Origin of the sequence: [Mycoplasma] falconis (assembly GCF_006385795.1) — a bacterium.
In the GTDB taxonomy this organism is placed as follows: Bacteria; Bacillota_I; Bacilli_A; order Mycoplasmatales; family Metamycoplasmataceae; genus Metamycoplasma; species Metamycoplasma falconis.
In genome coordinates this window covers 57,672-115,342 of record NZ_VFSS01000002.1, presented here as the reverse complement: position 1 = coordinate 115,342, position 57,671 = coordinate 57,672, and the positions used below count along the sequence as shown (strand labels likewise).

At 27.2% G+C, this 57,671-nt stretch carries 42 protein-coding genes (2 of these 42 cut by a window edge); 34 read left to right on the top strand and 8 right to left on the bottom strand.

Annotated elements, in window-relative coordinates; genetic code table 4:
- The 16 genes from FJO69_RS06785 to FJO69_RS06730 all read left to right on the top strand — a co-directional run.
- Window positions 1-1,028: the 3' portion of an Mbov_0121 family peptidase domain-containing ABC transporter gene (locus tag FJO69_RS06785; RefSeq protein WP_140781167.1), read on the top strand. Its footprint begins 1,003 nt before the window's first position; 1,028 of the gene's 2,031 nt are visible here — the last part of the coding sequence; the start codon falls outside the window, past its left edge; its stop codon occupies window positions 1,026-1,028.
- A 7-nt stretch (window positions 1,029-1,035) separates the two neighbouring features.
- Entirely contained in the window at window positions 1,036-1,488 is a 453-nt protein-coding gene (ybeY, locus tag FJO69_RS01100; RefSeq protein ID WP_140781166.1) for an rRNA maturation RNase YbeY, read from the top strand.
- Between the two features lies 1 nt (window position 1,489).
- On the top strand, window positions 1,490-2,392 hold the full coding sequence (era, locus tag FJO69_RS01095) for a GTPase Era (protein ID WP_140781165.1): 903 nt from the start codon (window positions 1,490-1,492) through the stop codon (window positions 2,390-2,392).
- A gap of 3 nt (window positions 2,393-2,395) precedes the next feature.
- A complete protein-coding gene (locus FJO69_RS06780; RefSeq protein ID WP_140781164.1) occupies window positions 2,396-4,135 on the top strand; it encodes a hypothetical protein in 1,740 nt (579 codons plus the stop codon).
- A 108-nt stretch (window positions 4,136-4,243) separates the two neighbouring features.
- Entirely contained in the window at window positions 4,244-4,384 is a 141-nt protein-coding gene (locus tag FJO69_RS06775; protein WP_170177202.1) for a hypothetical protein, read from the top strand.
- 84 nt (window positions 4,385-4,468) lie between these two features.
- Window positions 4,469-5,851, top strand: a complete 1,383-nt coding sequence (locus FJO69_RS06770) for an ABC transporter ATP-binding protein (protein WP_140781163.1) — start codon at window positions 4,469-4,471, stop codon at window positions 5,849-5,851.
- Window positions 5,835-6,716 carry an ABC transporter permease gene (locus FJO69_RS01080; RefSeq protein ID WP_140781162.1) on the top strand — a complete coding sequence of 294 codons (882 nt, stop codon included), beginning with the start codon at window positions 5,835-5,837 and terminating at the stop codon, window positions 6,714-6,716. The genes FJO69_RS06770 and FJO69_RS01080 overlap by 17 nt, the downstream gene beginning before the upstream one ends.
- Window positions 6,709-7,569 carry an ABC transporter permease gene (locus FJO69_RS06765; RefSeq protein WP_140781161.1) on the top strand — a complete coding sequence of 287 codons (861 nt, stop codon included), beginning with the start codon at window positions 6,709-6,711 and terminating at the stop codon, window positions 7,567-7,569. Before FJO69_RS01080 ends, FJO69_RS06765 begins: the two co-directional genes overlap by 8 nt.
- 9 nt (window positions 7,570-7,578) lie before the next feature.
- Window positions 7,579-9,768: a hypothetical protein gene (locus tag FJO69_RS06760; RefSeq protein WP_140781160.1), complete on the top strand. Its 2,190-nt coding sequence runs from the start codon at window positions 7,579-7,581 to the stop codon at window positions 9,766-9,768.
- 101 nt (window positions 9,769-9,869) lie between these two features.
- The gene (gene asnS / locus FJO69_RS01065; protein WP_140781159.1) at window positions 9,870-11,216 is read left to right on the top strand and encodes an asparagine--tRNA ligase; all 1,347 of its coding nucleotides are present in this window, start codon (window positions 9,870-9,872) and stop codon (window positions 11,214-11,216) included.
- Window positions 11,217-11,221: 5 nt separating this feature from the next.
- On the top strand, window positions 11,222-12,229 hold the full coding sequence (locus tag FJO69_RS06755) for a glycosyltransferase (protein WP_140781158.1): 1,008 nt from the start codon (window positions 11,222-11,224) through the stop codon (window positions 12,227-12,229).
- A complete protein-coding gene (locus FJO69_RS06750) occupies window positions 12,213-12,854 on the top strand; it encodes an RDD family protein (protein WP_140781157.1) in 642 nt (213 codons plus the stop codon). Before FJO69_RS06755 ends, FJO69_RS06750 begins: the two co-directional genes overlap by 17 nt.
- 117 nt (window positions 12,855-12,971) lie before the next feature.
- Window positions 12,972-15,197, top strand: a complete 2,226-nt coding sequence (locus FJO69_RS06745; RefSeq protein WP_140781156.1) for an ATP-dependent helicase — start codon at window positions 12,972-12,974, stop codon at window positions 15,195-15,197.
- A complete protein-coding gene (locus FJO69_RS06740) occupies window positions 15,190-16,776 on the top strand; it encodes an MHO_4530 family protein (protein ID WP_140781155.1) in 1,587 nt (528 codons plus the stop codon). The genes FJO69_RS06745 and FJO69_RS06740 overlap by 8 nt, the downstream gene beginning before the upstream one ends.
- 8 nt (window positions 16,777-16,784) lie before the next feature.
- Window positions 16,785-18,695 (top strand): M13 family metallopeptidase, encoded by a 1,911-nt coding sequence (locus FJO69_RS06735; protein ID WP_140781154.1) that lies wholly within the window; start codon window positions 16,785-16,787, stop codon window positions 18,693-18,695.
- 48 nt (window positions 18,696-18,743) lie between these two features.
- Window positions 18,744-19,778: a potassium channel family protein gene (locus FJO69_RS06730; protein ID WP_140781153.1), complete on the top strand. Its 1,035-nt coding sequence runs from the start codon at window positions 18,744-18,746 to the stop codon at window positions 19,776-19,778.
- Window positions 19,779-19,792: 14 nt separating this feature from the next.
- On the opposite strand, the gene FJO69_RS01030 is transcribed toward FJO69_RS06730, so the two are convergent.
- Window positions 19,793-20,692: a nucleotidyltransferase gene (locus tag FJO69_RS01030; RefSeq protein ID WP_140781152.1), complete on the bottom strand. Its 900-nt coding sequence runs from the start codon at window positions 20,690-20,692 to the stop codon at window positions 19,793-19,795.
- Between the two features lie 86 nt (window positions 20,693-20,778).
- Window positions 20,779-22,179, bottom strand: coding sequence for an AEC family transporter (locus FJO69_RS06725; RefSeq protein ID WP_140781151.1), 1,401 nt, complete (start codon window positions 22,177-22,179; stop codon window positions 20,779-20,781).
- Between the two features lie 424 nt (window positions 22,180-22,603).
- Between FJO69_RS06725 and mnmE the strand changes: the two genes are divergently transcribed.
- Genes mnmE through FJO69_RS06715 form a run of 3 tightly spaced genes read left to right on the top strand, consistent with a single transcriptional unit; the run spans window position 22,604 to window position 27,342 of the window.
- Window positions 22,604-23,947, top strand: coding sequence for a tRNA uridine-5-carboxymethylaminomethyl(34) synthesis GTPase MnmE (mnmE, locus tag FJO69_RS01020; RefSeq protein ID WP_211333776.1), 1,344 nt, complete (start codon window positions 22,604-22,606; stop codon window positions 23,945-23,947).
- Between the two features lies 1 nt (window position 23,948).
- Complete coding sequence (gene rlmD, locus FJO69_RS06720; RefSeq protein ID WP_140781149.1) at window positions 23,949-25,295, top strand: 23S rRNA (uracil(1939)-C(5))-methyltransferase RlmD; 1,347 nt, start codon at window positions 23,949-23,951, stop codon at window positions 25,293-25,295.
- A gap of 13 nt (window positions 25,296-25,308) precedes the next feature.
- Window positions 25,309-27,342: an MYPU_1760 family metalloprotease gene (locus tag FJO69_RS06715; RefSeq protein ID WP_140781148.1), complete on the top strand. Its 2,034-nt coding sequence runs from the start codon at window positions 25,309-25,311 to the stop codon at window positions 27,340-27,342.
- Between the two features lie 41 nt (window positions 27,343-27,383).
- Here the strand turns inward: FJO69_RS06715 and FJO69_RS06710 are convergent, their stop codons facing one another.
- Together FJO69_RS06710 and uvrB are read right to left on the bottom strand one after the other, a co-directional pair.
- On the bottom strand, window positions 27,384-29,159 hold the full coding sequence (locus FJO69_RS06710; protein ID WP_140781147.1) for an MnuA family membrane nuclease: 1,776 nt from the start codon (window positions 29,157-29,159) through the stop codon (window positions 27,384-27,386).
- Window positions 29,160-29,213: 54 nt separating this feature from the next.
- Complete coding sequence (uvrB, locus tag FJO69_RS01000) at window positions 29,214-31,199, bottom strand: excinuclease ABC subunit UvrB (protein WP_140781146.1); 1,986 nt, start codon at window positions 31,197-31,199, stop codon at window positions 29,214-29,216.
- 89 nt (window positions 31,200-31,288) lie between these two features.
- On the opposite strand from uvrB, the gene FJO69_RS00995 reads away from it, so the two are divergent.
- Window positions 31,289-32,116 (top strand): leucine-rich repeat domain-containing protein, encoded by an 828-nt coding sequence (locus tag FJO69_RS00995; protein ID WP_140781145.1) that lies wholly within the window; start codon window positions 31,289-31,291, stop codon window positions 32,114-32,116.
- Between the two features lie 83 nt (window positions 32,117-32,199).
- Window positions 32,200-35,136, top strand: a complete 2,937-nt coding sequence (locus FJO69_RS00990) for an SMC hinge domain-related protein (protein ID WP_140781144.1) — start codon at window positions 32,200-32,202, stop codon at window positions 35,134-35,136.
- A 125-nt stretch (window positions 35,137-35,261) separates the two neighbouring features.
- Here FJO69_RS00990 and FJO69_RS06705 read toward each other — a convergent pair whose 3' ends face one another.
- The 3 genes from FJO69_RS06705 to FJO69_RS00975 all read right to left on the bottom strand — a co-directional run bounded on the left by FJO69_RS06705 (window position 35,262) and on the right by FJO69_RS00975 (window position 39,531).
- Entirely contained in the window at window positions 35,262-36,845 is a 1,584-nt protein-coding gene (locus tag FJO69_RS06705; protein WP_140781143.1) for a hypothetical protein, read from the bottom strand.
- A gap of 160 nt (window positions 36,846-37,005) precedes the next feature.
- Window positions 37,006-38,598, bottom strand: a complete 1,593-nt coding sequence (locus FJO69_RS06700) for a hypothetical protein (RefSeq protein WP_140781142.1) — start codon at window positions 38,596-38,598, stop codon at window positions 37,006-37,008.
- A gap of 138 nt (window positions 38,599-38,736) precedes the next feature.
- The gene (locus tag FJO69_RS00975) at window positions 38,737-39,531 is read right to left on the bottom strand and encodes a dimethylarginine dimethylaminohydrolase family protein (RefSeq protein ID WP_140781141.1); all 795 of its coding nucleotides are present in this window, start codon (window positions 39,529-39,531) and stop codon (window positions 38,737-38,739) included.
- 198 nt (window positions 39,532-39,729) lie between these two features.
- Here FJO69_RS00975 and FJO69_RS06695 point away from each other — a divergent pair, with 198 nt between their 5' ends.
- From FJO69_RS06695 to FJO69_RS00920, 11 genes are all read left to right on the top strand, one after another.
- Window positions 39,730-40,494 carry a DUF2779 domain-containing protein gene (locus FJO69_RS06695; protein WP_140781140.1) on the top strand — a complete coding sequence of 255 codons (765 nt, stop codon included), beginning with the start codon at window positions 39,730-39,732 and terminating at the stop codon, window positions 40,492-40,494.
- A 13-nt stretch (window positions 40,495-40,507) separates the two neighbouring features.
- Complete coding sequence (locus FJO69_RS06690; RefSeq protein ID WP_140781139.1) at window positions 40,508-42,187, top strand: MATE family efflux transporter; 1,680 nt, start codon at window positions 40,508-40,510, stop codon at window positions 42,185-42,187.
- Window positions 42,188-42,244: 57 nt separating this feature from the next.
- Window positions 42,245-44,419 carry an SGNH/GDSL hydrolase family protein gene (locus FJO69_RS06685; protein WP_140781138.1) on the top strand — a complete coding sequence of 725 codons (2,175 nt, stop codon included), beginning with the start codon at window positions 42,245-42,247 and terminating at the stop codon, window positions 44,417-44,419.
- Between the two features lie 15 nt (window positions 44,420-44,434).
- Window positions 44,435-45,376, top strand: a complete 942-nt coding sequence (gene pip / locus FJO69_RS06680) for a prolyl aminopeptidase (protein WP_211333778.1) — start codon at window positions 44,435-44,437, stop codon at window positions 45,374-45,376.
- Between the two features lie 2 nt (window positions 45,377-45,378).
- On the top strand, window positions 45,379-47,535 hold the full coding sequence (locus tag FJO69_RS06675; RefSeq protein WP_140781136.1) for a helix-hairpin-helix domain-containing protein: 2,157 nt from the start codon (window positions 45,379-45,381) through the stop codon (window positions 47,533-47,535).
- Window positions 47,536-47,671: 136 nt separating this feature from the next.
- On the top strand, window positions 47,672-49,261 hold the full coding sequence (nusA, locus tag FJO69_RS00945; protein ID WP_140781135.1) for a transcription termination factor NusA: 1,590 nt from the start codon (window positions 47,672-47,674) through the stop codon (window positions 49,259-49,261).
- Window positions 49,245-49,526 (top strand): YlxR family protein, encoded by a 282-nt coding sequence (locus FJO69_RS00940; RefSeq protein ID WP_140781134.1) that lies wholly within the window; start codon window positions 49,245-49,247, stop codon window positions 49,524-49,526. Before nusA ends, FJO69_RS00940 begins: the two co-directional genes overlap by 17 nt.
- Window positions 49,508-51,310: a translation initiation factor IF-2 gene (gene infB, locus FJO69_RS06670; protein WP_140781133.1), complete on the top strand. Its 1,803-nt coding sequence runs from the start codon at window positions 49,508-49,510 to the stop codon at window positions 51,308-51,310. The genes FJO69_RS00940 and infB overlap by 19 nt, the downstream gene beginning before the upstream one ends.
- Before the next feature lies 1 nt (window position 51,311).
- Entirely contained in the window at window positions 51,312-51,656 is a 345-nt protein-coding gene (gene rbfA / locus FJO69_RS00930) for a 30S ribosome-binding factor RbfA (protein WP_140781132.1), read from the top strand.
- Between the two features lie 31 nt (window positions 51,657-51,687).
- Window positions 51,688-53,520 carry a tRNA uridine-5-carboxymethylaminomethyl(34) synthesis enzyme MnmG gene (gene mnmG, locus FJO69_RS00925; protein ID WP_140781131.1) on the top strand — a complete coding sequence of 611 codons (1,833 nt, stop codon included), beginning with the start codon at window positions 51,688-51,690 and terminating at the stop codon, window positions 53,518-53,520.
- A gap of 2 nt (window positions 53,521-53,522) precedes the next feature.
- Window positions 53,523-53,954, top strand: a complete 432-nt coding sequence (locus tag FJO69_RS00920; protein ID WP_140781130.1) for a 23S rRNA (pseudouridine(1915)-N(3))-methyltransferase RlmH — start codon at window positions 53,523-53,525, stop codon at window positions 53,952-53,954.
- Between the two features lie 44 nt (window positions 53,955-53,998).
- Here the strand turns inward: FJO69_RS00920 and FJO69_RS06665 are convergent, their stop codons facing one another.
- Entirely contained in the window at window positions 53,999-55,657 is a 1,659-nt protein-coding gene (locus FJO69_RS06665; RefSeq protein WP_140781129.1) for a M28 family peptidase, read from the bottom strand.
- 75 nt (window positions 55,658-55,732) lie between these two features.
- Here FJO69_RS06665 and FJO69_RS06660 point away from each other — a divergent pair, with 75 nt between their 5' ends.
- Entirely contained in the window at window positions 55,733-56,263 is a 531-nt protein-coding gene (locus tag FJO69_RS06660; RefSeq protein WP_140781128.1) for a hypothetical protein, read from the top strand.
- Window positions 56,264-56,376: 113 nt separating this feature from the next.
- Window positions 56,377-57,671 carry the 5' portion of an ABC-F family ATP-binding cassette domain-containing protein gene (locus FJO69_RS06655; protein ID WP_140781127.1) on the top strand. 319 nt of this gene lie beyond the right edge of the window, so 1,295 of the gene's 1,614 nt are visible here — the first part of the coding sequence; it begins with the start codon at window positions 56,377-56,379; its stop codon lies off the right edge, out of view.

Here is a 57,671-nt window from a genome sequence, read left to right as displayed (position 1 = left end):
ATATGTTTGAAATTTTTAAAACCGATAATTTAAGATATCATCGAAATTACAACGAGGTTAGGCTAAATAAATTTGAAAACAATTTAGAAAAACTATTTAATTTAAAAAATAAATTTGTTTTATTAGATGAAAACAAAAATCTAATTAATAGTTTTATCTTTAATTTTGCTTCAATGTTGACAATATTTACGGGAGCTATGTTTTTTATTTATAGTTCAATGGATTTAGGAAATATTTTACTATTTTCGGCGGTTAATATTTTTCTCACAAACCCAATTCAAAAATTAGTTAATTTAATATCTAAAAGAAATTATTTTCTAACAAGCCTAATAAGAATTAAATATTTTTTAAATTTAACAAATAAAAAACTTACAAGTATTTGTTTTGAAGATGACGATATAAAATCTATTGTTTTTAAAAATTTTTGTTTTAAATATGGAACAAAAAATGTAATCAATAATCTTAATTTGTATATTAGTCAAAATTCAATTTTTGAAGGTAAAAATGGTTGTGGCAAAAGTTCTTTATTAAATGTATTGTCTAAAATATACGATAAATATGAAGGTTCTTTATTAATTAATAACATTGATTTAAAAACAATAAATTATGAAAATTGAATTGAACATGTTTTTATTTCAAATTCTAGAAATTTCTTAGCTAACGATATAGTTTTAAATAACATTTGTTTAGGAATTAAATCATACGAGCAAACATTTTTAAATAATTATCAAAAGTATAAATTAGAGGATATTTTTAAAGAATTCAATTTAAGTCTAATAACAAAAATAGAAAACAACGGTGAAAATTTATCCTCTGGTCAAAAACAATTAATTTTTATAATGCGGCTTTTTATTAAAAAATATAAATTGATTTTATTAGACGAAGCTTTTGAAAACATTAAAAATGTAGTTTTTATAAAATTAAAGCAATTTATTTTAGCTTATCAAAACAACGCTTTTATACTTGAGGTTTCACACAACAAAAAATTTATTACAAAAGCCAACAAAAATTCTTTGTGTTTTTTATAATTTGTTTATGAATAAATTGACTTTTGAAAATAACAGCAGTTATGATTTTGAATTTAAACAAGATTTTGAAAATATTTTAGAACAAGCTCGTAAAGAATTTAAGTCAAAAAAACCATTACAAGTGGATGTCTTATTTGTTGGTTATAAAAAAATGAGACAGCTTAATAATCAACACAGAGGAAAAGACTATACAACAGATATTTTAAGTTTTCCTTTCGACGCCCAAGAAGAATTAGATTTTTTAGATTTTAAGCCTCTAGGACAAATAATTATTTCTCCTTGAAAAATTAAAAAACAAGCAAAAGAATTCAACCACAGCTTAAAAAGAGAATATTGTTATATTTTTGCCCACGGAATAGCTCACCTTTTTGGTTTCGATCATATAACAGAAGAAGAAACCAGAATTATGAACGGCCATGTTGACAATATTATGAAAGCATTAAACATTAAAAGGATTTAATATGAATAAAGAAAAAAATATTTGTGTAGTAGGTTTAATAGGAAGACCTAATGTAGGAAAAAGTACTTTGATGAATGGATTGGTTGATTATAATGTTGCTATCGTTACATCTGTCCCACAAACAACAAGAGATGAAATTAAAGGCATTTATAATGATGAAGATTCTCAAATTATCTTTTTAGATTGCCCGGGAATTCATAAAGAATATAATTTACTATCAAAAAAATTAAACGAAAAAACTCAACAAGTAATTCAAGAAGCTGAGTTGATTTTATTTTTAACTCCTGCTAATGAAAAAATAGGCAATGGTGATAATTATATAATCGAAAAACTAAAATCACTAAATGTTAAAAATAAAATTGCTGTTATTACAAAAGTTGATTTAATTAGAAACAAAGAAAACTTAGAAAAGAAAGTTTCATATTTAAAGGATCTTGGTTTTGATTTAGTAATGGGTGTTGGTTTAAATATGCCAACAACTTACAAAGATCTTATTGAAGAAATAAAAAAATACTCTCATAAAGATATACCTTTATATGATGAAGACGAAGTAACAGACGTTTCAATGCGTTTTATAGCAAAGGAAATAATAAGAGAAGCTGCCATACCTAAATTAAGAGATGAAATACCTCATTCTATTGCTGTAGAAATAGAAGATTTCAAAGAAGAATTCGATAATTACGGCGAAGACTTATTTAGAATATACGCAACAATTTACACCAAAAGAGAATCTCAAAAATCTATTATTGTCGGCAAAGCTGGATCTATGATTAAAAATATTTCTACTGAAGCAAGAAAGAAAATGGAATTGGATTGAGGCGTTAAAGTGTTTTTAAATGTTAGAGTTAAAGTTGACGAAGACTGAGTAGAAAACGAAGTCAAAATTAAAAGGTACGGTTATTAAATAATGAGAATAAATCATAAAACAAAAGTTATTTTGATAACTTTATTTTGTATTTTAACTTTTGGTATTTTTATAGGCATTTTAGGATATAAACTATCTATGCCTTTTCAAGTAAGTATTTATAACTATGAATCCTATATAAATAAGAATATTGAACGAAAACTAAAGAAAAATTATTCTTACCATGTATTTACTGAAATAAACGAATTTACAAAAGCTATTAATAGTCAAAAAGCGGTAGCCGGTGTTGGTTCAGATCACCAAATAGCCCAACTGATAACAGAAGGTAAAATTCAAAAAATTGATTTTAGTATTATTTACCCTGATTTATTTAAAGATTTAAATACAAAATATGAAACAGTTTTAGACTATGATTGCGTCGAAGATAAGGATAATTCAGAAAAAACAAATAAATATAAAGAATATTTAAAAAATAAAAAACAAATTATTTATAACTTATATCCTTCTTTTGTTCGAGAACATTTAGATAAATACAACGAATGATTAAAAGATACTGTTAATCAAACAAATAAAAAAATAATAAAAAGCCCATTAGGAAAAGTTATATACAATTTAGATTTGGATGAATTTTATGAATATAATGTTCCTTATTTCGTCCAAGACAAAATGATTACTTACAACGTTAATAAGACTTTTAAAAATCATTTAAATATTAGTTCAAATATTGAAGATAATTATGATGCTTTTGAGTTCCCGAAAAGCGGAACTATAATAGAAAATAACAAAGTGGTAAAATATTCAACTTGACTAGATATATTAACAACTTTAAATCAAAAATATAATTACAAAATTTTTAACTGAACTAACTCTTTTTTAGATAACACAATGATCGGCGAAACAATAGATAAAGATTACTGATATGATGAAAAAAATAAAACTTGAAAAAATTTAGATTTTAGTAATTACCGTAAAGCTGTAGATGATTTTATGAAAATAGTTCAAAAAGCAACAGGTCATTCTATTAGAGATATTCAATATAATAAATTAATTACTAATGGTTTAGAATTAGTTAATTCAATTATCGAACCTTCAAAAATAAAGGGCGATGTATCAATAATGTATAACGGCGATACATTAGATTCTTACTATGCCGAAGATAATTTTGCCTCTTTAGGAGAAATAAGACAAATAAATTACATTCGTCCTAAAAATAATTATTTATTAATGGATGCTTGAATAATTTCTCATGATGTTGAGAAAAAATCTGCTGAAAAATTGTTAAAAATATTAAAAGACGATTTATTTGAAGGTCAAGATTATTCAGTTGAAAAATTGAATAAAACATATATTGAATATATAAAAAATAATTTAGATGAAAATAAAAAATTACAACTAGATGAATTAATTTTGAAAGCCCAAAAAATCGGTTTAGATTCAATTCAAAAGTTAATTCAAAATCCAACCAAGGGATTTACTAGCTTTTATAAAGAAAACAAAGACATTTTTGTAGATGCTATGGAGTTTGTGCCAATAATATCTAACTTTGATGCTGTAAACTATACAGTTCCTTATCAAAACTTAATCGAATGATTAAAAGATTGATATTTTTTAACAATTAATAATCAAGATAATATCGAAAAAGATGAAGCAGCTTTAAATATTTTTAATATCTCTAACGTGGATAAAAACGGCGAAATTATTTACCATAGAATTTATCAACCACTACCTTTAAAATTAAAAACTTTATTAACTGAATATTATTTTAGAGAAACAAAATCTTAACAGCATTAAAACTGTTATTTTTTATATATTGTTTTTAAATTAAGAACATATTTAATATATATTTTTTATTATTAATAATAAACTTTATTTTTTTCTATAATTTTAACTATGTTAAAAAAAGCAATCTTAATTTTAAAAGATCACGTAAAATGAACTCTTTTAAACAAAGAGTATTTTGCTTTTTTTGCTTTATGAAAAAATAATGTAATTGAAAGTTCAACACATAATTATGATTGTGCCTCCCTTTAGAGAAACTTGTTTGCAAGTTTCGAATATTTGAATTAATAAAATAAAAGCGAATTTTAATAATTTACATATTATGAAAGGGTATACATGCAAAAATTAACAAAAATTAACAAAAACGAACCCATTATTCAACTTGTTGACATTGTTAAAACTTATGACGATAAAATGGTTTTAGACGATGTGAATCTATCGATTGATAAGGGTGAGTTTATTACTTTGTTAGGTCCATCTGGATCAGGTAAAACAACCATTTTAAGAATTATTGGCGGTTTTGAATGAGTAACACGTGGTGAAGTTAAATTTTTTGGTAAAGATATCAAAGATTTAAGCCCTCACAAACGTGATGTTTCAACTATTTTTCAAGATTATGCTTTATTCCCTCATTTAAATGTCGAAGGAAACATTAAATATGGTTTAAAACTAAAAAGAATACCAAAGGAAGACATTCCTAAAAGTTTTCACGCTAAATTAAAAAACCAACAAAAAAAATGAGATAAAAAAGCCAAAATGGAAATGGCAAAACTTGACAAAACAATGTCAGAATATGAAAAAATCATTGAAAGCGAAGTTAAGCTGCCAAAACGTAAAAAAGATCTTATTCAATCTTGAATCGACGATCTAGATTTTAAATATTCTTACTGAGAAAACTATACCGACCTTAAAACTGAAGAATATGAAAAAAGATATTTAACAAGACCAATTACAAATGCCGAAATGGATTTAGAAGTTCAACAAATAATGAAACTTGTAGGTCTTGAAGGAAACGAAAAGAAAAATGTTAATTTCTTATCTGGTGGAATGAAGCAACGTGTTGCTTTAGCTAGATCTTTAGTTATTGAACCTTCTATCTTATTGCTAGACGAACCTTTAAGTGCCTTAGATGCCAAAATTAGAGAAAAAATGCAGGCATTATTAAGAGATATTCAACAAAAATTAAAGCTTACTTTTATCTTTGTTACTCACGACAGAAATGAAGCTTTACAACTAAGTGATAGAATAGCTGTTATTAGAGATGGTAAAGTAGAACAGTTTACCGATCCAAAAACCTTATATGACTATCCTGTTAATAAATGAGTAGCAAACTTTATTGGTGATTCAAACTTTTTTGACGCTGAATTTGTTGCACCTAATAAAGTTAAATTTATGGGTAAAACTTTTGAAACAATTCATGATGAATTTGAAAAAGGTGAAAAATTAGACGCCTTAATAAGACCAGAAGATATTTCTATTGCTCGTGCAAAAAATAAAGCAAGATTAATCGGAAAAATTACCAAATCAACTTATGGTGGAAGCTACTACAACTATGAAGTTGACGTTAAAGGTAAAACTATCTACATTGAAACTTCTTCTAAATATCCAGTTGACAAAGAAGTGATGCTAACCTGAGATGTAGATTCAATTCATTTAATGAAAAAAGATTTAAAAATGGAAGCCGCTGAAAGAGAAGCTAAAAATGCAGAAAGCAATTAATGCAACTTTAAATCAAAATAAAAAAGAAAAAAAGAAAAATAAATCAAGCGGTATTTCTAAATTACAAGCTTCAATGCTTGTGCCATATTTAATCTTTTCTATCCTATTTATTATTCTTCCAATGATTTTAATTTTCATCTATGCTTTTAAACCATTAGATTCCCAACAAGCTTTAGAAAACTGAGAAATTGCAGGTAAAAAATCTACTTGAATAATTATGGGAAGATCTATTGGAACCGGAATATTAGCGGCTTTCTTTGCCTTACTAATCGGTTTACCTTATACCTTTATTATTGGAAGATCTAAAAATGTTTTATTTAGAACTTTAGGATTAACTCTGATTTTAAGTCCCTTAGCTATTTTTACTATTTCAAAAGCCTTAGCTGTTAGAGGTTTATTTTCAGCGATGTTCGATGAAAACCATCTAAATAATTTAGCTTTTATGGTTTTTGGTATGGTTTATCTATACTTACCATTTATGGTTATGGCTTTATATCCTGTTATTAAAGATATGCCCAAAAACATTTTAGAAGCCTCAGAAGACTTAGGTTATTCAAAATTTCAAACTTTTATTAAAGTAGTATTACCTTATTGTGCAAAAGCTATTTTAAGTGGTTTTGGTATTGTTTTAATGATGGCCGCAACTTCAATTATTATTGCAGATAAACTATTACCAAACGGGAGTCAACAACAATTAATCGGTAATTTAATAAATCAATTTGCCAACACCTCAAACCCATTCGATTTAGCTAACGCTTCAACACTAGTTATTATTACATTAGCAGTCCTACTTGCTATATACGGTTTAATTTATGGAATTCCATATTTAATTACCAAAAAAAGACAAGGAGGTTCATATGAATAAATTTAAAAGCTTTTTAAAACATTCATACGTTTTTGTTATTTTAGCTATTTTATACATTCCAATTTTATTTGGAACTATTTATTCATTTAACTCTCCATCTGATAAAGGGGTGTTTTCTGTAACAACTTGAAACAGAACCTCTTTTCAAGCTTATACCGAATTATTTTCAAAAAGTCATGGTTTGGCTTTTGTTAACTCATTACTATTGGGATTAGCAACTTCAATATTAGTTATAACAATTTCTTTATTAACTGTTTTTGCTTTATGAAGACATAAAAATAAAACGACTAGAACTTTTGTACAAACTACTTCTAACGTCCCTTTAATTAATCCTGACGTTATCACCGGTTTAACATTAGCTATCGTTTTAAATCTTATTTTCTTCGGAACACTTAAAGCTACAAGCGAAGGGTTTTTTAGAGCGATTATTGGACATACTGTAATGTGTCTGCCTTACGGAATTCTAATTATGCTTCCAAAAAGTGATAAGTTTTCTAAAAACATTTTTGAAGCCAGCCAAGATTTAGGTTATTCAAAATTTAAAACCTGATTTAAAACTTACTTTGTTTACATGTTAGGTTCAATCGGTTTTACATTTGTTATTACAATAGCATTATCATTTGATGACTTTATTATTACTAGAATAGTGTCAAATACTGAAACACTTGGTACTCAGTTATACGAAGGGCAATTCCAAGCTTGATCTTTAGCTATTGGAGCCATTTCTTTATTAATAGTTATTTTCGGTAACAGTGTTTACGCAGCGGTAAAAGGTTCACAAGCTAAAAAAGCAAGAAAAGCAATTCAATTAACTACTAAACAAAATAGATTAAACGAAACAAGAGCTAGATAGGTGTAAAAATTGAGATCTAAAATTTGAAAATCTATTATTGCTATATTTACTGTAATTGCTTTTATTGCTATTGTTTTAACTGCTATATTATTTAAAGGCTTAAATAAATATCGCCCAAGTATTTATAACTATGAATCTTATTTATCACCAAACATCATAACTAAACTTAAAAAAGAATATAACTATAAGGAATTTAAAGAAATTTCAGAATTTAGTCAAGCTTTAAATCAAGAAAAAGCTATCGCTGGCGTTGGTTCTGATTTTCAAGCGGGACAACTTATTATTGATAAAAAAATTAAAAAAATTAATTTTGAAAAAATTTACGGTGTTGGAACTAATAACTGAAATTTAAGAAAAAATTTCTATACTCCTAACGTTATAGAACATATTGAAGAACTAGATAATATGGTTCTTTTAAACATTGAAGAAAAAAAGAAAAACAACGAAAAAGTTGGTTTTTGAAGTGATGGTAAAAATTATTTATCTTTACCTAAGGGCATTTATGCTGACAGTGAAAACATTAACGAATATGTTGAAAAATTAAAAGAAGAAAACTTTAAGAAATACGGTGATCCCTACGACCATTTTTATGATTATATTTTGCCTTATTACAGTCAAGACAAAGGTTTCGCTTACAACATAAATGAAACAACTAGACCTAATTTAAACATTGAAAGTGTTAAAAAACAATTAGAAGATCAAAGTGAAAAATTAAGTTGAATAGAAATAGCGAATATTTTAAAGAACAATAATTACAAACATTTTGGTTGAACTAATGCTTATATTGATAACTTAATGATTGGGGCTATAACTTATGGTGAAAACTGAAAGGAAATTTTCACTAAAAAAGTTAATGGCAAAGATTTATTTAACTTTAACAATGACAACTACAAATTAGCTATTGATTCATTTAATAAATTTGTTAAATACGCTTCGGGAGCTTCTATTAGAGATACACAATATAACTTTTTTAGCTCAGACGGTTTAGAACTATTAAACTTTTTAATTGAACCTAAAACAGGGCGTTCAGATGTAGCTATTGTTTATAATGGTGATGCTTTAGATGCTTATTATTCAAGCGACAATTTCTCTTCAGTTGAAGAAGGAAAAATCAGATTTATTAGACCTAAAAATAATTACATTTTAATGGATAACTGAATCTTATCTAACGGGTTAAGTGAAAAAGATTCAGATGCTTTTTTAGAAACTTTAAAAGATTTAGTTTATCAATTAAATCCAAGTGTTAACCAATATATTAATGCTTTATTATTTGAAGATAGCCTTCTTCATTTTAAAGATAAAAAATGATCTAATTATTTAAAAAGCTATATCGTTAGTCAAATGACAATTGCTTTAGAAAAAGATAAAACATTGAGTGAAAAATTAGAACAAATCTTAAAGGATATTAATACAAATAAAAACTACGATGAGGATAATAAAATAGCCAAAATTGATTCTGTTTTAAATTTATTTAATATTGATATCAACACAATTAAACTAATTGAAAATAACAATTTTGATGTTAATAAAAGTAAGATTTCTATCTTTAATAGTATTGCTAATTTATCATCTTTACAATTAAATGAATTAACAACGAAAATGCATGAAATTAATAATTTAATTAAAGATCCTTTGCTTTTAATTGAAGATGAATTTTTTAAAGAATTTAAAGAAATTATTGATGAAAATTCTGAGACGTTAGAAGAAAATAAAGAATTATTTAACAAACAAGTTGAATTATTTAAGAATGACCAAGAATTTATTGAAACTTTATCTCAAAAAACAAATCAAAAAATAACCTCAGAAAACTTTGTATCTTACAACCAATCAATGTTTGAAAGATTTTTAGATAATCCTAGAAATCCACAAAACTATAATTGATTTTTAGTATGACGCGATGGTGCATATGGTGACGGTCAAGACGAGGAAACGAATTTATTTAGTGAAATATTTGAAGATCTATTTACTGAAAGCTCTATTGCCGAAATAAGTAATTTTGATTATATTTCATATACTCCAACCGATCTTATGACATATGAATTTATTAAAAAATGATATTTTGCCGGTGACGAACAAGCTATTGCTATTTATCAACAACCGGAGCCTAACAATGAATACAAAGTTTATTCATATCCATTTATTGATAATAATTTAAGAACCAAAATAGCTTCATACTATTTTGAAACTACAAAATCTTAAAAGACAAATCGCAAGATTTGTTTTTTTATACTTACTGGCAAGTTAACAAAGAATTAATAATTAAATATATAATATTTATATTAATTTTAAAAGGAGATGAAATGACAATTAAATACTTACATACTAATGTGGAAAAATTAGTTGAACAACAAGAAATTCAAATTGAAGGATGAGTAGTTTCAAATCGTGGAAACGAAAAAATTAGATTTATTACTATCAACGATGGTTCATCAGTATCTAACATTCAAACTGTTATCAAGGGTCAATTAAATATTGAAGCTCAAACAGACAAAATTAGTTTAGGGGCTTCTATTAAGGTTTATGGAAAATTGCATTTAACACCAGAAGCAAAACAGCCATTTGAATTAGTTGTAGATAAATTAGTTTTATTGAATAATGTCGATGAAGATTTTCCGATTCAAAAGAAAGAAACAACTTTAGACTTTTTAAGAGAAATTCCTCATTTAAGACACAGAACTAACTTATTTAGAGCTGTTATGTTAATTAGAAACAGTTTAATGTTCGAAATTCACAAATATTTCCAAGAACATGACTTTATGAACGTTGCTGCCCCAATTATTACTTCAAATGATGGTGAGGGAGCTGGTGAAACTTTATTAGTAGATGATGAATCAAAAGATTTCTTCTTTAAACAAAAAGCATTTTTAGGAGTTACAGGACAACTGCATGCGGAAGCATACGCAGCTGGTTTTAAGCGTGTTTATACTTTTGCTCCAACATTTAGAGCTGAAAACTCACACACTTCAAGACACCTTGCAGAATTTTGAATGGTAGAACCAGAAGTTGCTTTTTATGATTTAAAAGATATTATCGCTTTAGCTAACGATTTATTAAAAAATGTTATTTCAAATACCTTAAAAAATTATCCTCACGAAATGCAATATTTAGACGGATTAAAAGACGGAGAACTTTTAAATTCATTAAATAAATTTTTAGAAAATGATTTAACTGTTTTAGATTACTCAAAAGCTGTGGAAATGTTAAAAGAGTACAAAGATGAATTTGAAGAAAAAAATATTCATTTTGGTATGGATCTTGCTTCAGAACATGAAAAATTCTTATCTGATAAATTAATTAAAGGTCCTGTTGCTGTTATTAACTATCCAAAAGAATTAAAGGCTTTCTATATGCATCAAAATGATGATAATCAAACAGTAGCCGCATTCGACTTATTAGTTCCTGGTATCGGGGAATTAATTGGCGGTAGCCAACGTGAAGCTAGATATGATAAGTTAGTAAACAGAATGAAAGAACTTTCAATTCCTCTAGAAAGCTTACAATGATATTTAGATTTAAGAAGATTTGGTTACGCTCCATCAAGTGGATTTGGAATCGGTTTTGAAAGACTCGTAATGTATGTAACTGGTATTAGCAATATTAGAGACGTAATTCCTTTCCCAAGAGTTTCTGGATCAATTAAAATGTAGGTTATATGGATAAAAAATTAACATTTATTATTCCTATTTACCACCCAGAAATTGCTGTATCAGAAATTTTTAGAAACTTATACAAACAAACTAACCAAAATTTTGACATTATCGTTTCAATAGACAAACCTACTGACAAAGAATTAAATGCCTTATGTCGCCTACAAGAAACATATAACAATAATTTGAAAGTTATTATTAATACAACTCACCAACATTTAAACAGTGTTATTAAACAATCATTGGAATATGTTAAAACTGAATACACTTACGTTTTATATTCATATACAAGTTTAAAAAGTAAATTTGTCGAAAGTGTTTATGAATTTTTAAATCAAACAGATCAAAGCGTTGATATTTTAAGTTTTGATGGTAATTTAAATGGATTAGTAGGTCATAGATTTTTTGTTGAAAACATTCAACCTAAAAAGGTTTATAACATTAGAGAAAATTTGGGCACTGTTAAAAACGTAGTCCCATTTAGTTTTGCAATAATAACTAAAACCCATATTATTAAAGAAGTTTTTAACACTAATTTAGTTAAAAATTTAAACCATCAATATTCATCTATCTTAACCTACATGTCATTAACTAACGCTAAAACTTTTGCTTATTTAGATACAACATGAGTTAAAGATGAAAACAATAATTTAATGTTGTTTAATGCTAAAAATTTAAGCAAAGAATGAACCTTTATTTTAAACAATGCTAGTGATCCTGAATTTAAAAATGTTTTAGAGTTTGCTAGATTTGTTAACTTTGCATATTACTTTGCTGGATATTTAGGTTTATGTAAATTAAAAAGAAAAGACCCTGCTTTAAAAGTTTTAAATAATTTAAAAAGAATATTATTTGAAGAAGCTTCTTACTATGCTTCTAATTTAAATGAAATTATAAAAAATAATTCTGTATTTAAAGAAAACGTTAAAGTTGTAACTAAATTAATGAACTTATTTGAAAATATAGAAAATTGAAAATACATTTATTCAGCCGAATATGAAAAAAATAAATAAATTAGCTAACTTTTGAATTAGGCTAACTTCTACATTAATTGATTTAATAATATTTTTAGGATTAGCTATTGGTTTTTCTTTTTTAGTATTTGATTATAAAAATGCCAACTACTATAACAAATATACTTATTATCCTTGAGTAATTTTTATGGCATTTTTACCTATTTTATTATGGGTTATAATACCAATAATTTGAAAAGGTAAAACGTTTGGGATGTTTATATGTCGAATAAAAACTATTCCGGAAGATAGTAAGAAAAAACTATCAAAAGCAATATTTGATAGACAAAGATTATTTGCCTTCTTTTGAATGTTTGTATTTTTATCTTATTTAATAATTTCACCCGAAGGCTTTCTACATGCTGCGAGTGGGCAAAAATTAAATTACGGGGAAAAAATAGCGTTCGGATTACCAACCACATTAGCCTCTTTAACAAGCTTTATGCAACTATTTATAATCATTACAAATGCTAAATCTACTCGTATTGGTTGAAACGACAAATTTTCACAAACTTATACAGTTTGAATCAATAAATATGAGTTGGTTGAAAACCCAGATGAAGATATAAAAAACATTATTAAACCAATAAAAAGAGAATTGCCTATTATTAAATTTGAGAATTAACCGCATTTAAGGCGGTTTTTTCTTATATAGGCAACCCTTAACAGAAGCTCTAAAAATTAAAATGTTATAATTTTAACAGGTATTAATTAAAAATAATTAATTTTGTAAAGGAGATTTATGGTTAATTTAAACTTACTTAACGAACAGCAAAAATCAGCTGTTATTTATGACGAAGGCCCTTTAAGAATCATAGCCGGTGCCGGTTCTGGTAAAACAAGAGTACTTACTTATAAAATTGCTTACTTAATAGAAAATCTAGGTATTAAGCCTATGAATATTTTGGCATTAACTTTTTCTAACAGAGCAGCAGCCGAAATGAAACAAAGAGTTTATTCTTTATTAGCAGAATCAAATAACAAAGAATTGCCGACCGTTTCGACTTTTCACGCTATGTGTGCCAAAATTTTAAGAAAAGAAATTCACAATTTTGGTTATAGTAATGATTTTCAGATTTTAGACGAATTAGACCAAAAAGAAATTTTGAAAATCGTTTATTCAGAACTAGATATATCTCAAACCGAATATACTTTTTCAACCATAATCTCTTATATTCAAAATCGTAAAAATGTTTTAATAGATTTTAATAATTTAGAAAAAGAAAAAGACTATGTGGGCAAACCTAGTGATTATTTAACATCAGCTGAATATAACACAGCAAAAATGAAGGAAGAAATTTATCAAAGATATCAAAATCATTTAGAAAGATCTAAATCATTAGACTTTGATGATTTATTAGTTTTTGTTTACCGTTTATTTTACGATCCACAATTTATTAATATAGCTAAAAAATGAGAAAACTTTTTTACTCATATTCTGGTAGATGAATTCCAAGATACTTCAACAATTCAATACTTAATCTTGCAGAAACTTTCAAATAATAAACATTTAACTATTGTTGGAGATCCTGATCAAACTATTTATTCATGAAGAAATGCCGATATTAACATTATCATGAATTTTGATAAAGATTTTACTGACGCAGTTACTGTTAAATTAGAAAAAAACTATCGTTCAAGCAAGAAAATCTTAAAAGCTGCCAACAATTTAATTGCTCATAATGATTTAAGATTAGATAAAAAACTATATACAGATAACGAAGACGGTGATGACATTGAATTTTACTGTGGTTTTAGTGATGAAGCTGAAGCTAGATGAATAGCTAACAAAATTAGCGAACTAAAAAGAAATAGAGTTCAATTAAAAAATATTGCTATTTTATACCGTGTTAATAGTTATTCAAGAGCAATTGAAGAATCTTTAATTAGAGAAAACACCATTTACAAATTATTTGGTTCTATTAAGTTTTATCAAAGAGAAGAAATCAAAGATACTCTTGCTTATTTAAGAGTTATTCACGATGGTTCCGAAATTTCTTTATTAAGAATTATTAATAAACCTTCAAGAAGAATTGGTGAAAGTACGATTGACAAACTTTTAACTTTTGCAAGAAAAGAAAATTTAGATTTATTTACTTGTCTTGAAGAAAAATTTAATGAAATTCAAGCAGAACTTAAAATTTCAATGGAAACCTTAAAAAGAATAGCTGAGCTTATTAACCATATTAGATGAGCTAGAAAGGCTATTGAAACATATCCAATTGATTTAGCTTTAAGAGAATTAATGATTAATAAAATTCACTATTTTGATGAAATTAAAAAGTCAGAAGAAGAATATCAAAATAGAATGGAAAACTTTGAAAGTTTATTAGACGCAATTGCTGAATGACAAAGAAAACATCCTCACGGTACCGTTGATGAATATCTACAAGAAATTACTTTAATAACTGATCGCGATGTCGAAGATGACGCTATGAGCTTTGTTTCTTTAATGAGTGTTCATAACGCTAAGGGATTAGAATTTGATTACGTTTTTATTGCTGGTTTATCTGAAAACGTATTTCCATTAAGAAGAGCGATTTTAATTTCCCCTAATAAAGACTTTACATTTTTAAGAAATAGCGATGAAAAAGAAAACCTAGAAGCACTTGAAGAAGAAAGACGTTTAGCTTATGTCGCTATGACCAGAGCTAAACAAAAACTATTCCTATCATTTTCTGTTGGTAAAAACGGAATGAATAAAAAGAGTAGATTTTTAGATGAAGCCGGTGTTAAAGAAGTTAAAGCTATTAAAACCGCAACAAACTTTTCAATAGCAAACGAAGTTGAAAACGTAGATAACTATCAAATCGGAGACTATGTAACTCATAAAACTTATGGTAAGGGAATTATCATCGATATGGACGGAGATATTTTAGATATTAAATTCGATAGTGATGATAAAAAAATAAGACATATAGCTAAAAATCATAGTGCTATTAAGAAATGAGAAAACGGCAATGAATAATGCCTCTTCAGAAGCAACACAGAATACACAAGCAATGCCTACTGGTTATATTGCTTTATGAATTGTGTTGACAATAATAGCAATGATAGCTATTACCACATTAATAATTTTTGCTTATTACCGAAGACTAAATAAAATTAAAAACAGCTCCGGTTTTTTTGTGTTTGTTATTGAAAAAGACAAAATGCGAATTAAAATTGAAGGCCACAATCGTGTAGAAGACAATTCTTCTTGATTTTTTAAAAAAACTAATTTGCCGCAAGGTCAATGAATAAAATTAGACAGTTTTTTATCTTTATTTAATGAAGATTTTAAAAAGCAAATGTTAGATGTTTTAGCCAATAAAAAAACAGGCGTTCTTAAAACCGATTTAGATAATAAAAACTACATTCATTTTTCTACAAATGTAAAAATAGAAATCAACAATTATGAAGACAATTTAATTAGAGGTCAATTTGCTTGAAAAGATATTGACAAAAGATTAATTAATGTTTTTGAAGAAATTGATTGAGATGATAATTATTTATTAAAAGAAAACAATAAGTATAAAAGTTTAGTTGTTGACATTAAAACCGAATACTATTACGATTATCAAAACATTATCGATAAATTACGTTATTTTGGAACAGAAAATGAAATATACGGCATTAAAGTTTTATTAAAATGAAACAAAATGTTTTTCGTTGTTGAAGAAAAAAAGAAAAAATCTAATGCAACAGAAATTATTTATAAATTAGCTGCTTATATTAAAAACTTTTATTGATTTTATAACAACATTTACACAATAAATGATGAAACAATAAAACTTATACCTCAAAACAATTTAGAACTTTTATTAGACTGATTAAAAGCTCAAAGTGATAAAAACACAAAAGATTTAATAGAAATTAATTCTAACATTTTCCAAGACGAAGATTTTGTTAAATTTGCTGTAATTTATCAAAAAATTAACAACAAAATCAACGAAGAATTAAAACTTGTTAATAAACAACAAATAATTAAAAATTTAACTAATCAAAAAACAGTTATTAAACAAATATCTTACCCACATTACTTTAAACACCTAAATTTAAAGAATAATAAGAACCTTAATAACATGTTTATTTATCACAATTTATATAACAAAATTTATCAAACTATCGCCTGTCAAGAAACTGATTCAACAGTTTTAAAAATTGACGATTTTGTTTTTAATTCAATAGATTTTAAATTAATAGCTAAAATTGCTAAAAAATCACCCACTTTTATTTCCTTAGTTAAATTCTCAGGTTTTAAAAGTTTAAATACTATTAAAAACAATATCACAAATGCTAAGCTAGATAAGAAGATAAACATAGCTATTAATATTGACAAATTAAACAACGATATCATCGAATCAATTGACGAAAAAATCAAGATGATTTGATTAGATAAACAAATAACCTCTAACCTTAATAATCCGGAAACAATTTTATATATTAATGCTTTATTAGAAAAAGCAAATGAAGATAATATTAAGGTTGTTTTTGAACAGTTAGATTATAAAAATTACAGTAAAATATTACTTAAATATAAAAATATAATTTATTACACTCAATAAGGATTTTTATGAACAAAGAATTGATTAAAAAAGACTTTTTCGAAGCTGTTAACGGACAGTGATTAGAAAAAACCAATATTCCTGAAGATAAATACGGAATTGGGAGTTTTAGTAAAATAGCAGACAATCTAGATAAATTAAAAAAGAATTTATTAGAAAAATGATCTGTTAATACTAACGAAATTAGAAACGAAGAAGAACTTCTAGAAATGGTTAAATTTTACAGATTAGCCAAGGATTGAAAAGGTAAAAAAGTTGCCGGAGTTAAACCTATTTTACCTTTATTAGAAGAAATTGAACAACTTCAATCGTGAGAAGATGTTGAAAATAACGCTCAAACATTAGCATACAGAAGATTATTTTTACCGTTCGATATTTCTGTTGATCCAGATTTTAAAGACAGTAAAAAACAAATTGCTAACTTTTCACCAGCCGAAATGATTCTTCCTGAAAAAAGTTATTATGACGATGAAACCAAGAAAAAACAATTATTAGCCGTTTATACTCAAATGATGACCGGCTTATTAACACCTATCTATAAAGATGAAGCAAAGGTTAAAGATTTAATTCAAAAAGCTTTAACTTTCGACGAACTTGTCGCTAAATATAATTTAACAAGCGAAGAAATTGCAAGATATACAGAACTATATCATTTATTACCAATCGAAGAATTTAATGCTCATTCATCAATTTTAAACATTAAAAAAATAGTAGATAAATTAGTTAAAAATGATGTCAAAGAAATGAACGCAGTTTCAGTTAAATATTTAAATAATATTGACAAAATCGTAACTAAAAAATCTTTCGAAAACTACAAAGCAAGATTAATTTTAGACACTGTTTTAACTTACGCTCAATATTTAGACAATCAAAGTCGTGAATTAGCTGGTTTATTTAGAAGAACTTTAAGTGGTGTTCCAAAACCTTATTCAAAAGAAAAATACGCTGTCTCAATTACTGTTGATGGCTTCTTCTCGATGCCATTTGGTTTTTACTACGGAAGAACTTATTTTGGCGAAGAAGCTAAGGCTGACGTTTTAGAAATGGTTAAAGAAATGATTAACATTTACAAAGAAAAACTAAGTGTTAACGAATGATTAGGAAAAGAAACCATCAAAAAGGCTATTACTAAATTGAATAAAATTACACCTCACATTGGTTATCCTTCAAAATTAAACAAACTATACAAAAAATTTGTTGTTAAATCTTATGACGGCTACAACGATTTCTTCATGAACGCTTTAAGATTTACAGAATTAACACAAGAACACAAATACTCTAAATATTTAAAACCAATTGAAAAAGAAGACTGACATATGTCTCCTGCAATGGTTAATGCTTATTTCTCCCCTTCAAGAAATGAAATTGTTTTCCCTGCCGCTATTTTACAAGATCCTTTTTACAGCATTAATAGATCTTCATCAGAAAACTTTGGTGCTATTGGGGTTGTTATGGCTCATGAAATTTCTCACGCGTTCGATAATAATGGTGCTGAATTTGATGAAAACGGTAACATGAACAACTGATGAACAAAAGAAGATAAAAAAATGTTTGATGAGAAAAAAGCAAAAATGATTGAACTATTTGATGGAGAAAGAACTTTTGCTGGTAAATGTAATGGTAAATTAACAGTTTCAGAAAACATTGCCGACTCTGGTGGTCTTTCATGTGCTTATGAAGCTGCTAAATTAAGACCTGAATTTAAAGCTAAAAAATTCTTTACTTCTTACGCTGTAATTTGAAGATCGAAATACCGTGAAAAAATTGCTAAATTATTATTAGATACAGACGTTCATGCTCCTGCTAAACTAAGAGTTAACGTCCAATTAAAAAACTTTGATCCATTTTATGAAGTATACGGAATTACATCAAAAGATAAAATGTATATTCAACCTAAAAAACGGGTAAAAATTTGATAATAAATATAAAGTGGTCTTTAATGACTGCTTTTTATTTATAATAAAATAATGGCAACAGAAATAAAACATACACAAAAAAAATTACAAGATGTAAATTACGTTATTAAAGTTTTATCTTTTACAGCTTGAACAAGTAGAAATTTACCGGAAGAATTAAAAAGTAAATCTAAACGTATTTTGGCTTATCAGATACTTTATACATTAATCGTCGGTTTAGCATGTTGTTTATCATTTTTAGCTTTAATTACACCCGCCAAAGAATGACAAGAACAATGAACTTCTGCAATTAAAGTTTTACAAATAATTGGTTTTTTTACATTTATTGCAGACTATGTATTACATTGAATAACTTATAGTTACTATCACGCTTATAAAAATTCTTACGAACGAGTTACTAGATATGGTTGGTTAAAGTTCTTAATTTCAGGAACAGGTTTATTAATTCTTTTATGTATTTTATCTTCTTTAAACGTTTTAAATTATTTTAAAGCCGGAGCATTTGATGCTAGTGCTACAACAAATCAAGTTTTAAGTAGTTTTAACTTGATTAAAATGTTTAGATTATTAATACTTTTAAAACTATTAAGGCCAATTGAAAATTTATTAAATGTTTTAGATCAAAAAGGAAAAGTTTTATTTTCTGTCTTTATGTTTATTGTTTTAATAATCATTATCTTTGCTTTATTAATTTGAAACAACGAATCAGAATGGTTAAGAGAACAACAAAATAATTGAATTAAAACACACAACACAACAAAAGAATTAGCTGCTGCTAATCCTGAATATCAAGCCTTGTCAAATGGTGTAGTTAAAAACTTTTTAGAGGCTTTATATTTCGCAACAATTACTTTAACAACAATTGGTTATGGTGATTTTGTCCCTCATGCTGTTAATTCAAGAGTTATTGTTATGGTTATTTCTATTTTAGGTATAGCAATAATTGCTATTCCTTCTGGTATTATTGCTGGTTCATTTATGGCCGAATTAAAAGAAAAACAAACTGAAAAAGATGAAGAAAAAAGACATAAACGTGAAAAATTAGAACAAGCACAAGATAAGTTAGAACAAGCAAACAAAAACTAGTAGAAACAAAACTACTAGCTTTTTTTTATTTGTAGCAAAGTATATAAGATAACTCTTTTTATTCTACTATGCGTATATCTTTTTGAAGTGCAAGCTTCGACAAATTCTTCATAAGTTGGCAAATCTATATTTTTTTTAAATAAATTTTCCATTCCTTCACTCATTAAGTGGATTTCCGATAATTCTTGCGGTGTTTTTTCTTTAACTATTTTTTGAAAATCTAAATATTTATCTTCTATTTTAGGATAATCTTTTTTTATTTGAATAGGTATATATTGGCTTACATCTTCATTATTAGCTAACATCTTTCTTATCACAGAAGCAGGAGCATAATTTTCCATACCCATTTCACTATTATGATCTATTGTTCTTTTTATTGTGTCAATTTTAATTGATAAATTATTAAAAATAATATATTTAGCATATTCAAGACCTAAAATATCCGTCGGTATATTTTCTTCACCTATTAGTTGTTTTAAAGATTCATAAGCACTATAAACAAAAGATCTGCCCGTTTTTAATGTTTGTTTTAAAACTTTATTATATATTTCTAAATTGTTTTTTATAGCAGTGGCGGCGTTAACATATTTCTCTGGTTTATCACCATCGGAAGCTCCGAAAATAAGCATATCGATTTCTTTTTTTAAAAGTGTGTTTATGGCACCTTCAGCAAATATATGAGCCGCTTGAGTAGAAGTATAAAAATCTAGCGGTATCACTTCGTCAGCTCCAAATTTTTTAGCTGCTAATGCCCTATCTTCTCAAGACATACATGCTATTTCGCCTCTTTGTACATAATCGCTAGATAAAGCTATTATTAAATAAGAATTTGGATATTTATTTTTAATACTTTCTAATAGATATTTATGTCCTTTGTGAAATGGATTAAATTCTGCTATAACACCTATTTTCATATAAAGAATTTTAATAAAAATCCTGCTAACAAACAGGATTTTAAAATTATTTATTTTTAATTTATATATTATTAACTTTTTATATATTAGACTGCTAGTAGTTCAAAAACCACAACTCCAACAACTAATCAGACAGGAATAAAAATAAAACTTAACATCGTTGAAAGACTACTTACTTGTGCAGTATATTTTTCATGAACCTTAAAATGTTGAGAGTATATAACAACAGTTGTGCCTGGTGGGACTGATCCAGTCATAACTAATACAGCTGCAACTTGTGGTGGTAAATTTTTAGTAATTACAAGAGGTATCATTAAAACCAAAATAAATATCGGAATTAAAACCATTTTAAAAATTAAGAATAGTCAATTTCTTCATTTACAAAACATTTCTTTAATATTAGTTTTAGCCAAAGAAGTTCCAATAACTATTCAGATTAAAGGAGAAATAAGAGAAGCTAAAATAGAAATCGGTTTATATAAATAAGGAACAGTAACTTTTCAATCGAATCATCCTGCTGGTTTACCGTTATAAATTACATAAGCATTTTTAACTTTATCAAAACTAAATCATTCTACAATAGGATGAGTAACATCTGATGGGTTTTCGTGTGGTGTAACCGCATGTCCATAAAGAGTAGAAAAGTTAGGTCCAAATGTAGAAAAACGATCTACTAAAACTCCAGTTTGTAATACTTCTTTTGTATTAGGATCGATGCCATATTGAACTTGAATTTCTATTGGTTTATCTAGAGTTGTAACTGTTGGTCCGGCATGTGGAATAAAATATTGTGAACTTCATAATAATATAGCTATTAGAACCACAATAAATGAAGGGTTTAATAAAGTTTTCTTCATGGTTTTACCAAATTCTTTGCGAGTAAATTTGGCTCCTGAAATAAGAGAAAAAGATAAACCGAATCCTCCGATGTAATATAAAATATTTCAAATACTTAATGAACCTAGTTCTATTCCATTAGGATAGACACCTAAAACTATCGGTGTTGCAAATAGAATATTAGAACCATAAATACACATCAATCATGTAACAAGGTGTTTCTTTTGTAAACTTTCTAAATAAATTGAAGAATTAAATAATTGTTTATTAGTTAATTCTGTTTGATTTTGTCATTTTTCAAAATCGTTTTGAGCTTTTGTTATAACAGATTTAGGCACAGTTTTAGGTAATAATTTAACTCAAACCATAGCTATACCTGTCAAAACAATATAATATACAGCCGATAAACCAAAAACTATAGCGTATATTTTTATATCGCTACCGTCAGCTGTTGTTAGGAAAGAATAAAATGATAGAAAGGGAATTATTACATTAATAATAACTTTCTGTACGGCGCCAGTTGAATGATCGTCTAAAACTTTAAATTTAAATAATAAGAAACCTAATAAAGTTATGACGATTGTAGAAATTATTGCGCCCCATAATCCTGTGTTAGTGATAATACCAACAAACAAACGTGAAGGATTCATTTTTTCTTTACCTTAATTTTGAATTTAAAATCATAAAACCTTCTATCATTATTTGAATAATTAAAATTAGAATTAAGAATATAAAACTTATACTCAATATTAATTGTACAAAAATAAAATAAGTGTGTTTAGATAAATTCTATATTTGTTACCAACTAATTTAAATCAGTTATTATAAAAATACATCAAAAACAAAAAAATGTTAATTGTTTTAAAAGTTATTAACATTAAAAAATATCTTAATTTAAGGTGTTTATTGATAATTTAACATTAAAAACAAGGCTTATTATTTTATTTATATAAACAAACATTTAACTAATAAAAAATCTAATTAATAATAATTAATATATAAATGTATATTTAATTTATATATATTAAATATAACTATATAAAACAATAATAAAAAATAATATAATAATCAATTATGAATATTAACGACACAATAACAGCTATATCTTCAGGAAATATTAATCAAGCTATTTCTATAATCAGAATCTCAGGTCCGGAAGCTATCGAAATTATTAAAAAAATATATACAGGTAAAATAGGTGAAGATAAAACTATAACATATGGAAATATAGTTGATCCTCAAACAAATAAAGTTATCGATGAAGTATTAGTTAATTTTTTTATTGGAAATAAAAATTATACCGGTGAAGATACAATAGAAATAAATGCACACGGTGGAATTATTGTAACTAATAAGATTCTTAATTTAATAATTGGTAATGGTGCTAGGTTAGCCGAAAAAGGCGAGTTTACTAGAAGAGCTTTTTTAAACGGAAAAATATCTTTAGATAAAGCAGAAGCTATCAATAATTTAATTCATGCCAAAACTAATAAACAAGCAGAAATAGCTATTCATCAATTTAATTACAAAGACGAGAAATTAATTGAAAAACTAGAAGATGAACTTTTACAGATTATTTCTATAACAGAAATTAATATTGATTATTCTGATTATAACGACATAGAACAAATGGATAAAAATAAATTAAAACAATTAGTTAATAATTTGATAAAAAAAATAGATGTCGTTATTCAACAATCAGAAAATGCAAACGACATTTATAATGGTATACCTATAGCTATAGTTGGAGAACCTAACACAGGTAAATCTTCTCTTTTAAACGCTTTACTAGGTAAAGAAAAAGCGATTGTAACTAATATTCCTGGTACAACCAGAGATATTGTTGAAGGAGAATTTGATATTAACGGTATAGTATTTAAATTAATAGATACAGCCGGAATAAGAGAAACAGAAGATCTAGTAGAGTCAATCGGAATTGAAAAATCTAAAAAAGCAATTGAAGAAGCAAGGATTGTTGTCCATTTGGTAGATTATGATAACCAAGACAGTGAAGAAAATTTAGCTATTAAAGATTTAGCTAAAAACAAAGAATATATTGAAGTTATTAATAAAGCCGACTTATTAAGCAAAGAACAAAAAAGTAATACTAATAAAATTATTATTTCAGCTAAAAATCAATATCTTTGAGAACTAAGAAACGCTTTAGTAAAAAAATATAATAACTTTGATATTTATAGCGAAAACATAATTTACAACACAAGAAAATTAGGTCTTTTAAAAGAAGCTAAAAACGCTTTATTAGAAGCTAATGAAGGTATAGATAATGGTTTTGGACCTGAAGTTGTTATTTTGGATTTAAATAAAGCGTGAATGAATTTAAGACAAATTTTAAATAAAGAACACGATAACGAAGCTTTATTAGATAATATATTTTCTAAATTTTGTTTAGGTAAATAAAATGTATAAAGTTAATGAAATAATAAAAGATGTTTTGATTGAAGAATTGAGCTATGAAGGTTATGGTGTTTTTAGAGGTGATAAATCATCCAATCAGGTTTTGTTTGTCGATAATGCCTTACCTAATCAAAAAGTAGATGTCAAAATATATTGAGCTAATAAACAAATAGCATTCGGAGAACCTATTAGCCAAACTATAATAAAAGAAAATTTGAATAATGATTATAACGAAGCATTATATAAATCTATGGCAGCACCGCTACTTCCATATACTTATGAAGAACAATTAAAATTTAAATTTGATATTTTAAATAATCTTGTTAAAAGGAATTTACCAGAAGAAGTTGTTGTAGAAAATATAGTCGCTTCTAAAAAAGAAACTCACTACCGTAATAAAATAACCTTACAAGTTGAAAAAACCAATAATAAATACATTTTTGGTTTTTATAAAAAAAGAACACACAAATTAATAGAACAACCGGAATTAACACTAGCTAATGAAGAAATGTGTAAGGCTTTTGAAAGTTTTAAAAAATTTATTAACAATAACAAAATTAACTTAAACATAAATAAAGTTACTTTTAGATATAGTCAAGCAGTCGATAAAATACAAATAATTTTTGATTTAAATAATCAAGATGAATCGGCAAGCAACAAAATAAAAGATATATTTAATTGAATTGATAATTTAGAAAATATAGTTATTTGTTTTAAAGAAAAAATATTAGTAGTTTTAGATAGAAATAATAAATTGAATAAAAACTGACTAGAGTATAAATTAAGAGATAAAAAATTTATTGTTTCATGAGATTCGTTTTTTCAAGTAAATGATTTTGCAACAGAAGATTTATATGATTTAGTTAAAAAGGAAATTAAAGATCAAAGAAATATAATTGATGCTTATTCTGGTGTTGGTTCAATCGGTATTTATATTGGCAATGACAATTCAAAAATTTATTTAATTGAAACAAATAAAAATGCATCCATTAATGCTTGTAAAAATATAGAAATAAATAATTTAGATAAAAATAAAGTTTTTTCTATAAACGCTAAAACAGAAGATATATTAAGAAATGCCGAAATTGCTAAACAGCACGGTATAAATGTTAATAAAATAGATACTATAATTTTTGATCCACCACGTTCAGGTATAGAAGGCAACACACTTAATACTGTTATAGAAGCTAATATTAAAAAAATAATTTACGTTAGTTGCAACCCACATACTTTAGTCAGAGATTTAAAAATATTAAGTAATAACGGTTATAAAATTAAAAAAATTACACCGGTCGATATGTTTCCACAAACCGCTCATGTAGAAGCTGTTGCTGTTATTTATAAAGATTAATTAAGGAGGAGAAATGGAAGAAAATCAAAAACCAGTTAAAAAAGATAAGTTCCCTCTTTGAGCTATATTATTAATAATATTTTTATTTATAACTGTAATCGGAGCGATAGGAGCAGTAGTTTTTCTTTTTTTAGGTATTGATGCAAGGTTTGATCATGTATCTATCATAAATAATGATGTTGAAGCCAGAACATATAATGCTAAATTAATGGAAAGGAATCAAAAAGTAATAAAAAACCCAGAATATAAATATGGAGATTTGACGATTATTGAATATCCATACGCTAAGGATGAAGAAAATAATTTAATTTATTATTTAGGTGAAGAAGGCAGAAAACTTTTAAGCGATCAATTTAGAAAAAGAGCTAACTTCGGACCTGAAATCGATGCCTTAACAACCGTTTATATAAATCGAGAAATACCAAGTAGTGATCATCATGATTCGGTTAATGGGGTTTATTATCCACATATTGGCGAAATATATTTAAATTTAAATTCAATTATTAAATTAGGTCCTAAGATAATAAATGATTGACCATTAGAAAAAAGAGTAGAAGCTATTTTAAGTGTCTTAGTTCACGAATATACTCACCACATCGATAACGTTTACGATACAAGTGTCAAAGAAAATGATCCTTATGCTTCTAGTGAATTAGAATATAAATTAAATTCAGACGGCAAAGCAAATGTAGTTAATGCTAAATTCTTAGAAAGATTTAAAGAAGCACTTAAATTTAATCGCCCTGCTAATTATAAAGACTATTTAAAAACACCAATAGCCTTTAATGTTGTTGATGATGAAAGACCTATTTTTAAGGATTATAGTTCCTACGATCTATTTAATTATGCTAATAATTGAGAAAAAAACTGAACCAAAGAAGAGTTAGAAAGATATAAAGCATTAGAATTAAAACTACTTATCGGCAATTATTATTTTAATAACACTTTAAATAATGATGTTAGATTTAGTTCTTCAATAAGCAGAAAAAATATTTTATATCAATATTCTTTTGAAGAGCTAGTACCAAGAGAACTGCTAAAAATGTCATTCACTTCTACTAATATGAATTTTAAAAATTCTAGAGGTAAATTAAAACCAATTTATAATGGCGACGAAGAATTAAACCCTTTTGAAAATTATTTATATTTTAAATTACCAATTACGGATTCGATTTATTTAACAGCAATTGGGGATGATGATTTTAAAATGTTTGGATTACTTGAACCAGCTTCTTGACAAAAAGACGGTAAACCATATCATAACTATACAGCTTTTAATACTGATTGAGTTTTTGATGAGCAATTATCAATTTATTTAAACGCTAATAATCAAAGACCTTTTGCCGAAATTGTAAAAAAACAACCGAATAAATATTTATCTTTATTATTTGAAGCATATTTAGATTTAATGGGCTATAGACAATTAATAAGTTTTGCTGCAGTAGATAATTCTAATTGGGTTTCAGATAAAACAAATAATTTAAAAGGTAGAACAGATTTATTAAAATTTGGTGGTTATTTAAATTTAGATGATAAACAATTAGAAGCTGTTAAAAACAACGCCAAAACAGCTTTCATAATTGAAAATAACAATGTTCAAAAACAATTAGATATTCATACTTTTAACTTTAACTATATAGCTAAACAAAAATGAAATTCTAAATATGATGAAACAGGATCAAACACTTATAGCGAAACTGATTTATATCAAAATGATGAAAATTATACTTATGTAAGTTATGTTACTGATCCATTCGATAAAAAAGACTTCTTAGGTAAATCAACATCAGGTTTATTTGATATAACTTTATGAATTGATAAAAACAATAACAACATTGTTGAAGAAGATGAAAAATTTGAATTATTAAATAATGCCGAAGGACAAAAATACTACGGCTTACAAGAACAAAATTCACGCAATATAACCTCTTATCGTTCTGTTTATTCTTTAACAAATATACCAAACATATCAAATAAAGATTACAGCTATCAAATTCAAATTGCAAACAAAAATAATAAAAATTATTTAGAAATTAAACAATATTAAAAACACCGTCTTTAAAGCGGTGTTTTAGTATTAAGAAATATTTAATTATTTAGGTAATCGATATAACCACCAACTAAGGTGTGATCGCTCAATGAAGTACCGTTTCTAAGTGATTCGGTTTTTTCAACTGCAATATCATATTTTTTAAATAAATCAATTCAGTTGTTATTCCTTTTAACTTTATATAAATCAAAAACAAAACCATTGTATGTATTAAATTCTGATTTATAAAAAAGCTTATCGTATTGTTGTGAATAACCGCCCGATGTATTAAGTGACGAATTTCAATTAGAAGTATCTTTTAATAAAGCATAATAATTATTTTTCATTGAAGCAAATGCTGAGTTTTGATTACCTGTTCTTATATTGGTATCTCCTCCGAAATAAATATTAGATTGTGGACCGTCTATTGAATCAAAATAATCTAAAACATTTTTTAAATGATATGCTTCTGAAATTTCTTGGTTCCCTTGCGATTTTATAGATTTAAAATCGTATTCACTTGTCTTTTTTTCACCTGGTGAATCAAAGTGATCAAAAACAAAAGTCATTTTTTTATGAGGAGCATAGTTTAAAGCAAATTTAACCCCGTAAGGAGGTCTTACGTAATAATAATCTAAGTCAGATTTATAACCCTTAAAACTTTGAGTATAACTATAACCTATTTTACCGTTGTCAAAAGCTTCCGGAGTTAATTTATTAAAGTTATATATTATAGCAACATGTTCTCCTTGTCTTGTACCAGCATAAGGACCTTTTAAATGATCTGAAATTATATATTTAAATTGATTCTTATGAATTTCGTTCATTGTTTTAACCAAAGATTTTATAGCGTATTCATCCTTAACTTCGGTAATACCAATTAAATCTAAATTTAAATGAGACATCACAACCGCGGCTCTTTTTCTTTTTATATCATTAGTATCGTTTCCATTTATATTTAAAAGATTTCAATGCCCTCATTTAACGGTTTTTGTTGGACTTAATTTTTCTGAATATTTATAAGCGGAATTATTACCAATTGAAAAATCTACAGAGTATTGTTTATATAAAAATTCCGGTATTTCTGGTTTTTTAATTTCATCTTCTTTTGAAGGTTTCGTAGGTTCTTCATCTTTTTTATCGTCAGATTGATCATTAGAATTATTATTTTGATTATTTTCTGGCTCTTTTTGAGGTTCTTCTTGTTTTGGTTCTTCTTTTTGAGGTTCATCTTGTTTTTTTACAGCTAAATCATCTTTTTTAAATTCATAATTAACTATTTCAGAAACCTTATTATCTTTTTTAACTTTTAAAGAAAATTTAATTTCGTTTTGAAAGTTTTGAAAATCAAATACTTCATAAGTATAGCCATCTTCTAATAATTCTATTAAAAGATTTTTATCTGTTAAATTTGCTTTATCGTCCGTGTTAATAGCAACTTTAATATTTTTTGCTAAATAATTTAAATATCTATTATTTACAAAATATTTATAGTTATAACCTTTGACAAAATAAATATCTTTTGTCGATAAAAGATAATTTATATTAATTGTTGATTTATCTTCTTGTTGGTTATATTCTTCTGAAGCAGAAATAACTTTTAAAGGTAAATCTTCTTTGTTAACAATATTTAAATTTGTTTTATTCAAATTTAAAAAGGTTTTGGTTGAATTGCTTTTAGGATTAAATTTATTGATATTATTTATTAAAATTTTTATATCTAAGGATTTTTGATCTAAATTATTTTCTTTGTTTTCAAAACAAGAAACAGTTATTAAAGGCGTTGTAATTACAATTGATCCAACAGTTAAAAAAGCTTTGCTAATTTTGTTCATATTTAAATTATAAAAGATTAAACGCAGCTAAATAAAAAAACGGGATTGCCGTTTTTATTTGTATTTATCTAAATTATCTAAATCAACGCCTATTTCATATAAATAATCTCTAATTTTAATAGCCTCTTCATATTTATTATCTTTGGCGTAATCTTGCATACTTTCAATTAGTTTTTTAACCAATTTCTTGTTATTTTTAACCTTAGCTTTTTCAAGTAAGTATTCATCTTCATCAATACTATCTCAATTTTGAATAGGTGGAGCCACAGGTTTAATAATTGTTTTAGGAACAATATTATTTTCAAGATTATATTTAGTTTGTATTTCTCTTTTATATTTATTATCTTCAATTGTTTTTTTCATAGCTTCAGTTATTTCATCTGCATAAAAAATAACTTTTCCATGGTCGTTTCTTGCGGCACGACCGACTATTTGAATTAAACTGGTTGTGTTTCTTGAAAAACCTCTTTGATCAGCATCCAAAACACATATTAAACTTACCTCAGGTAGATCTATTCCCTCACGTAGCAAGTTAATTCCAATAACAACATCAAACTTCCCTGTTCTTAAACCTTTTAATATTTCATTGCGTTCAAATATTTTAAAAGATTCGTGAATGTAAGCCGATTTAATCTTGTGTTCTTGTAAATATAGAGACAACTCTTCGGCACTAGCCTTTGTTGTCGTTAAAATTAACGTTCTTTCGTTTTTATCTATTTGCTTTTTAATATGATCGTAAATTCTTTGAATTTGACCTTCTTTAGTTTCTATTTCAATAATAGGGTCGACTAAACCTGTTGGTCTAATTATTTGTCTTATAACTTCGTTGTTTGCTTTTTCCAATTCATATTCAGCAGGTGTTGCTGACATATAAATCTTATTGTTTTTAAAACTTTCATATTCGTGAAACATTAAAGGTCTATTATCTAAACAAGAAGGCAATCTAAAACCATAATTAACTAGGCTTTCCTTACGAGCTCTATCACCATTGAACATACCTCTAATTTGTGGAATCATCAAGTGACTTTCGTCTACAAAAATAACTGCATCTTTTGGTAAATAATCAAATAAAGTATAAGGTCTCTCCCCTGGTTGACGCCCGTCAACATAACGAGCATAATTTTCCATCCCGTTAACGTAGCCAAACTCTTTTATAGAATCAATGTCGTTGTATACACGATCGCTAATTCTTTGAGCTTCTAAAAGTTTATTATTTGCTTTAAAATCGGCTATAACACCATTTAATTCTTCTTCAATCATATTACACATTTCAAAACGATCTAAACCACTTAAAGTATAAGTTGTAGCAGGGAAGACAACTAAAGCTGGTAATTTTTTAAATACATCTTTGGTTAATGGGTCAACAAACGAGATTTGATCAATTTCATCATCAAAAAAAGTAATTCTAATATTGTAATCAAGATTGTAACCAGGGCAAACTTCGATTAAATCACCCTTAACAGTAAAATCACCTCTATTAATTTCTCCGAAATGTCTTGTATAACCCATTTTAACTAAGGCAGATATTATTTCATCTCTTTTTACTTTTTGATTTTGTTTAATTGTTAAAAAGTTTTTTTCGTATTCAGAAGGATTAAATTCACCATAAATTGCAGCCACAGAAGCAACAACAATTGTATCTCTTCTTGTTAATAAAGAGTTAATTGCAGACATTCTCATTGCTGCTAATTGCTTGTTATTGGCAGAAGATTTTTCGATGTATAAATCTTTTTTAGGTAAATAAGCTTCCGGTTGGTAATAATCAAAATAAGAAACAAAATATTCGACTGAGTTATTGGGAAACAGCTCCTTAAACTCACTATATAACTGACTAGCTAAGGTTTTATTGTGAGAAATTATTAACGCTGGTTTATTTATTTCATTAATAACAGAAGCGGCGGTAAAAGTTTTACCTGAACCCGTTACTCCAAGTAAAACTTGATGTTTTTTATTTTGTTTTAAACCTTCTACTAATTGCTTAATGGCTTTTGGTTGGTCGCCGGAAGGTTTGTTAGGTGATATAAGTTCAAAATTATTCATATTTAATATTTTAACATCTAAAATATTTGCTTAGTTAATAGGGTCAAATAATGAGTTTGTTTTTATAACAAAATGGTAAAATTATAGCTATGAAAAAAAATAAGATATTTTTATTAGGTTCTTTAAGTGCGATTTCAACTCTAGCCCTACCAATTGCTGCTGTTTCTTGTGGTGGCGAAGCTACAAACAGCACAGTTGAAGATTATTTATTAAATGACTTTAAATTAAGTTCAAAAACTTTAAATTTAACTGATGAAAAAATGACCGAAATTCCACAAGCTTTATTTTCATATGTAAATATCAAAAGACAAATGGAAGTTAGTCAAAAAGGATTAAGAGCTAAAAACGTTATAGCAGCAAGCGGAATTAGCAATATAGCTCAAATTAATTTACCAAAAACTTTAACTCATATTCAAAATGGAGCTTTCGAAGGTCTTTCTTCAGTTACTGTCATTAACTTTAATGAGGCAGACTTGCTATATATTGGAGATAATGCTTTTAAGGGTACATTTGCACCAAAAAGTGATTCTTTTGAAGGTTTTAAACTTACTTTACCATTGACTGTAAGCAACATCGGAAGTTATGCTTTTGCTCAAAACTCATTAATGTCAGTTAACCTTGCTGAATTAAAAGATCTAAAAGTTTTACGTAATGGGGTTTTCGCTAATAACTTATTAACTGAATTAGATCTAGCTAACATTGAAGAAGTTGAAGATTATGCTTTAGCAAATAATAAATTTGAAGCTTTAACAATTCCTGCAAGCGTTCTTGAATTTAGCCCTAAGGCTTTTGATTATAATAATGCACCAAAAGATGCGGTTAAAGTTAAACTAACAGTTTTAAATGAAAACTTAAAGAATTACCTAAAAGAAGAACTTGTAAAAAACCCAAATCACTTATATACAATAGTTGAATAATTTTATAGGTTATCGTTGATAACCTATTTTATTTTTATTTATTATAATATTAATATTACGCAAACCTAGAGGAGGGTAAAATTATGAAATTAATTCAAGTAGAAGCTCACGGTTTTAAATCTTTTGCTGACAAAGTTTCTTTAAAATTTGACGGTGGAGTTTTTGCTATTATTGGACCTAATGGTTCTGGTAAATCTAATATTAATGATGCAATTAGATGAGTTTTAGGAGAAACAAGTTCTAAGGTTTTAAGAGGAGATAACATGGAAGATGTTATTTTCTCAGGTTCTAAAACTGAAAAAGAAATGAATAGAGCAGAGGTTATTTTAACTTTTGATAATAGAGATAGAGGATGTAATATACCTCATGACTTTTTTACCATTTCTCGTGTTTTAACAAGAGGAAAGGGAAGTAATGAATATTACATTAATGGCGAAATAGCAAGACAAAAAGATATTAAAGAAATAGCGATGCAAAGTGGTATTTCAAAATCTTCATTAGCTATTATTGGTCAAGGAACTATTGCGGACATTGCCGAAGCTACACCAGAAAGAAGAAGAGAAATTTTTGAAGAAGCTTCAGGTACTTCAATGTATCGTGTAAGAAAAATTGAATCACAACGTAAACTAGAAAGAACTCAAGAAGCATTGGATAAAATTTCTATTTTAGTAGAAGAGTTAGAAAAAAGATTAAAACCATTACAAAGACAAGCTGAGAAAGCTAAAGTTTATCGTGCCAAAAAAGCACAACTAAAAGATGTTGAAGTGAGCTTATTGGTTCATGATTTTATCGATTACTCAAATCGTTTAGAACACTTAGAAAAAGAAACAAAAGGCTTTGAATTACAAAAAGAAAACCTTGAGGCTATTGTTCAAAAATACACTAATTTAGGTTTACAAAAATCAGAATTAATTAATCAATTAGATGAAAGTATTTCTAATTTAAATAAAGAAATTTCTAAATTAACCGACGAGCTTAATGCTTTAGAAATTAGAAGAGCTAAAGAAGATCAACACCGTGAAATGTTGCTTTCAGGTCAAATTGTAGCAACCGAACAACAAAAGAAAGAAGCCTTAAAAGAAAAAATAGTTGAAACTAATTCTACTATTGCTGTTTATAGTGATTTTATTAACAAAAAAACCAACGAAGCCGATCAACTTAAAAAAGAAGCTGAAAAATACTTTACTTTAATTCAAAAAGAAAGAAATATTATTGAAAACGATACCCATAAATTGAATAAAATCAAATCTAAATTAGATGTTATTGAAGATATGAGATCAAACAAAAATAACTTAGCTAAAGGAACTGCTAACGTTGTTGAAAATAAACATTTATTTAAAGGCTATAAAGCTTTGGTTAAAGAATTAATTAAAGTAGATGCGCAATATGCATTAGCTATTGAAACTATTTTAGGTGGAGCTGTGCAACACATTGTTGTTGATACACCTGACACAGCAGTTGCTGCTATTAATTTCTTAAAAAATAATAATGGTGGTAAGGCTACATTCATTCCCTTATCTTCTATTCAACCAAAAAGAGTTAACGAACAACACATTGTTGTAGCTCAAACTCAAAAAGGTTTTTTAGGTATAGCTGCCGATTTGGTTTCTATTGATAAAAATATTGATGTTTTAAAAAGATTTTTACTTGGAAACATTTTGGTTTGCGACAACATCGAAAATGCTTCTCGTATTTCACAATTATTAGAAAAAAGATATATGGTTGTTACATTAGATGGAGACATTATTAGAGTTGGCGGAGTTATGACTGGCGGTCAAACTACACAAAATGTTTCTACATTTAATCTTCAAAACCAAATTGAAGAACTTAATAAATTAATCCCTCAATTACAAGCAAATATTTCTTTACATACAAGCCAATTAAATAATTTTAACCATGAAAGAGAAAAGAATATTTCACTATATTCAAACATAATTTTAGAAATTAACAATTATAAAAACAAACTAACCGTTGCTCAAAATACAGCAGACGAATTATTAAGACAATTTAAAACAATTTCTGATGAAATTTTAGAAGCTGATCAAAATATTAATTTTGAAAATAAAATTCAAACACTTCTTACAAATATTAGTGATTTAAAAACTAAAAAAGAATCGCAAGAAGAAATGTTTAAAACATACAAAAAAGAATTTTTTGATATCAATACAGCCAAAACAGAAGCTAGTGCCGAACTTACAACTTTATTAAGTGAAAACACTAGAAAAATGGTTGAAAAAACTAATGCTGAAACTAGAATTCAAACCGCTAAAGAAAGACTTTCAGAAGAATACGGAATGTTGTTTGAAACAGCTAAACAACAATACAATCCTGAAATAGACTTTAAAATAGCAAGAGAACTTGTAAACAGCTTGAAACAAGATATTCGTGAATTAGGGCACGTTAATGAAGATGCTATAACAGAACTTCAAGAAGTGGAAACAAGATATAAAGAAGTTAAAGCACAAGACGAAGAAATAAGAGCTGCAAAACAAACTATCGAGGAAGCTATTGACGAATTGGATAAATTAATTATTCAAAAAATTACTCAAACAGTAGATCTAGTTAACGCCGAATTCAAACACGTTTTTGCTAAAATGTTTGGTGGCGGAATGGCTGAAATTAGATACACTAATCCTGAAAACTTACTTGAAAGTGGGATTGATGTTATTGCTCAACCTCCCGGCAAATCAATTAAGAATTTAAAACTATTTTCAGGTGGAGAAAAAGCCCTTATTGCTATTTCATTACTATTTTCAATTTTAAAAGCTAAACCTCTTCCTTTATGTATTTTAGATGAAGTAGAAGCCGCTCTTGACGAAGCGAACGTTATAAGATTTGCAGAATTTTTACAAAGTTTAAAAGATGACACTCAATTTATCGTTATTACCCATAGACAAGGAACGATGGAAAGAGCAGATAAGCTTTACGGAGCAACAATGCAGAAACGTGGTGTTACAACATTCTTTAGCGTTTCACTAGACGACGCAAGAAAAATGGTTGAAGAAAATAATAAAAATTAATATTAATTAATATTTTAAAATATAATTTTTATAAACTCTGTTAGCGAATTTCAAAAGAATATATTCTCCTTGAAAGGGAACAAAAAACAATCGGCAAAGAAAGCGACCGGTTGTTTTTTAAATATTTATTTTAAAATTTCTTCTGCCTTACTTATAAAACCATCTTTAAACATTTCATATTTTTTCATCAATGTTTCTTGGACTTGGTTATATTCTGGAAAAGCTAATAATTTGTTTATATTAGTTATTATTTCTTGATCTTGGGGTTCATCTGTTTCTAATTCAAGCTTTTTAGATTTTAATTTCTCTTTTAGTTTTAAAACTTTATTTTTAATTATTTCATCAAATAAGGAAACAGCATTTTCGAAATATTTGTAATTTAAAATAGAAATATTTTTATGTTTTAGCATTTGAATTTGTTCGATTGAATATCCTATGGTTGCGTTTATATATAAAACCTGAAAAATATTAAAAGAAAAGTTTAAATCATTATACGTTCATTGAGAACTTGTTCAAAACGGTTCATTGTTAAATCAATCGTGTTTACTTTGTAAGTAAATTTGATTAGCTTGATTATTTAAGAAATCATCAAGATAAATATCTTTATCGTAAATGCTTTTTATTTTGCCAAATTTAGAAAATATAAAGTAATCATCAGGTTCATCTTCTAATGCTGTATTATTTACATCTAAAATATCGTCGTGTAAATATGCATAAGCAAAATAAGGATAAATAGATCAATATAAATCTTGCTCACTATTCATAAAATAATAAGGTCATAAGTCAGAATAATATTGCATGTAATTACTATTAGGTATAAATAAGTGTTTATCATCTGGTATTACTCAACCGTTTTCTTCATTATAATCTTCTAGTTTTAAATCGTTTATATATTTAAGCCCGTAATTTTCTGCTTCTTCACCATTTAAGGCAAAATAACCAAAAGTTTTATTCATCATTTGAAATCAAACATTATTAGGTAATACAAATCTTGATTCAGAAATAAATTTAGCGCCTTCTTTTAAGCTATTCAATAAATATTTTCTTAAAACTCTTGATGTTTCATAAATAACAGATAAATATTTATTTTCAATTTCCTTTTTAGAAAGCTTATGTACATTGGGTTTATTTCAATCTTCTAAATTAATTTTATAAGCTTGGTTGACAAGATTATCAAACACTTGTTCTGTTTTTGCTTTTATTGTTTCTTTTTGAGTTGCTGTTTCAAAATATTTTTCAGATGCCTTTATTATTTCGTCTTTTATTTTGTTATTGACATCTCACCCTAGTAAATGATTTTCCAAAAATGAAGAATTTTTTATATCTTGATTAGCATATTTATTGTTATAAAGTTCAATATTTTTATAACCTTCGAAAAAGTTAATTGTAAGATTTTCAATTTCTTTGTTAAATTTATTGACAAAATCGTTAATTGAGTCTTTTAATTCTTTTGTTTTATCTAAAATTTTGTATTCATTATTTTTGTAATCTTCTATTAAATCTTCTAGTTCTTCTTTATTTTTTATAATATCTGGAAATTCAGAAATGTCATAGTTATTAATAATGTCGTTTGCTATATTTATTATCTTTTTAATATCGTTAGCAGGATCATTAACTACTTGTTGTTTTATCAAAGGAAATAAAGTTGAAATAGAAGTAATTGTTGCTAATATTCCGAGTAATAATCCTTTGTTCTTTCTTTTTTGCATAAAACCTTCTTATATATAATAATCTTAAAACCAGTTTTACTATTTAGGGCATAAAAACAAAATAATTAAACAAAAAAGTTCCTAATGATAGGAACTTAAATGTCTATGATGTTTTAAATATAAAACCTCATCAAATAATTAAACAAACCATTTTAAATAATTATTTTAATATTTCTTCTGCTTTATTTATAAAACCATCTTTAAACATATCGTATTTTTTCATCAATGTTTCTTGAATTTGATCATATTCTGGAAAAACTAATAATTTATTTATTTTATCTATTATTTCTTGATTTTGAAGTTCATCTTTTTCTAACTCAATTTTCTTAGATTTTAATTTTTCTTTTAATTCTAAAACTTTATTTCTTATTATTTCATCAAATAAAGAAACTGCTTCTTCGAAATATTTGTAATTTAATACAGAAATGTTTTGATGTCTAATTACCTCTTTTTGTTTTGGAGTATAAGGTATTCAATTTAAATTAATTACTTCGAAAACATTAAATGAAAATTCTAATTTCTTATTTTCCAATAATTCTTCAAGTTTAGCAGGATTATCAAATCAATTTTGTTTTGTTTCAAGATATCAATCATATGATTCTCTGCTTAAAAAATCTTCTAATAATAATTCTTTGTTATATACAAATTTATCTTCGTTATTTTTTACAAATTCAAAATAATTCATTTCTTGATCCGGTTGCAAAATTGTATTTTCAGCATCTAATATATCGTTATATAAGTATGCATAAGCAAAATAAGGATATAAAGATCAATATAAACCTTTTTCTTTGTTAAGAGATCAAACAGGTCAAAAATCAGAATAATATAACATGTAATTTTCGTTAGGTGTAAATAAATCTTTGTCGTTAGGTATTACTCAACCATTTTTAGCATTGTAATCATCTAATTTCAAACTATTTATATATTCAAGACTATATTCTTTGGCTTGTTTATTATTTAAAGCAAAATAACCGAAAGTTTTATTCATCATTTGAAACCAAATGTTATTAGGCAAAACGAAACGAGATTCGGAAATAAATTTAACACCTTCTCTAAAATTTTCCAATATATGTTTTCTTAAAACTCTGGAAGTTTCAAAAATAACAGATAAATATTTATCTTCTATTTTTTGTTTAGAAATATTAGGTATCTTAGGGTTTTTTCAATTATCTAAATCAATCTTATAAGCCTCATTAATTAACTTATTAAATTCTTCTTCGGTTTTTACTTTTATAGTTTCTTCTTGGGTTTCGCTTGTGAAATATTTTAAAGAAGCGTTAATTATTTCTTCTCTTATTTTATCGTTAACGTTTCAGCCTAATAAATCGTTTTTCAGAAAAGAAGAATTTCTTAAATCGTTATTAGCTAGCTCATTGTTATAAAGATCAATATTTTTATAACCTTCAAAAAAGTTTATTGCAAGGTCTTCGGATTTTTTATTAAAGTCATCAACAAAGTTTTCGATTTTTTCTTTTAATTCTTTAACTTTGTCCTCAATTTTATTTTTATCGCCTTCTTTTATTAATTCTTCTAATTCTTCTTTATCTTTTATAATATTTGGAAAATCTTTTGTGTCATAGTTATTGATGATTTCATTTACAATATCCACTATTTTTTGATTTTCATCAACTAAATCATTATTATTTTTAGGCTCGTCAATAGCAATTTGTTTTTTAATTAACGGAAATAAAGTTGAAATAGAAGTAATTGTTGCTAATATACCGATGAGTAAACCCTTATTTTTCTTAAACATATAACCCTCTTATATAATAATCTTAAAACCAGTTTCAGTATTTATTGTGTAAAAAGCAAAAAATTACACAAAATAAGTTAGATTTTGACAAAAATTAAAACTAGCAAGCCGAAGTTGCTAGTTTTTTTGTTTCGATAATTAAAATCTTAATGATAAACAGCTTAATCCACCATCAAGTTTTTTGTATTCTGAGGTGTCGCAAGTAATAACACGGTAAATACCTAAATCTTGTACAGCTTTTAGAACATTTGGATATCCTTCGGGAACGATAACTGTTTCATTTACTCAAATACAGTTAGCCGCATATCCTTCTGAAGGATCAACTACAATTTGATTAAAATCTTTAAATGTTGGATAGTTTAAAAATTCTCCTGAAATTAATAAGTTGTTGTGTTCTAAATAGTTAACTCCTGTTTTTAAGTGTAACATTTCGGTCATTGGTACTGGAATGCATTTTTTGCCTACGCTGGCTAAAATGTTGTGAAATTGTCTAATACCTTCACGGTTAGTTCTTTCTGACATACCAACGTAGTAGGTATCTCCTACCATCATAACATCTCCGCCGTCTAGTGTACCTGGTTTCTCAATTTTGAAAATGTGTTTTTCATCAAAGAATTTTTGTAGGTAAGGAAGCATTTCAAATTTTTCTGCATTTCTACTACATGCTCCTGGATTTGATAAGATAGCTATTTCACCGGTTACAATAACGGCACTATCTTCTACGAAACATGAGTCTGGGAAGTCTTCGTTTTTAGGGCAAACTGTAACTTCTACGCCACATGATTTTAAAGCTTCGATGTATTTAGCGTGTTGTTCTAAAGCTTTTTCGTAAATAGGTTTTCCTAATTCTGGTGCTGATGTAATTCCATTAACCATTGATGCTGCTGGGGTTTTCACAATAACGTTGTGAAATTTGTTTTTCATTTCTGACATTAATAATCTCCTTAAATCTTTATCTTTGAGGGTATAAATATATCCCCCACATTTAATTATAGTTAATAGAAATAAAGAAGTTTTGCTAATCAAAAATAAAAACAAAAAACGTAGCAAATTAAATTTTTAATTTAAAATTTTATATCACTAAATAACACCAACAGTTATTTTTAGTTTTTAAAGGTATAATTTAATATTATGAAAATTGAGAAAGTTTTTATTGATTTTGAGGCTATTACAAATCCCTTTGCTAAATTACTTAATATACCAAGTGGCACACCCTATGCTTATACGCTTGGTCTTTTAAGTGACAAAAATCAATTTAAAGTAAAAACTTTTATTGTTGACTTTTCAAAACATCACATTTTAAGTGGTATTTGAAATATTTTAAAAAAGAAAATAATTAACGATATAAAAACTATTAACAAATACATCGAAATGAAAAATGTTGTTTTTGTAGGTCATAATCCAGTTTTAGAACATAATTGTTTGAAAAAACTTTTTCCTGAAAACAAGGTTGAACCACTTATTACCGCTACAACCGTTTCTCTTTCTAAATTAACTGGAAAGATTTTCAATGAACCTTATTTTGTTAAAACTAAAAAAAGTATTACAGGTTTTAATAATACTTTTTTAAATATTGCATTAGCTGATAGAAATGGGGCTATTGCTTCATTTGTTGGATATTGACTTTATACAAAAGCTATACCCAAATTAAGAAGTAATGACAAAAGAAAAAAATACTTATTAAATCTTGACAAAAAAATGTTGTTAAGAGAACTTTCAAGATATTCTAAGGACGACGTTTTAAAAATGATTTGAATCGTCGAACACCCAGAAGAAACAGATCAGTTTTTAAAAGAAATTTTTTACAAACGAGAATTGATGAAACAACTAAGAAATTTAAATATTGATGAAAATTTAACTATTAAAGAACTTAAAGAAAAAATTTGAACTTTATAGATAAGGAGGAGATATGAAATCAGGCGTGAAAAAAACGCATTATTTTAAACGTTTACTACCGAAAACAAAAGCTGATTGAAAACTTTATTTCATTAAAACTCTTCCTATCATTATTGGAGAAATTTTATTTTGTTTAAACGGCTTTTTAGATAACTTTATGGTTAGTCAATCTGCCGGCGGTATAGATGCTTTAACTTATGCTAATACTTATACCGGAATTATGTATACAATATTCTTTGCAATTCAAGGAATAGCCGCTATGTTTGTCGGTCAATATTATGGTCGGAAGGATTACGATAAAGTTAACCAGATAATGAACATTCGGATCTGAATGTATATGATTATCGTGATGTTTTTTGCTATACCTGCATGAACGGTTGGACCACAAATGATTAATTTAGTAGCCACTTCTGGAATTGAAGATAGTACTAGAATTGAAGCTTCTAAATACTTAACTTTAATTGCTATTTCATGAGCTATTACTTCATTTAACTTTAATACTAACATGCAATTAAATGAAACCGGACATTCTAATTTAGCCATGGTTTCAGCAACTGCAACAGTTGTTGTTAACGGCGTAATTAATGCGATTTGTTTATATGTATTTAAAATGCCACCTCATGCAGCTGCTTTTGGTTCGATTATTGGAGCTTTAGTTTGTTTAACGAGCGACCAAATATTAACTTATTGAAAAGATAGACCAATTTATATCGACTTATTTAGAATTTACTATATTAAAAAACCAATAGCAAAACAAATATTAAAACGTTTACCAGCTATGGGCATAACTATTTTAGGAATGATTACAATTCCTTTAAGAATGATGATTTGAACAAGAGCATATCCCGGTGCAGCCGAAGGTTCAGGAATTGGTCAACCTTGAATGGATATTAACGGTGTTACTGTTTTAGGTTTAGTTGAAAGTTTATCTTCAATAGCTTCGGCGGTTACATCAGTATGTTCGAGTAACGTTTCTTATTTTGTTGCAACTCGTTTAGGAGAAAATAGATTTGAAGAAGCCGAACAACACGCTTATTCATTAAGAGGTTTTCATGCTTTAGCCGGAGCTATGATGTCAGTTATTATGATTGGAGTTGTTTTCGGAATTGCTTATTCTGGTTCAACAACCAAAGGTTTAGAAGACGGAGTTGAAAATAAAATTAACGAACTTATTAAAAATAATTCAAGTGAAATAAGTTCTATTAAAAATTATTTAGGATTATCAAGTAATGCAGATAATAAAGAACTTATAGCAGCGGCTAGATTGGCGGCTTCAAACGAATTTAGAAGAGTGTTTTTATTATGCTGTGGAACATTTATATTATTTAATCCAGTTTGATGTTGATTTTACACTTCTGCCGCTTTACCAAGGGCCGGAGGAAGAAATAATATCGCGTCTGTAACAATGTTAAGCGTTCAATGATTATCATTTATTTGATTAATTATTATTGTTTTCGGAATTGTAAGACCATTAAAAGCCCAAGATACTTTTATTCCGTTAGAATTAGCTTATTTCTTATTCTATTCAATTGATTTAATTCGTTGAGGTATTTTTGAAATAGTAGCTTGAAAAACTAATTGATTAAAAAATGTTACTGTTAAAGTAGACGGTGAAATAGATGGAGAATTGCCGGCAGTTGCAGCTGCTAATAATTGCTCAATTCATACTAATAACGAACAAGCCATAAATTAATGTCGGCTTGTTTTTTAACTTTAAAAAGTTAAAAATAAAAAGTATAATTAATAAATCATGAATTCAAGTGGTAAAAAAGAATTTAATTTTGTAGTTATTGGCGATTCTATAGCCCAAGGTTTTAACTCAAAAGTGGGTTGTGGACTTTGTGGTTATAAAAAAAATAACGATTGAAAAATCGGCTATGCAGCTGGTGATTATTTGACTGTTTTTTTAAAAGATTTAGCGAATAAAGAACCTGAATATCAAGATTTTTTTAACAATTTTAATTATATAAATACGGCTCAATCAGTGTTAAGGGTTATTGATGTAATTAATTTAATAGACGGTAATTACGACGAAGGATTAATTAATGTCGTTAAAATGAATAAAATAACTGAAGCTTTGTCTAATATTCATTTACAAGAAGATATTTGAAATTATGAGCCTAGAATAAGTGAAAAAGAAAACTTTAATATTTATTCTAAAAATATTAAAAATATTATTTCTAAAGCCGATGTTATTTATTGCCAATTGGGTGGGAATGAATTTCAATCTTCATTACCTTTTGCTAAAATCAAAAATATGTTTACTGAGAAAAACTATTATCAGCTAATTAAAGTAAAAGAACAATTATTTAACATTGTTAATCAAGTAAGTGAAAATATAAGCAAACAGTATAAAGAAATGCTTTCTAAAATAAGACAAATAAATCCTAATTGCAAAATTATTGTTTCTTCATATACTCCACCGTTTTTTGGCATCACTGCTCGTTATGAAAATAATTTGAAAAAAATAAACCCAGCAGTTTTTAATGACTTATTTAGAAATATTAATAGAGCGTTAAATAAGACTTATGAAGAAATTGCAACTTTTGATGATAATACAAGTTATTTAAAAGTTTTTTACTATAAAGAATGACGTAAAAAAGTTTACAAACTTTATGAAAACATTTTAGATGTTCATCCGACCGAAATAGGCTATCAAGAAATCGCTAGAAGATTATTTTTACACTGTTTAGATAATAATATTTTGTTTAATGATAAACCCAATAAATATATAAAACATATTTCAAGTTTTAATCTTAATCGTGATATTAAAATGTGGAATAAGATTACTTTTGATTTACCAAAGGTAACTCAAATCGAAAAAAGACTTAACAAAATTATTTATATTTTAAGATCATGATCAGAAGCAAGTAATAATGTTCAAAACCCATATTTTACTTTATTAAAACGTGAAATTAATAACTTAGTGGAAGAATGTGAAGAAAATCCTAATAGAATAATCGTTTCTAGGGAAAACTATACATCGTTAACAACCTTATTTTTAGAGTATATTGGAATCTTTTTAAATTTCTTAACAAACGATTCTAATGCCTGAAAATCAATTAAAGATGAAGTAATAAGCGACGAGTTTATTTTAAATATTTTAAATGTAATGCTAAAAAGCAAAGAAATAATTGCCATTATTACTAATAGTGAAACGATATATCGCATTAATCCGAGATATAGCTTTTCTAAATTTATTAATCAAGCTTATAAAATTAATCGAGAAGCTATTTATAGTTTAGGATTAAAAATTTTAGATTCAATAGATTCTAATAAGGAAAACATCCATAAAGTAATTTTAGGTTTTTGTCAAGATATCGACGAACATATCACGATTAAAACCCAAAGTAATTTTATTAATGAATTGTTAAAAGCAGCTACTTACGACAAAAACATGGCAAATAATATTAAGCTACTATTTTGCATGATAGAAGCTTATATTAAAAAAGCTAAATATTTTAAAACTTTAGGTCAATTAGTTAAAAACTTTTTAAAAGATAATGAAATTATGATTAAAAAGCTATTTGACGATTTCTTTGTTTTTTTAAATAACAATTACAGTAATAATTACAAAGAATTTTCAGAATTAATTTTAGAAGTGCTTAAAAGAAGTTATAAAAAATTAAACTACTGAACTTGAATTAAACTTAATAAATGACAAGACAAATTTTTTAAAACTATAAATGATCCTAAATTTAAAAAATACGTAATTAATACTTTTTATAGCTTATTAATTAGTTTAGATTACGATTCTTTAGCTAATTTTAAGAATAATATGTGATTTTACTTATTATTCCCATTTAGACCAATTTATCATAAGTTTATGTTTACAATTTGAAGAAATATGTGATCTAAACAACCGATTAGACTTGCAAGTTTATTATTAGGCTTGTTAAACATTAAAAGAAGAATTAAAAAATAGGAGATTAATATGACAATGTATCCAGAAATAGAACCATATAACAGTGGCTATTTAAAAGTAAGTGATTTACATAATATTTATTATGAAGAAGTTGGTAATCCAAACGGAGTGCCCATTTTATTCGTACATGGCGGACCCGGAGGCGGAATAAGCACTTCTAATCGTCAGTTTTTTGATCCTAAATATTACCGTGTTATTTTATTTGATCAAAGAGGTTGCGGTAAATCTACACCTTCTGCTTGTGTTAAAGAAAATACTACTTGAGATTTAGTTGAAGACATGGAGAAATTAAGAAAACACTTAAACATTGATAAGTGAATTCTATTTGGAGGTTCATGAGGTTCTACTTTATCTCTTATTTATGCTATTAAGCACCCTAAATCCGTAAATAAAATGATTTTAAGAGGCATCTTTTTAGCTAGAAAAGAAGATAATGACTGACTATATCAAGAAGGAGCTTCTTATTATTTCCCTGAGGAATACGCTGAATATAGTGGTTTTATTCCACAAGAAGAAAGAAGCGATTTATTAAAAGCTTATACTAAATATTTAAATTCTGAAAATAAAGAAATTGCTGAAAAAGCCGCTTATCATTGTGCTAAATGAGAGTTAGGTTTAATTACTTTAAACAAACTACCAATTATTGAAGAAATCTTAGCTGATAGTAAAGCTAATTTAGAATTAGCTAGACTGGAAAACCATTATTTTATCAATAATGCATTTTTACCAAGCGATAATTACATTTTAGAAAATACTTACAAAATAAAAAACATTGAAACCATTATTATTCATGGTAAATATGACATGGATTGCCGTCCAATCGGAGCTTATTTATTACACAAAAATTTACCTAAATCAGAATTAAGATTCATAGCTGAATCAGGACATTCTGCTAAAGAACCGAAATTAGCCGAAGCATTAGTTGACGCTTGTGAAGATATGAAAGATAGGAAATAAATATGAATACTTCAATTCAAACAGTTGCAAAACGTTTAAACATAAAAGAAAATCAAGTAGAAACCGTTTTATCTTTATTAAATGAAGGAGCTACTATTCCTTTTATTTCAAGGTATAGAAAAGACGCTACGGGTGGTCTCGATGAAGATCAAATTACTAAAATTAATGAATATTATCAATATGACGTTGAATTAGTTAAAAGAAAAGATTATATTTTAGAAGTTTTAGCCGAGAAAAAACTTTTGACTGATGAACTTAAAAATAAGATTTTAAATTCAATCACTAAACAAGAAGTAGAAAATATTTATGAACCCTTTAAAGTTGGTAAAAAAACTAAAGCTTCTGAGGCTATTGCTTTGGGATTAGAACCGCTTGCTAAAAACATTTTAAATAATACCGATGAAAAATATAATCCAATCGCTGATGCTAAACAATATTTAAGTGATAAATTACAAACACTAGAAGAGGTGTTAGAACAAGCAAAATACATTATTGCTCAAGAAATAAGTCAACAACCGCAAATAAGAGAATATATTAAAGATAACATTATCAAATACGGTAAAGTAATTTCTTCTCTTAAAAAAGGTGCAGAAGACGAAAAAGAAGTTTTTAAACAATATTATCAATACGAAGAGAAAATCACTAAAATTCCTAATCATAGAGTATTAGCTTTAAATAGAGGTTCGGATTTAAAAATTTTAAATTACGATCTAGACTTTAGAAAAGAACCTATTTTTTATGAACTAAAAAATAAACTATTTAAAAATAAACGTACAGCCAAAATTGTTAATGAAGCCTTAGAAGACGCTTTAGAAAGACTTTTATATCCTTCAATAATTAGAGAAATAAAAACTGATTTATTTACAAAAGCCGAAGCAGAAGCGATTGAAGTTTTTGCTGAAAACTTAGAACAAATGCTTTTATGACCGGCAACTAAAAATAAATGAATTATGTCAATTGATCCCGCTTTTGTTAACGGATGTAAATTAGCTATTTTAGATCCTAACGGAAACTTTATTGAAAAAGGTATTATTTATCCTCATACTCACAGTAAAGAAAACTATACCGAAGCTTATAAAACAATTGAAGGATTTTTAAATAAATATAAAATCGATTTAATTGTAATTGGAAACGGTACAGCTAGCCGTGAAACAGAAAATTTTATTTCTAAAATTATTAATAATAGAAAATCAACTCATCCAAATGAAAAAATTGGTTATGCGATCGTTAGTGAAGTCGGAGCTTCAGTTTATTCAGCTTCTAAATTAGCTCAAGAAGAATTCCCTAATTTACATGTTGAAGAAAGATCAGCAATTAACATCGGACGTAGATTTCAAGATCCTCTAAATGAACTTATTAAAATAGATCCTAAATCTTTAGGAGTGGGTCAATATCAACATGATGTCAACCAAAAAGAATTAGCTAAGCAACTTGAATTTAAAGTTAATAAAGTAGTTAACTTAGTCGGAGTTGATTTAAACTCTGCTACACCAATTATTCTTTCTTATATTTCTGGATTAAGTTTAACTATGGCTAAAAATATTGTTGCTTATCGTCAAGAAAACGGTAAGTTTACTAATCGTAAACAGCTTAAAAAAGTTAAGGGAATTGGAGATAAAGCGTATGAACAAGCGGTTGGTTTTTTAAGAATTCATGATTCAAATGTTTTTTATGACAAAACTAATATTCACCCTGAAAGTTACGATTTAGCAGATCAAATTGTTAAGTATTTAAAAATTGATTTAAATAATATTGACAAAGAAAAACTTGAAAAAATTAATAGAGAACAATTATCACAAGAATTAGATATTAATAAATATGATATAGATCTTATTTTAGATTCTTTAATAGCTCCTGAAAAAGATATTAGAGATGATAAAGACGGTTTTATTATTAGTGATAAAGTTTTAACAATAGATGACATTGCAACCGGACAAGTATTAACAGGTCAAGTTCAAAACATAACCGATTTTGGTGCGTTTGTCTTTATAGGACTAAAACAAGCGGCATTAGTACATATTACTAACATGAAGAAAAAAGATGGTAAATATATTAAACATCCATTAGAAGTTGTTAATGTTGGTGATAATGTTAAATTAGAAATTATTGACATTGATAAACAACGCGAAAGAATACAAGGCAAAATAATTTGAGAATAATCTCAGATTATTTAATAAAAACATTTTATATTAAGCTTTTATAAGTTATAATTAAAGAACTTTTTATATCAATAGATTAAAAGGGAGGGCTTAGCCCACCCTTTTTACATAAAAAGCATAAAAATAAGGAGAAAAAATGAGTACAAAAAGTTTGCAAAATTACAAAGCACAACAAATTTTCGAACAAATTTATAACTTGTCAAATTTAAAGCAACTAGATCGTCAACAAGTTTTAGAACTTTTTGAACAAGCTGTTAATAATGTAATTTTAGGTCAATATGACGAAGAAGCACAATTAGAATTTGTTATTAGTAACGAAGAAAATACTTTTAGAATTATTAACCATAATAAAGTAGTTGTAGAAGATAACGTTACTGATGAAGAAAAAGATAATTTTGCTCCCGCAGTAGAAGTAGAACTTTCAAGAGCTCGTCTAGTAGATCCTAATATTCAAGTTGGAGATTCATTTAGTGAAGAAGTTGATTTAGAAAACTTTAATAAAAAAGATTATCAAAAAATTCTTTCAGGTTTTACTCAATCATTAAAAGAATTAGAAAAATCACAGACTGTTAATAAATATTCTTCATTAATTGGTGAAGTAGTAAGAGCAAGATTCCAAAAAGTAACTAATGGTGGCTTATTATTTGAATTACAAGATGGTACATCAGCATTTATGCCTTCTGCATATATGAATAATAGATTAATGAAATCTTTAACACCAGGACAATTGATCGATGCTTATATTGAACAAGTTAAATCAGAATCTAAAAATGCACCTGTTGTGATTTCAAGTGTAGAAGCTAAATTATTACAAAAATTATTTGCTAAAAATATTCCTGAGGTTGCGGCTGGTTATATTGAAATTGTTAAAATAGCTCGTCGTGCTGGCGAAAGATCAAAAGTAGCAATTAGAAAAACCCAATTAGCTCCAGAAGGTATGCAAGAACTAGGTGCTATTATCGGCGATAAATCAGAAAGAATTGATGTTATTTCTAAAGAATTAAATGGCGAAAAAATCGATGTTATTCCATATGAAGAAGATATAAATAAATTCATTATGAACGCATTAAGCCCAGCTAAAGTTATTGATCTTGTTTTAACTTCAAATGTTGAAGGTTTTAAATCATTTATGGTTATTGTCCCTAACACTCAACATACTTTAGCTATCGGTAAAAAAGGACAAAATGTTAGCCTAGCTTCTGAATTAACTAAAACTAGACTAGATATTTTAAGCCAACAACAAGCTGATGAAAAAGGTATTAAATATAGTTTTGAAAACGGTAATATTACCCAAGAAGAAACTATTTTACTTGAAGAAGGTAAAAGATTACAATCCAACTTTAAAAGAAACTTCAATCAACCTAAAAAACCAAACCATAAATTTAACATTTTGGAAAGTTCAATCGATATTGATGAATTTGATGCTGACTTAGCCGAATTAAGACAAAAAGCCCAAGTTACAGATGATGTTTTTGAAAAACACATGTTTTCAAATATTATCGATGAAGAAATTGAAAAGAACATTAACGATTTAAATGAAGAGTTAAATGACACCGTTGAAGATTACGACATTTATTCAACTTTAGAAGCTCCTAAAAAAGAAGAACCAGAAGAAGATTATGAAAAAATTACTTCAACTAAAATGAAAGATTTCCACGAAGATAAAGATTTAAAAGCAGGTTTAGCAGATCTTGACCTAAGTGATTTAGATGACGAAGACTGATAGAAAATACAGCCGTAAATCAATAGTTGATGGACAAATATATCCAATTAATCAATTATTAAGATTTACTAAAAATAAATTAGGACAAATTCAGTTTGATCCAGAATTAAAACTACCAGGACGTGGTGCTTACGTTTTAAATAATGAAGAACAAATTGAAATCCTATTTAAAAAGAAATTATTAAATCGTGCTTTTAGACAAAATATTGATATAGAAATATATGAATCTTTAAAGGAAGAGGTGAAATTATGAATAAAAAGAATATAGTTCGTAAATCTAACGTAGCAGAACTTAAAGAACAGTTAATTACTGTTGAAACTAAATTACAAGATGGTATATTCACATTCACTGGACCATTAACGATTTCAGAATTTGCCAATAAAATTAAAAAGTCAGTTTCTGATATTATTATGTTTTATTTTAAACAAGGAATAGCTAAAAACTTAAACACAACTTTAAGTGAAGAAGAAATTGCTGAACTTTGTTTAAATTACAACATTGATTTTAAAAAAGAGGAAAGCGTTGACGCTCAAAACTTATTTGACAAAATAGAAATTATTGAAGATCCAAATGATCTTGTTAAAAGACCTCCAATCGTTACTATTATGGGACACGTTGACCATGGTAAAACTACTTTGATTGACAAAATTAGAAATAGTAATGTTATTGGTACTGAATTTGGAGGTATTACTCAACATACAGGGGCTTACCAAGTTGAACATAACGGAAATAAAATCACTTTTCTAGATACTCCGGGTCATGAAGCGTTTACTGAAATGCGTTCAAGAGGGGCAAAAGTTACTGACCTTGTTGTTTTAGTTGTAGCTGCTGACGATGGTATTAAACCTCAAACAATAGAAGCTATTGATCATGCAAAAGCAGCTAATGTTCCTATTATTGTTTTCGTTAACAAAATGGATAAACAAGGTGCAGATCCAGAAAAAGTAAAAAGTCAATTAAGTGAACACGATGTTGTTTGTGAAGAATGAGGCGGAGACACACAATTTATTTATGGATCAGCTTTACAAGGAACCAACATTGACGGTTTATTAGAAGCTATTTTTCTACAAGGTGAAATGTTAGATTTAAGAGCTAACTTACACCGTGATCCAATGGGAACAGTTATAGAATCAAGAGTGGATAAAGGAAGAGGTGTTGTTTCAACAGTTATTGTTCAAAACGGAACACTTTTACCGAGAGACTTTATCGTTGCTGGTTCTCAATACGGAAAAATTAAATCATTAACTTCCGTTGATGGTAAACCATTAGATCAAGTATTACCTGGCACTCCATGTATTATCAGTGGTTTAAATAATAACCCACAATCAGGAGATAAATTTATTGCTATTAGCGACGAAAAATTTGCTAAAAAATTAGCTGATGAAAAAGCCTTTTTAGATAAACAAAAAGATTTAAACGAAAGAGCTTTATTTTCAGTCGATGATGGCTTAAAAACTGTTAACGTTATTATCAAAGCCGACGTTCAAGGTGTTGCAGAAGCAGTTGCCAAAGCAGTACAAAACGTTAAAAATGATGAAGTTAGCGTTAAAGTTATTAGAGCGAGAGCCGGCGAAGTAACGAAAGGTGATGTCACTTTGGCTGAAACTGCAAATGCAAGAATTTATGTCTTCAATAACTCAGTAAGTTCTGAGATGAAAAAACTATCAGAAGCTAAAAAAGTTAAGATTATAAAACACAATATTATTTATAAAATAGTTGAAGAATTAGAAGCCTTAATTAAAACTATGAAAGAACCAGTTTATGTTGAAAAACATATTGGTACAGCCCAAATAGTACAGCTATTTTTCTACTCAAAAGTAGGAAGTATTGCCGGCTGTATGATGCTTCAAGGAGTTGCAAAAGAGTTTGCAAAAGTAGAAGTTTTTAGAAAAGGTAAGTCAGTTTATAAAGGCGTTTTAGATTCGTTGAAAAAGGGTAAAAACGATGTTAAAGAGGTTGAAAAGGGTCACGATTTCGGCTGCCACATCAAAGATTTTGATAAAATACAAGTAGATGACGAACTAAAATTTTATGAGGACGAATTAGTATAGTATGAACACAATTAATCACGAAAGAAAAACCCAATTATTACTTGAATTAATTGGTAACAGTTTTTATGAACTAAAGGATTTTGATGTAGCTAACGTTGCAATTAATGACGTTATTTTATCAAACGATGGATCTCATGCAAAGGTGTATGTAACTTTATTCAAAGAACAAAAAAGATATCTAGAAAAATTAGAATCAATGACACCATTTATACGTTCTGTTGTTGCTAAAACTTGAAAATATAAAAAACTTCCAGAATTAGTTTTCTACATTGATACAGTAGAACCAAATGCTGAAAGAATTGAAAAAATTCTTCACAACATCGAAGATGAAGAAACTAAAGAATAAACTGAATATATAAGAATAATAAATAAAATATATGACTAATATTCCTAATTACGACGCAATAGTCATCGGCGGCGGACATGCAGGGATTGAAGCAGTATATGCATTAGCAAAAAGAAAATTCAAAGTAGCCCTTGTGACCCTTAATCTACAACGTGTAGCGATGTTGCCATGCAACCCCTCTATTGGAGGTTCTGCAAAAGGTATTATAACTCGTGAAATTGATGCATTAGGTGGTGTGCAAGGGCTTTTTGCTGATAAAGCTATGATCCAAATCAAGATGTTAAATACATCAAAAGGACCTGCTGTTTGATCTCTAAGAGCCCAAATTGATAAAGATAAATATTCAGAAATAATTTTGGAAGATTTAAAACAACAACCTAATATAACTTTAATTGAAGATGAAGTTAGTGATTTAATTGTTGAAGGCGATACATGTAAAGGCGTTAAAACCTTAGCTCACGGCGATTTAACTGCCAGAGCAGTTATTATGACTACTGGCGTTTACATGAATTCTAGAATTCTTCGGGGACAATCAATTAAATATGATGGACCAGACGGAGAAAAAACGTCTTCAACCTTATCTCAAAATTTAGCTAAATATGGTTTTGAAATTTTTAGATTAAAAACTGGTACTCCTTGTCGTATTTATACTGATAGTATTGATTTTTCAAAAGTTAAAAAAGAACAATTAGAAAAAAACGAATTAAGTTTTTCATCTAGATCTAATATTAAACTAGATGAACAAACATGTTGTTTTCTAACTCATACAACGCCTAAAACAAAAGAAATAATTTTAAAAAACTTAGATAAAAGTTCTTTATACTCAGGAATTATTATTGGCGTAGGTCCTAGATATTGTCCAAGTATTGAAGATAAAATTGTTAGATTTCAAGAAAAAGAAACTCACCATGTGTTTTTTGAACCTGAAACATCCCGTGGAGATATTATGTATATCAATGGTCTTTCAACTTCAATGCCGGAAGACGTTCAAGATGAAATGATTAAATCTGTACCAGGTTTAGAAAATGCAAGAGTTCAAAAATATGGTTATGCAATAGAATATGATGCAATTAATCCCTTAAATTTATATAAATCTCTAGAATCTAAGCCTCTAAAAAACTTTTTTAGTGCTGGACAACCTAATGGAACTAGTGGATATGAAGAAGCCGCAGCTCAAGGGTTAGTTGCCGGAATTAATGCTGCAAATAAACTAGACGGTATGCCGGCAATGGAACTAAAAAGAAGTGATAGTTATATCGGAGTTTTAGTTGACGATATTGTTACCAAAGGCACAAGCGAACCTTATCGTATGTTGACAAGTAGAGCTGAATATCGTTTATTATTAAGAAACGATAATGTTGATGAACGTTTAAATGATTATGCTTACGAAAACAAAATGATAAGTGAAGAGCAATGAAAGAAAACAAAAGAAAAATATGCTTTTATTCAAAAAACAATTGAAGAATTGAAAGATAAATATGTTTCTTCAAAAGGTTTTTTAGGCGAAAAATATAATGTTGTAAATGGTATTTCTTACTTAAAACTCTTAGCTAATCCTGAAGTTGATCCAGTTGATGTTTTAGGAGAAGATTTCTCTTACATCGATGAATTAACAATTCAAGTTAGATTATTCGGTTATCTTAAAAAACAAGAATCTGCGGCTGAAAAAATGGCTAGATTAGAAAAATTAAGATTACCAGAAGACATTGATTATAACTTAGTTGATAACTTGGCAACCGAGGCAAGACAAAAGCTTTCTAAAATTCGTCCAACAACCATTGGGCAAGCTTCAAGAATTAGTGGAATAAACCCTGCTGATATTCAAATGTTGATGTTTTATTTAAATAATCGTCATAAATCATAATAATGAAAATAAATATTATAGCTGTAGGATCTTTAAGCAAAGAATACAAAATTTTATATGATTCTTACCTTAAAAAAATTAGCTTTTTTGCTTCTATAAATCTAATTGAAATCAAAGAAGTAGTCAACGATAATATTAATTTAAAAATTGAAAAAGAAACAAAGCTTATTTTAGAAAAAATACCTAAAAATTCAAAAGCTATTTATTTATCTTTAAGAGGTAAAAAAATAAATAGTGAAGCTTTTTCTGATTTGTTTGTTGAAGATAATATAACTTTTGTTATTGGTGGTTCCAACGGCGTTGATGAAAGTTATTTTGCTAATAAAATATGTTTTAGTGATTTAACTTTTCCACATCAACTTTTTAGAGTTATGTTAATAGAACAAATTTATCGCGGATTGGCAATCAAAAATAATATTAAGTATCATAAATAATTTAAAAACCAGAGTTTTTACTACTCCGGTTTTTATTATGCTAATTAAATGACTAATTGTAAACGATCTTCAATAACCTTTTTGCTTCCATCAGGTTGGTCTCCGGTTGTTGTAAGTCTTGTAGCCATTGTATTGAAGTATAAAATTAATACATCGTAAACTACTTTAAGTTGTTTGTAAATTTTAGATCCAATATTTTTATTTAATCAGTCAGGTCTGTCTAAGTCGCTATGTCAAATATTTCCACTTACTAAATAATCGTCAACTGTTTTGCCTTCTGGTAAAACATAAAGTTCTAATTCAGTTCCGTTCTTTTGGACTTTGTTGTAACCTAAAACTGTTCCATCTTGTAAAATGTAAGCTTGCGGATTAGCAGTTTGACTATATCCATCAAAAGCATTTTCTTTAGATCAAATAAAAAAGTTAGTTGATTCTAAGTAAGCAATAGGAACATCTACTTTTAAAGCAAATGGAGCGTGGTCTGATCAAGTACCAGTTTCTCCGGCACGGTATCCACCTTCTTCAACTTGTGGGTGAATTTCTAACATATAGCCAACGTCATTTTTTTGTAAAGCTAATTGACTAGCTAAACCTGAAATTTGATCTCTAACTTTTGTGCTGGTGTTTCCAACTGCGTCCAAGAAAGGATCTGAGTTAGCTGAGTGAACGTAAACTCTATCTCCTCCAGCAATTGTATCCATATTAATCATTGCTAAGGTTGTTTCTTTTAATGGATTGTAAACAAGTTTGTTTGTTTTGGTTCCATTTTCTTCAACTTCTTCTCTGCCTTTAATAAACATTTGTTCTACAAATGCTTGTGTTCCTAAAACTCCTAATTCTTCTGCGTCTGCAAAAACAATGTGTAATCTAACGCCTAAGTGTTTTCTATTTTCTGGTTTTGAGAAGTAATCTAGTAAAGCTAAGTTAACACCAACAGATGTACCGTTGTCAGTTGCTCCTCAAGAAGCTTTTTCAGGTCCTTCTGATGTTGAGTCATAGTGAGAAACAATGAAGTAATCTTTCATTTCTTTTTCATCTTTAACCAAATCAGAAGAAGGGTTAATAGTTACAACAATATTTTGTCCTAATTGATTGTAAGAATATTGTCCTGCGTTTACTCTATCTTTTGTATCAAACAAGAAAGTTTGAGTAAAGAAACCATCTTGTTTCATTTTGTTAGTGTAATCTTCGGTTTTAGCTGTGTCAATAGTTACGTATTTAGCTCTACCTACAAGAACCTGTCTGTTGACTTCTGCAACTTGATTTTTAGTTCTTGTAGTTGTGCCTTCTTGAAATTCAACATCTGTTAAAGCTGGGTATTCAATATCTTCTTCATTATGTGATGTATATCCCATTTCAGCTAATTTATTTAATAAATAATTATAAGCGTGGTAGCTTCCATAAATAGCTTGTTTTTCATCTAATTTTTGTCCTTTTACAAAAGGATTTTTAGCAACTAATTGACTTGCTTTAACCTTGGTTAATGGTGCAACACCTTCTAAACCTTTAGCTGATCCACCTTCGAAGTTGTATACGTTTCCGGCTTGACGACCATGGTTGCCTTCTATATATTCATCATAAAATTTAGTAGTTTCGAATTTAGATTTATCGATTTCATTTCCTCCACATGATATAGTAGCTAATGGAGCTGCAATAAAGGTTGATAGTAAACCTAGTGATAAAATCTTAGTTTTAATTTTCATTTAAAAATACTCCTTTTATATAGACATATAAGCAAAGTCTACATAAAAATTATAAAACGATGCTACAATACAGATATGAAATTAAAAAATATTGCTTTTTCTTTAATACCTGTTTCTTTGATTGCAACCCCTCTTGTAGCAGTATCTTGCAACAATGATAAACCAAGTAATAATCCAAGTAGTACATTTGATCCAAGTAAACTAAAATCACAATTAAGTTCAACACAACTTAAATATATTAAAGATGGTTTATATTTATCTGCAACTGCGAGTGCAATTAAAAAATATGATCAATCATCAGATAAAAAAGATTACGTTAAAAACACATTATTTACTTCAATACCGAAGGAATTTACAAGCACTAAAATAGATCCTAATGGGTCTAATTGAAAAGAAGCTGATGAAGTTTTAAAATATAAATCTTTTACTGATAATTTTATGTTAGAAATACCCGACATGAGTTTTTGTAGAGGCACGCATAAATTATTAATTACTTTTTATTATGATGAAAATACTAATACAATCAAACTTTATTACTTGGTTCAATGTTTAACAAGAGTTGGCTATGAACAAATGGATTTTATTGTTTATAACCCAGAAGAATAATTTGAAATTCTAGCTAAAAACAAGCTAGAATTTTTTATTTTATATTGAGGTTTTTATTGCTAAACGCTCTTATGTTATAATAATTACATTTTATGTAATTATTGGAGGTTAATATGTTAGATGTTTGCGGAATTTCTAAGGTTTTTCCAGATAAAAAGTTATTTACTAATGTTAATTTAAAGTTTTTACCAGGTAATGTATACGGTATTATTGGGGCTAATGGAGTTGGTAAGTCTACATTTTTAAAAATTTTATCAGGCGAAATTGAAGCTTCAGAAGGTCAAATTGTACAAGAAAAAAACACTAGAATGAGTGTTTTATCACAAAACCAAAACGAGTTTGATGAATACAACGTTACTGACGTTGTTATTATGGGTAATAAAGAACTTTACGCTATTAGTCAAGAAAAAACTAAAATTTATGAAAACCCAGATGCAACAATGGAAGATTATGAAAGAGCCAGCCATTTAGAAGAAAAATTTGGTGAAATGGGTGGTTGAAATGCTGAAAACGATGCACGAATTTTATTATCTAATTTAGGCTTAGAACCTGACAAATGAAATATGAAAATGTCAGATTTAAAAGCAAATGAAAAAGTTAAAGTTCTTTTAGCAAAAGCTTTATTTGGCAATCCTGACATTTTAATCATGGACGAACCAACTAACCGTTTAGATCTTAAAACCATTAAATGACTAGAAAACTTTTTAATGGATTATCCTAATATTGTTATTGTTGTTTCCCATGACAGTGACTTTTTAGATGCCATTTGTACTCATATTATTGATATTGATTATTCAGAAGCTAAACAATTCGTTGGAAACTATAGCTTTTGAAAACAATCAAGTCAATTGTTAATTGAAATGCAACAAAAAACTAATATGCGTAAAGAAGAACAAGCTCAAAAATTAAAAGAGTTCATAGCTCGTTTTTCAGCTAATGCTTCTAAATCAAAACAAGCAACCAGTCGTAAAAAACTATTAGAAAAAATAGTTATTGACGAAATTAAACCTTCTTCAAGAAAATATCCTTATATTAATTTTGAATTAAATCGTCAACCTGGTAAACAAATTTTAAGTGTCGAAAACCTAACTTATAAAAACGAATTTGGAGACACCTTATTTGAAAACGTTTCATTTACTTTAAGACCTGGCGATAAGATGGTTATTATTGGTAATGACGACATTGCTAAAACAAGATTATTAGAGATTTTAATGGGGAAAAGAACACCAACTTCTGGAACAGTTAATTGAGGAATTACAATTAAACCAAATTACTTCCCAAATAATAATTTAGAATACTTCCAAGAAGAAGAAACTATTTTAGAATGAATTTCTAAATGACCACTAAATAATTCAACCCAAGAAACAAAAGATAACTCAGACTCAAGAATGCGTTCATTTTTAGGTAG